Here is a 54,261-nt window from a genome sequence, read left to right as displayed (position 1 = left end):
CGGCGTTGGGGCACGCACCTCGCCGCGTTGTCGTCAGTCGCCGATGCTCCGCATGGACTCCCTCCTCCGCCTTGCGATGCACGCACCCCAACGCCGCCACGCCCGCCCTCCGGGCGGACGACGGGAGTTTGAAGACACGCCCTAGACGGCTTCCTCACCGGAACCGGACTCTCCCTCGACCTACCACCCTGAAAAGCCGAAGTCAGTACTGGGTGGGGTAGTTGACGTCAGCACCGGCGTGCATCTGGCCTCCGGTGTGTCGACTCGTGGACCTTCGACGGGGCGACGGGGCGCTGGGATGCCCCGGCGTGGGTGCGCCGGGGCGTCCGGTCAGGCGTCGGTGCGGCTCGCCGCGGTCAGCGGGGCGTACAGCTCGGGGCGGCGGGTGCGCAGGAGGCCGAACTCCCGCCAGTCCCGGCACTGGTCGAGGTCGAGGTCGGCGACCAGGACGGCGGGCCGGTCGCGCGGGGCGCGGAGCAGGATCCGGCCGTACGGGTCGGAGATGAACGACGAGCCGTAGAAGGTGGACCGGCCCTCCGTCCCGATCCGGTTGGGCACGATCATGAACAGCGCGTTGGCGAGGCCGTTGGCGCTGATGGCGTGCTCCCACATGGGCCGGGTGTCGAAGTCCGGGAGGTCCACCTCGGAGCCGATGGCGGTGGGGTGGACGAGGACCTCGGCGCCGCCGAGCGCGTAGGCGCGGGCGAGTTCGGGGAACCACTCGTCCCAGCAGGTGGGGAAGCCGAAGGCGGCGCCCTGGTGGGCCACGACGGGGAACCCGCTGTCGCCGGGGCGGAAGCACAGGTCCTCGCGGTAGCCGGGGAAGGCCGGGATGTGGTTCTTCCGCGTCCGGGCGACGAGGGTGCCGTCGCAGTCCACGCAGATGGCCGTGTTGTAGCCGAGGCCGCCGTCCTCGGCGCGCTCGTACAGGGAGGCGTGGACGCTGATGCCCAGTTCCGCGGCGAGTTCGGCGGCGAGGCTGGCGGTGGGCCCCGTCTCGACGTCCTCCAGGTAGCGGGCGGCGTCCTCCGCCATCGGGTCGTCGGTGTTGCAGAAGTAGGGGCTGCGGGTCAGCTCGGGCAGGCACACCATCGTCGCGCCCTGCGCGGCGGCGAGTGCCACGCCCTCGCGCAGCCGGTCGTCGTGCTCGGCCGGGTCGGCGTACCAGCGCATCTGCACGAGCCCGACGCGCAGCGGTGCGCGTTCGGCCGGCTTGGTGCGGCCGGGGGAGCCGAGCGGGGAGCCGAAGGACGTGAGGACGGCGTACGAGGTCATGGGTGTTCCTTCTGTTCTCTGGTGCTGGCGCGACCCTGCGGCATAACTGAAAGTTCAGTCAGCTTTGCTGGCGTGATGAAGAATGTAGCCATGCCGGAACGTTCCGGCAAGGGGTGGGGGCCCGCTAAAGAACGACACGTGCCGCCGGCGGGCGGGGTGGGCCTTGCCCCGGCACCGCCGGCGGGCGGTCAGGCTCCGGCGGAGACGGCTTCGGGCGCCGCAACGGCCTTCGCGGTGAGGGTGCGGCTGTAGCGGCGCAGGAGGAGGGCGGCGGTGGTGGCGAGGCCGATGAGCAGCCCGAACCAGAGGCCGCGGATGTCGCCACCGAGGGGGTAGGCGAGGAGCCAGGCGGAGGGCAGGCCGACGGCCCAGTAGCCGATGAGGGTGATGCGGAAGCCGCTCCTGGTGTCGTCGAGGCCGCGTAGCAGTCCGACGCCGATGTTCTGGGCGCAGTCGAAGAACTGCAGGACGGCGACCATGACGAGGAGGCTGGTCGCGATGGTCAGGCCCTGCTGGTCGGCGGGCGCGTCCGGGTCGAAGTAGGGGCGCAGGACGAGGTCCGGGACGGTGAGGTAGACGATGCCGACGAGGGTGGTGACGGCGGCGCCGCAGGCGAGTGCGGTGTTCTTGATCCGGCGGGCGGCCGCGTGCTCGCCGAGGGCGAGTTCGCGGCTGACGTTGATGGAGGCCGCGTGGGAGAGGCCGACGGCGACCTGGAAGACGATGTAGACGAGCTGGTTGACCGCGGTGTGGGCGGCGAGCGCCGCCGGGCCGAAGCTGCCGGCGAGCAGGGCGGTGACGGAGAAGAACCCGGCCTCGGAGCCGTAGGTGGCCGCGATGGGGGTGCCCAGGCCGAGCAGGCGGCGGACGGTTTCCGGATCGGCGCGCCAGAAGTCGAGGCTGAGCAGGGGGGCGAGGTGCGGGTCGCGGCGGGCGGAGGCGTAGAGGGCGAGGAAGGAGAGCAGGTAGACGCTGCTGGTGGCGACGCCGATGCCGGTGAGGCCGAGCCGGGGCAGGCCCCAGGTGCCGTGGATGAAGGCCCAGTTGAGGGCGGCGTTGACGGCGACGGAGGCGAGGGTGATCTGCAGCAGGGCCTGGGGGCGGCGCATGCCGACGGTGAACTGGCGGACGGCCTGGAACCAGAGGCAGGGCACGAGGCCGGGGGCGAGGGCGGCGAGCATGCCCTGGGCGCGGTGGGCGACGGTGGCGTCCTGGCCGAGCCAGCTGGCGGCCTGGCCGATGAGGACCATCAGGACGGCGCCGGCCAGGCCGGCGAGGGTGGCGACGGCCATCGCGGCCCGCACCAGGCCCCGGACCTCGTGGTCGGCGCCGGTGGCCGGTTCGCTGGCGGCTCCGGCCTCCTTGGCTCCGGTCTCCTCGGCGTCGCGCTCGGCGCGGGCCGCTGCCGCTGCCACCTGGTTGCCGACGGAGGTGACCAGCCCGACGCCCATGGTGCGGAGCTGGTTGAAGATCACCAGGGCGAGGCCGCCGGCGGCCAGCGCCTCGGTGCCCAGGACGCCCATCATGATCGTGTCGGTGGTGGTGAGGGCGACCTGGGCGAGCTGGGTGAGGGCGAGCGGGACGGCGAGGGCGGTGAGGGCGCGGCTGTCGCGCGCCAGGGTGGTCAGCTGCTGCATGGTGGGTGTCAGTCTCTCAATGTCACGTCTCTGGATGTCAGGGCCTGCGGAGTTTGGCGAGGGACTCGTCGATCTCGGCCTCGACGGCCTCGTCGATGAGGTTGCGGGCGGTCATCCAGTCGTCGTTGAAGACGGTATCCATGTACTTCTCGCCGCCGTCGTTGATGAACGCGACCATGACGGCGTCCGGCGGAAGGGCCGTCAGGCGGGCCAGGGCGTCGTGGACGACGCCGCCGGCGGAGCCGCCGATGAGCAGGCCGGTGCGGCGGGCGACGACGCGGGCGGTGGCGAAGGCCTCGATGTCGCCGACCTTGACGCCCTCGTCGATGAGGTCGTAGTCGACGAGCAGGCCGATGGTGGCGCCTTCGGGGGTGCCGGTGCCGGACTGGTAGTAGTCGTGGGCGGGCGGGCCGAAGGCGATGGAGCCCTTCGGCTCGACACCGACGACCGAGACACCGGGCACGTGCTTCTTGAGCTCGCGGGCGGTGCCGCACAGGCCGCCGCCGGTGCCGACCGCGCCGATCAGCACGTCGACCCGGTTGTCGAGGGCCTGGGCGATCTCCCGGCCGACCGCGAAGTAACCCACCGCGTTGCTGGGGTTGTTGTGCTGCTCGGTGAAGAACGTGTTGTCCTTGCCGCGGGCCATCTCCTCGGCCAGTTCCTCGCGGGCGGCGGTGTGGAGCTCCTCGCCGTCGGTGTCGGCGTCGACGTACACGAGCTCGGTGCCCATCGCCTTCATGCCGCGCAGCTTGTCGGCGGCGGCGTGGTTGTCGACGACGGCGGTGAAGCGGTGGCCGCGCTCGGCGGCGACGACGGCCAGCCCGAGGCCGGTGTTGCCGGAGGTGGACTCGATGATGTGGCCGCCCTCGCGCAGCAGGCCGCGCTCCTCGGCGTCGAGGACCATCTGCCGGGCCATGCGGATCTTGGCGCTGCCGGTGGGGTTGAACATCTCCAGCTTCAGCAGGAGGCGGGCGCCGTTGTCGGCGCGGGCGAGCTCGAACAGCGGGGTGTAGCCGATGAGATCGGTCATCCGGGTGACCACGGGGGGGCGGTGGAGGGCGTCGGTCATGGCGAGGGGCGCTTTCTCGGGAGCGGTGCGGTGTCGGGTCACAGGGCCGGGCGGCGGTCGAGACGCCAGCGCAGCCGGCCGTTCTCGTGGTGGATGACGACCTTGGCCGGCAGGGGGAGGTCGTGGAAGGGGGACTCGTTCGAGTCCATCTGGTAGCCGGCGGTGTTGGGGTAGACGAGCAGGTCGCCGACCCGGGGGCGGCGGGGGAAGGCGATCTTGCGCCAGGTGAGCAGGTCGGAGTCGAGGCAGCTGGCCCCGCCCACGCACGCCCGGTACTCCGCGGCGTCCTGGTCGGGGTGCGGGGTGAGGAGCAGGGGGTCGGGCAGGTACTCGCTGTTGAACCACTGCTCGGACAGGCTCAGGCTGCTGCCGTCGACGGTGACGATCCCGTACCCGGGGCGGTCCTTGACGCCCTGGACGGCGAACACCGAGGAGCCGGCCCCGGCCAGCAGGGCGCGTCCGGGTTCCAGCAGCAGCATCACGCCCGCCTCCCGCAGCCGCCCGGCCAGCGGCTCACCCGTGCCGTGGGGGCGGGCGGCGAGGATGGCCCGCAGGGCATCGGCCCCGGCGACGGGCGAGTGGTAGGGGTAGAAGTCGCTCGTGCTGAAGGACTTGCGGGCGTGGTAGTCGTCGGGGCCCTGTTCGGCGAGGAAGGTGTGCCAGGCCTCGGCGGGCACGTAGTCGACGGCGAAGCCGCCGCCGATGCTGATCCGGTCGGCCTGCAGCCCCAGGAGCCGTGCCTTGAGGCAGAGTTCGACGAGTTCTCCGGCGAGGTCGGTGCGGGGCTGCACGTCGTAGCCGGACAGGTGGAAGCTGAAGCCCTCCATCCGGACCCGCTCCTTCGCCGCGGCGCAGCGCAGCAGCGCGGTGTCGAGCTGGTCGTCGGTGAGGCCGAAGCGGCTCCCGGTGTGGGTGGGCGGGAAGCGGCGCAGCAGGATGCGGACGGGGCGGGGGACGTCCAGGTGCAGGATGCGGCTCAGTTCGTCGAGGGAGTCGACGGCTATCAGCGCGCCTTGGAGGGCCGCGACGCGCAGCAGCGGCTCGGCTTTGGCGGGGCCGGTGACGACGAGGTCCTCGCCGCGCACACCGTGGCCGAGGGCTTCGCGCAGCTCGCCGTGGCTGGCGACGTCCACGCCGGCTCCCGCGTGGGCGCAGCGTTCGACGAACGCGGCGGCCTTGTTGGCCTTCTTCGCGAAGTACACCGTGCCCTCCACCCCCGCTTCGTCGAGCGCGGTCCGGAAGGCTGCGAGGTTGGCGTCGAAGCGTTCGGGCAGCACGAAGTGGAACGGTCCGCCGAAGGCGTGGGAGAGGTCGTGCAGGAGGTCTCCGGCCGCGAGCCCGTCGTGGAGGGGATCGGGGTGGGCGGGAAGGGTCAGCGCCACAGCGCGACCTCGGTGCCGAGGTTCTGGTCGGCGGCGAGCTGGGCGAAGCGGTGGCCCAGCGCGATGTCGGTGACGACCAGGCCGCTGTTGTAGGCGAAGATCCGCTGGCCGGGTGCGGTACGGGCCTGGGAGGCGCCGGAGATGGCGGTGGGCAGCTCCAGGTCGACGGCGGGCAGGTTGCCGTCGGCGTCGGCCATGTCGGTGCCGGTGACGCGCATCTGGGCCTCGCTGGTGGCGATCACGCGGTCGGCTCGGTGCAGCGTGGACGGGGCGAGGCCGTGGCCGACGAGGATCGCGGTCGCGCCGGGCTTCAGCCAGTCGGCCTCGACGGCGGCGGAGGTGTGAGCGCCGGCGGTGGCGACGATGACGTCCGCGTCGTGCGCGGCGCGCTCGAGGTCGGTGACCAACTCCAGCTCGCGGCCGGGGAAGTGGCGTTCCAGCTCCTGGCGGACGGAGGCTATGCCGTCGGGGTGGGTGCCGGCCAGCAGCAGCCGCTCCAGCTTCGGCAGGGTGGTGAGCAGGAACGGCAGCGCGAGGCGGCCCTGCGTGCCCGTGCCGATCACCAGCGCCGTGGAGGCGTCGGGGGAGGCGCACTCGCGGGCCAGCAGGGCGGAGACGGCCGGGGTGCGAAGTGAGCCGATGCGCGAGCAGTCCATCATGGCGACCGGTAGGCCGGTGACGTCGTCGTAGACGGTCAGCGTCGTGTAGTAGTGCTGCTCCTCGCGGCCCTTGTCGAGGCCGTGCTTGTACGAGGTCTTGATGGCGACGACGTTGCGCGCCCCGTCGCGGCCGAGCATGGCGTAGGAGACGGAGTGTCCGTCGGCGGGCTTGACGGTGAGTTTGCGCGGGTTGTCGGACTGGCCCGCGGCCAGGGTGCGGTAGGCCTGTTCGACGGTGTCGACGACGTCGGTCAGGGTGATGTCCAGGCCGGCGAGGTCGCTGGTGGAGAGTACGCGCAGGGTGGTGTCGTCCCGGTCCACGGGGGTGCCCTTTCGGATGGGTGAGGCGGCATCTGGAAGGCGGTAAGGCGGTAAGTCGGTATGGCAGGAGAGCAGGAGGGCAGGTCAGGCGGTGAGCGCGGCCTGGCCGTAGCCGTGTTCGTCGTGTTCGGCGACCGGGCGGGTGGGTCGGCCCTCGACGCGCACGGAGGCGCGCTTGAGCCAGCGGTCGGTGCCGTCGTAGCGCGCCCGGAAGGGGACGCGGCCGTGGACGACGATGTCGTTGTCGACGACCAGCACGTCGCCCGGCTCCAGGCTCACCGCCACCGAGACGCGGGCGAGTTCGTCCTCCAGGCGGCGGTAGGCCGCGCGCCAGGTCTCGTCGGCGTCCTCGACCGGCGTGTAGGCGGGGTCGAAGCGCATGGTCAGGCCCTCGGGCGCCGAGAAGAGGGTGGGCACCGGTGCGGGTCGGCCGGCGAACTGCCGGGCCTGCTCGTAGGCGTCGTCGGGCAGGATCGGCACGATCGGACGCTCGAGCTGGGCGACGTCCTCGTCGGCGAGGTCGGTGAGGCGGATGCTGGCCGCGGTGGTGGCGATGTTGTCGTGGTTGCGCATGCAGCACAGCAGGAGCAGGTGGGCGCGGCCGGGGTGGAAGGCGTCCTCGGTGTGCGGGGTGAGCAGGACGGAGCTGGAGGCGCCGGTCTGCTCGCTCTCGTGGCCGGGCGAGGGGACGATGTTGTGCACGAACCGGCCTTCCTGCTGGCCGTCCCAGGCGATCGGGGTCCCCATCAGGGTGGAGACGAGCAGCAGCACGACGTCCCACAGCGCGCCCGCGTCCCCGACGGTCGACCAGTGGCCGGGTGTCGGGCCCAGCTCCGTGTCGTCCGGGTGCAGTCCGCGCAGCACGAACAGGCCGTCGGCGGTGTCCACGGGCCGCAGCGCGTGCCGGAGTTCGTGGCTGAGCTGGGCGCACATCGCGGGCAGGTCGGCCAGCAGGCGGGGACTGGTCGCGGAGCCGTGGAAGTCCAGCAGCTTGGCGGCGGTGGCGGTCAGTTCCGCGGTGGCGGCGGTGTCGAGACGGCGTACCGGGGCAGGGCAGGTGGGCACGGCGGGGCCTTCCGTGGGCAGGGGTGGGGAGAGGCGTTGCGGGCACGCGGCATCACCGCGCCGGTGCGGGACGGCGGGCGGGAGCAGCGCGTGAGGCGTGGGGTCCGGGTCGGCTCGGACGGCCGGACGACAGGAAACGTAACAACGACTTCGAGGTAAGGCAAGCCTTACCCGATCAGATGTCTACATTTACGTAGTCTCAGTTCGAGGTGGCGGCGCACCTGCCGCGCGGGGGCAACTCCGCTGCTCGGATTGCTGTTTGCGGCAGGGGGGCGCACGCCCGGTGGGCCGGTGCGCTCCGTCGGGCGGCTTGCAACCCGTCTCAAACTTAGGGTAGGTAAACCTAAGCAAATCGAGCTCAACCCGAATCGAGGAACGAACGTGGGCGTCACCAGACGACAGCTGCTGTGGGCCGGTGCCGGTATCGGGGCGGCCGGCGCGCTCGCCGCCTGCAGCGGTGGCGCGGGCGGATCCAAGGACGCCGCATCCGCGGGCGCGGTGTCCTCGCAGCCCCGCGCCGGGGGGACGCTGAAGGTCGGTGCTCTCGGCAAGGCCTCCGCGATCACCCGCGACCCGCACGGCACGCAGGCCAACGAGAGCGACTACCTGATCATCAGTCTGCTCTACGACACGCTGGCCGTTCCCGGATCCACCGCCAACACCGTCCCGCGCCTGGCCTCCTGGAAGCCGTCGGAGGACCTGAAGACCTGGCGCTTCACGATCGCCGACGGCGCGACGTTCCACGACGGCACCCCGGTCACCGCCGCCGACGTGGTCTGGTCGCTGCAGCGCCTGCGCAACACCCCGGCGGGCAAGAGCCGGCTGCCCGGCATCCAGCCCGAGGGCATCAGGGCCGAGGACGCGAAGACCGTCGTCCTGGTCTCCGACTACCCCAACGCGGATCTGCCGCTGCTGACCCGTCTGACCACCTTCGTCCTGAAGAAGGACACCAAGGACGACGCGATCGCCGGCGCCCCCGGCACCGGCCCGTTCAAGCTCGACTGGTACCGCGACGGCAACGCCCGGCTGGTGCGCAACGACAACTGGTACGGCGGCAAGGTGCTGCTCGACGCCGTCGAGGTGCGCCTGTTCGAGAGCCCGCAGGCCATGGCCAACGCCCTGCTCGCCGGGCAGATCGACCTCGCCTCCAACGTCGGCGCCGTCGCCGCGCGCACCGCCGAGGCCCGCAAGGACGTCCAGATCCTGCGCCGCCCCAACGACATGGCGATGCCCGTCGTCATGCGCACCGCCGACGGCCCGTTCGCCGACGCACGGGTGCGCGAGGCCCTGAAGCTGGCGGTCGACCGCGACGCCATGGTCAAGCAGGTCCTCTCCGGCTACGGCAGCGTCGCCAACGACATCCTCGGCACCGGCGACCCGGCCTTCGCCAAGGACATACCGCAGCGGGGGCGCGACCTCGCCAAGGCCAAGCAGCTGCTCTCCGACGCCGGGTTCGACACCTCCCGGACCTACGACCTGATCACCGCCGAGGACGTCTCCGGCCTCGCCGAGTCCGCGACCCTGTTCGCCACCCAGGTCCGCGAGGCCGGCGTGAAGATCAACGTCGTGAAGCAGGACTCCAAGATCTTCTGGGACGCCACCTGGCTCAAGGCGCCGCTCTACACGACGTACTGGGGCACCAACGACTCGGTCGTCTTCTTCGCCTCCAAGACGATGCTCTCCGACGCCGGCCAGAACGAGTCCGCCTTCAAGGACCCCGCGTTCGACGAGGCCTACCGCACGGCCATGGGCACCGCCGACGCCGCCGCGCGCGACAAGCTGCTGCACCGGCTCCAGGAGATCGAGTTCGCCGAGTCCGGCTACCTGCTGTGGGGCATGGCCGACGGCATCGACCTCGCCGGAGCCGCCGTGCGCGACCTGCCCAGGCTCCCCGGCTACGGCCGCGTCCAGCTTGAGAAGACCTGGCTGGCGCGTTGACCACGCTCCAGCCGGCCGGCGCCCGCGCGCCGCAGGGCGCCCCGGCCCGCATCCTCCCCGGTGCGGGCCGGGTCGCCCGGCAGGCGGCCCGGCGCCTGGCCCTGCTCGTCGTCCTGCTCGCCGGCGTCTTCGCCGCCGTCGAGCTGCTCCCGGGCGACGCCGCCGGCGCGACCGCCGAGCGCGGGGTCACCGCCGCGGACCTCGCCGCCCGCCGCAGCGCCCTCGGGCTCGACCGCCCGGTGGCCGAACGCTTCTGGGACTGGATGACCGGCCTGCCCACCGGCGACCTCGGCGTCACCGCGCGCGGCCAGCACGTCACCGACATCCTCGCCGGCCCCTTCCCCAACACCCTGCTCCTGGGCACCCTCGCCCTCGCCCTGAGCACCATCGGCGCCCTCGCGCTCGGGAGCTGGGCCGCCCTGCGCCCCGGCGGACGCGCCGACCGCGCCATCGACGCCGCCTCCACCGCCGCGTTCGCCCTCCCGGAGTTCGTCGTCTCCGTCGCCCTCCTACTCCTGCTGTCCCAGTGGACCGGCTGGCTGCCCGCCGTCACCCTCACCGGCCCCGACGGAGCCCCCGAGTCCTGGACCATGCTCGTCCTGCCGGTGCTCTCACTGGCCATCCCCCAGATCGGCTGGAACACCCGCATCGTGCGCGGCGCGCTCGCCGACCAGGCCGCGCTGCCGCACGTCCAGGCCGCCGTCCTCGACGGCCTCGCGCGCCGACGCATCCTCAGCCACCACATGCTCCCCGGCGCCCTGTCCGCCATCGCCGTCGGCATCGCCACCTCCGCCGGCATGCTGCTGGGCGGCACCGTCGTCGTCGAGACCCTCTTCAACTACCCCGGCATCGGCGCCGTCCTGGCCGGGGCCATCGCCGACCGTGACACCCCGCTCGTCGCCGGAGTCGTGGCCGCGGCCGGCGCCGCCATCAGCCTGCTCCTGCTGCTGGCCGACCTCATCCGCACCACCGCCCTCGGAGAGGAGCGCCGATGACCGCCGATGCCCCGACCGCAGCGGCCCCCGCGCCCGCCACCCGGCGAAGGAGGCACGTGCTCGTCCGCGCCGTCCCCGCGCTCCTGCTCGTCCTCCTCGCCCTCGCCGGACCGCTCCTCGCCCCTCACCCCATCGACACCCCCGTCACCTTCCCCTACGCCGAAGCCGGCGGCGACGCGCCGCTCGGCGGTGACCAGCTCGGCCGCGACGTCCTCAGCCGCCTGCTGACCGGCGGCGCACCCCTGATCGCCACAGCCGTGGCCATCGCCCTGGTCGTCACGGCGGCGGCCACCGTCCTCGGCATCCTCGCCGTCCTGCGGCCCCGGCTCGGCCGATGGATCGAACGCGCCGCCGACCTGACGATCCTCCTGCCCTCCGTCCTCGCCATCATGCTCATCGCCCTGGCCTGGCCCGCCGGCGGACGCCTGGCCGTCGCAGCCGCCGCCACCCTCCTGGGCATTCCCTACGCCGTGCGCATCGTCGCCGCGGCAGCCGCCCCCATCGCCGCCACCGGCTACGTCGAGGCCGCGGCCGTCGGCGGCGAACGCCTGTGGCACCTGACGGTCCGCGAGGTGCTGCCCAACCTGCGCTCCACCCTCCTCGCCCTGTTCGGCCTGCGTTTCGTCGAAGGCGTCTACATCGTCTCGGTCGCCGCCTTCCTCCAGCTCGGCCCCCAACCCCCGGAAGCCGACTGGGCGTTGATGATCCGCGAGAACGCCGCCGGGATCACCCTCAACCCCTGGGCGGTCGGCGCGCCGTGCCTGGCCATCGGGCTGCTCGCCATCAGCGTCAACCTCGCCGCCGAAGCCCTCGCCCCCGCCCGGCCGACCCCGGAGACCCCGCTGTGAGCACCGCCGCCCCCGCCGCCCGCGCCACGGGCCTGTCCATCGCCCTCGCGGACACGCCCCTGCTCACCGACGCCACCCTCACCCTCACCCCGGGCCGGGTCACCGCCGTCACCGGCCCCTCCGGCGCCGGCAAGACCACCCTCCTGCGCGCCCTCGCCGGAGCCCTCCCACCAGGCGCCCGCGTCACCACCGGCACCCTCGACGTCCTCGGCCACGACATCCTCGCCCTCCCGCCCGAGGACCTGCGCCGCCTTCGCCGCCACAAGCTCGCCTTCGTCGGCCAGGACCCGGGCTCAGACCTCAACCCGCGCATGCGCGTCGACCGCCTCCTGACCGAGACCGCCGCCGACCGCCGCCGAACCTCCGTACCCGACCTGCTGCGCGCCGTCCGCCTGCCGGCCGGCGAGCGCCTCGAACACCGCCGACCCGCAGGCCTGTCCGGCGGTCAGCAGCGGCGTGTCGCGCTTGCCCGCGCCCTCGCCCGACGGCCCGAGATCCTCCTCCTCGACGAACCCACCGCCGGCCTCGACCCGGCCCTGCGCGACGACATCGCCGACCTGCTGCGCGAGATCGCCGATTCCGACGGCCTCGCCATCGCCCTCACCAGCCACGACCCCGACTTCGTCGCCCGCTGCGCCGACGACGTTCTGGCCCTGTGGCCCGACCGCCTTGCTGCGGCCCCGGCTGGGGCCCCGGCTGCGGTTGGGGCTGCGGCGGTGGCTGGGGCTGTGGCCGGGGTTGTGCCGGCAACGGCCGTGCAGGCCGCACGCGTTCGTACCAGGGCCGCCTCCGGCATGTCGCCCGTCGTGGAGGTGAAGGCGCTCAGCGCCGGCATCGGCACGGTCCGCACCCGCCACCGCGTCTTCGCCGCCGTCGACCTCGTCCTGATGCCCGGCACGCTGACCGGGATCACCGGCCCGTCCGGATGCGGCAAGAGCACGCTGCTGCGCACCCTGGCCGGCCTTCACCGGCCCGAGTCAGGCAGCGTCGTCCTCCACGGCGAACACCTGGCCCCGTCCTACCGGCGCCGCAGCCGCGACCAGCGCCGCCGCATCCAGCTCGTCCCCCAGAACCCCCTCGGCGCCCTCAACCCGGCCCACACCGTCGGTGCCACCCTCACCCGGCCGCTGAAGCTGCACTTCGGCCTTCCCGCTGCCCGGTGCGAGGAGCGCGTCGCCGAACTGCTCACGGCCGTCGGCCTGCCCCCGCACTACGCGACCCGCCACCCCCACGAACTCTCCGGCGGCCAACGCCAGCGCGTCTCCCTCGCCCGCGCCCTGGCCGCCGAACCCGACGTCCTGCTCTGCGACGAGGTCACCTCCGCCCTCGACACCGACACCGCCGCCGCGCTCATGGACCTCCTCGACGACCTGCGCACCAGCCGGGGCCTGGCGGTGGTCCTCGTCAGCCATGACCTCCCCCTCGTCACCGGCCACGCCGACCACGTCCTGCCTCTCGCGGGCCCCCACTCCGCACCGCTCACCGCGCAGCAGCCCGCCGGCGTCCGCTGACTCCTACTCGGAGATCCACCGTCGGCGCTGTCCGCCGGTGAGCACCCAGCCGGGGCCCGAGGGCGAGGGTGTGCGGTGTCCCGCGCCGCGGGCGGCCGCCGTGCACACCCGCCGCAGCAGGGAGTTGAGTTCGGCGCGCTGGCCCTTCGTCAACGAGGCGAGCAGGTCGCCTTGGACGGCGGATGCGTCGTCGTGCAGCACGTCCAGTGCTGCCTGCCCGGCCGGGGTGATCGTCAGCACCTCCTGCCGCCCGCCGATCTGGACGACCATGGAGTGCACCAGGCCTGCCGACAGGAGTTCGTCCAGCGCCTGGGCGGAGTCGGTCCCGGTTGTGGCGGTTGCGGCGGCGTGCTCGGTGAGGTCGCGGCGCCCGTGCGGCCCCAGCTGGGCGAGTGCGGACAGCAGCGCCTGATGGGCCGGGCCCATTCCCCTCGCGTCGAGCCGGTCGGCCAGCAGCCGGTCGACCGCCCTGCCGGCCGTCGACAGGAGGTAGACGGTCTGTTCGAAGGGGCTCGTCGAGCCCGTCCTCCCGTCGTACACGCCAGGTCCCATCGTCCGGTGGCCGCCGTGTTCTCGGGCCGGGGCCATGGTGGCGGCACCCGCGCGGGGATGCCGAGCCCGGAGGCCGGAGTGAACGCGGCCGCTGATCGCCGGAGGGCGGGCGGCTGCGCCAAGGCCCGCACGGGTAAGCCGAGCCTCACCATACCCGGACCCGCACGGTTGGTCTACATCGATGTCGTCAGACCGTGCCGTGAGCCCTCAAGGTCCGGGCCGCGTACTCGACGTACTCGTGCAGCCCGTAGGCCAAGGCCGCGCTGAGCAGGGCCGCGACCGTGACGGCGGCGACCAGGGCGACGGCGGCCCGCGCCCTGCGGCCGGTCGGGCGGGCGGGCGCGGGGCCCAGGAGGGCCTGGACGCGCTGGGGCACGGGGCCGGTGTTCACGGACAGCAGGGGCCCGGCGGTTCGGCGGGCGGACGGCGATCCGGCCAGGGCCGCCCGGGCGATGGCGGTCGCGGCGGTGCGCCGGTCGGCGACCGCGGCGGCGGCCTGCTCGTCGGCCCAGCGTTCCAGGTGGTAGTCGAGGTCGGCCCGCAGCCGGGCCAACGCCGGGTGTACGGCGGCGGCGAGGTCGACGGCGGCGGACAGCAGGTGGTGGCGCCCGCGCAGGTGGGCGCGCTCGTGGGCGAGGAGCACCGCGCGCTCCGCCGGGCCCAGCGCGCTCAGCATGCCGGCCGAGACGACGACGCGGCCGGGGCGCCCCCGGTGGCCGGGCAGGGCGAAGGCCTCGGCGTCCTTGCCCGCGACCACGAGCAGGTCGCCGTCGCTCGTCGCGTCAGCGGTCAGGCCCCAGGCACGGGCGAGGAGCACGCGGTGCCCGCGCCACCGCAGCGTCAGCCGTACGGCCTGGACGGCCAGCGCGGCCCCGGCAGCGCAGGACACCGGCACCACGGCCGGCCACCGGGCGACGACGCCGGACAGCGGCAGGTGCTCCAGGCCTGCCAGGAACGGGACGTGGAACAGCCCGGCGAGTGCCGCGACGGTGCCGCCCGCCAGCAGGACGGCCGCGCCCGTGAGCGCGAGCGAGGCCTCGCGCGGAGGGAGCAGCAGGGCCAAGCGGCGTGCGGCGGGCGCCGCGGCCCAGGGGAGCAGCAGAGCCAGGGCGACGATCGTCAGGATCAGGCCCATGCGTCGTCCTCGGGCCCGGGCCTGCCGGAGTTCGTCGCGGTCGTGGTCGCGGCCTCGGTCTGGGCATCGAGGAGCAGGCGGCGCAGGACGTCCTCGTCGTCCTCGGACAGGGAGGAGACGAACCGCTTCAGCACGAGGTCCCGCTGCGGTTCCTTCTCCAACTCCCGGCGCATGCGCCCGGCCGCCAGTCCGGCGGCGTCCTCCACCGGGGCGTAGGCGAAGGACCGCGCGGGGCGGCTGCGGACCAGGGTCCCCTTCTCGTGCAGGCGGGTGAGGATCGTCGTCACGGTGGTGCGGGCCAGCCCGTGGTCCAGCGCCTCCTTGACCTGCTGGGCGGTCAGCGGCTCGCCGGCCGCCCACAACACCGCCAGCACGTCCGCGACCAGCTCCCCGTGCGGACGCCTGGCGTCCCGACCGACCCTCACATCGTTCTCCCTGTCCCGACACTCCCGGAAGGCACACTCCCGGCCGGCACGCCTCCGGCGCCGACAGCGGTCGGCGGCCGAGGCCCGCCCGCGCCGGTATGGCGAAGATGGGCTCGGCCTGTGTTGCTTAGGTGTGCCTCAGCTAACTTTACGGGCTCGTGGCCCCGCGCTGCCGGGTGCCTGATCGCGGACACCGTCCGGTCACGTGCCGCTCGGCGCGGTGGAAAGCCGATGGCGCAACGCGCGTGCGGGCCTCTGGACTTACTAGGACGTCCAACTATATGGTCGACGGCAGGTCCGCGGTGTCAGGGAAGCCGGTGTGAGTCCGGCACGGTCCCGCCACTGTGACCGGGGAGTTCGTCCTCGCAGACGAAGGCCACTGGCAGCCAGCCGGGAAGGCCTGGGGGCGTGCGGTGATCCGGGAGTCAGGATACCGGCCGCGGGTGTTTCCGTGTTTTCCACGAGGATGGAGACGACACGCATGACTCCGGGCTGCTCCCGCTCCACTGCTGCTCCTGGTTGTCCCGTGCCCACGGCCGCCGGGGCCCCGACGCCCTGACGTTCCGTTCTGCCGCCGTACGCCCGTGTCGCGGGGCGCACCACCGTGTGCCCGCCGACCGGCGGCGGCCTCCGATCCTCCTCCTCTCCCCACCCCTGTCGAGAGAAGGAACCCGATGGTCCGAGAACTGACCCACTTCGTCGCCGGCAAGCCCACCGCCGGCACCTCCGGTCGCTTCGGCGACGTGTACGACCCCAACACCGGCCGGGTGCAGGCCCGGGTGCCGCTGGCGAGCCGGGCCGAGGTCGAGGCGGTGATCGCCGATGCCGCGCAGGCCCAGCCCGCATGGGCCGCGTGGAACCCGCAGCGGCGCGCCCGCGTCCTGCTGCGCTTCCTCCAACTCGTCGAGCAGGAGAAGGAGGAGCTGGCCCGGCTGCTGTCCGCCGAGCACGGCAAGACCGTGGCCGATGCCCACGGGGACATCCAACGCGGCCTGGAGGTCGTGGAGTTTGCCGCCGGCATCCCGCACCTGCTGAAGGGCGAGTTCAGCGACAACGCGGGCACCGGCATCGACGTGTACTCGATGCGCCAGCCGCTCGGCGTGGTCGCGGGCATCACGCCGTTCAACTTCCCCGCGATGATCCCGCTCTGGAAGGCCGCACCCGCCATCGCCTGCGGCAACGCCTTCGTCCTCAAGCCCTCGGAGCGCGACCCCTCGGTGCCGCTGCGCCTGGCCGAGCTGTTCCTGGAGGCCGGGCTGCCGCCGGGCGTGCTGAACGTGGTCAACGGCGGCAAGGAGGCCGTGGACACCCTGCTGGAGGACACTCGGGTGCAGGCGGTCGGGTTCGTCGGCTCCACGCCGATCGCCCAGTACGTGTACGCCACCGCCGCCGCGCACGGGAAGCGGGCGCAGTGCTTCGGCGGCGCCAAGAACCACCTGGTCGTGATGCCGGACGCCGACCTCGACCAGGCCGCGGACGCGCTGATCGGCGCCGGCTACGGCTCGGCCGGCGAGCGCTGCATGGCGATCTCGGTGGCCGTCCCGGTGGGGGAGGAGACCGCCGACGCCCTGGTGGCCAAACTGGTCGAGCGGATCGCCGCGCTGAAGGTCGGGCGCTCGGACGACCCGGCGGCGGACTTCGGCCCGCTGGTCGGCGCCGACGCGCTGGAGCGGGTCCGCGGCTACCTGGACCTCGGGGTCGAGGAGGGCGCCGAACTCGTCGTCGACGGGCGGGACTTCCGGCTGGAGGGGCACGAGGACGGCTACTTCCTCGGCGCCTCGCTGTTCGACCGCGTCACGCCCGACATGCGGATCTACCGGGAGGAGATCTTCGGCCCCGTCCTGACCGTGCTCCGCGCCGCCGACTACGAGGAGGCGCTGCGCCTGCCCGGCGAGCACGAGTTCGGCAACGGCGTGGCCATCTACACCCGGGACGGCGACACGGCACGGGACTTCGCCCGCCGGGTGAACACCGGCATGGTCGGCGTCAACGTGCCGATCCCCGTGCCGGTCGCGTACCACACCTTCGGCGGCTGGAAGCGCTCCGGGTTCGGCGACCTCAACCAGCACGGGCCGGACTCGATCCGCTTCTACACTCGCACCCGCACCGTCACCTCGCGCTGGCCCTCCGGGGTCAAGGAGGGCGCGAGCTTCACCATCCCGACGATGGGCTGAGGGCGCCGTGCACGACCTCACAGAGGACCAGCTCGCCATCGCGGCGACCACCCGGGCCTTCGCCCGCGAACACCTGGCGCCGAACGCGGTCGCGTGGGACCAGGCCAAGCACTTCCCGGTGGACGTGCTGCGCAAGGCGGCGGACGTCGGCCTGGCCGGTGTCTACGTCCGCGAGGAGTCCGGCGGCTCCGGGCTCACCCGCGCCGACGGCGTCCTCGTGTTCGAGGCGCTGGCCACCGGCTGCCCGTCCATCGCCGCCTACCTGTCCATCCACAACATGGTCGCCTGGATGATCGACCGCTACGGCGACGACGCCCAGCGCGCCCGGTGGCTGCCGGGCCTCAGCGCCATGGCGACCCCCGCCAGCTACTGCCTCACCGAGCCCGGCGCGGGCTCGGACGCGGCGGCACTGACCACCCGAGCCCGCCGGGACGGGGCGCACTGGGTCCTCGACGGCGTCAAGCAGTTCATCTCGGGCGCAGGGGTCTCCCAGGTCTACCTGGTGATGGCCCGCACCGGCGGACCGGGGGCCGGCGGGGTGTCCGCGTTCGTCGTCGAACGCGAGGACGCCGGCGTCTCGTTCGGGCCCGACGAGAAGAAGATGGGCTGGAACGCCCAACCCACCCGCCAGGTGCGGCTGGACGGCGTCCGGCTCCCGGCCGACCGCCTCCTCGGAGCCGAGGGCGAGGGCTTCCGGATCGCCATGAACGGGCTGAACGGCGGCCGGCTCGGCATCGCCGCCTGCTCCCTCGGCGGAGCGCAGGACGCCCTGGAGCGGGCCACCGGCTACCTGGCGGACCGCGAGGCGTTCGGCGCCCGGCTCCTGCACGCCCAGGCGCTGCAGTTCCGGCTCGCCGACATGGCCACGGAGCTGGAGGCGGCCAGGTCGCTGCTCTGGCGGGCCGCCTCGGCCCTGGACCGGGGGGACCCCAGAGCGCCGGAGCTGTGCGCGATGGCCAAGCGGCACGCCACCGACACCGGCTTCGAGGTGGCCAACCAGGCGCTCCAACTGCACGGCGGCTACGGCTACCTGGCCGAGTACGGCATCGAGAAGATCGTCCGCGACCTGCGGGTGCACCAGATCCTGGAAGGAACCAACGAGATCATGCGCGTCATCGTCGCCCGCGGCCTGACCGGGGCCGCGTGATGGCCGGGAACGACCTCGACGAGGTCCTGGTCCACCGCGAGGGCCGGGCCGGCCTGATCGTCCTCAACCGCCCCGCGGCCCTGAACGCCCTCACCCACGGCATGGTGCAAAGGATCTCCGAAGCCCTGGACACGTGGGAGGAGGACGAGCGGGTCGACACCGTGGTCATCTCCGGCGCCGGTGAGCGGGCCTTCTGCGCCGGCGGCGACATCGTCGCCATCCACCGCGCCGCCACCGGCGCGGACCCGGGCGCGGTGGAGGAGTTCTGGCGCGACGAGTACCGCCTCAACGCCCGCATCGCCCGCTACCCCAAGCCCTACGTCGCGCTCATGAGCGGCATCGTGATGGGCGGCGGGGTCGGGGTCTCCGCCCACGGTAGCGTCCGGATCGTCACCGAGACCACGCGCATCGCCATGCCCGAGGCCGGCATCGGCTTCGTCCCCGACGTCGGCGGCACCTACCTGCTCGCCCTCGCCCCCGGCGAGCTGGGTACCCACCTGGCCCTGACCGCGGGCTCCGTCGGCGCCGCGGACGCGCTGCTCTGCGGCCTCGCCGACCACTTCGTCCCGGCCGAGCGGCTGCCCGCGCTGCTGGACGACCTGGCCGAACTCCCCGTGCACGACGCCCTCGAACGGAACGTCGGGCCCGCACCGGCCGGCGTGCTGGACGGTCGGCGGGCGTGGATCGACCACTGCTACGGGGCCGACACCGTGGAGGAGATCCTCGACCGCCTGCGGGACAGCGGCGAACCGGAGGCCAAGGAGGCCGCGGACCGGATCGCCGCCAACTCGCCCGCCGCCGTGAAGGCCACCCTCGCCGCCCTGCGCCGGGCCCGCACCCTCGGCCCGCTGGAGGCCGTCCTCGACCAGGAGTACCGGACCTCCTGCGCGGCGCTCTCCACGCCGGACCTGGCCGAGGGGATCCGCGCCCAGGTGATCGACAAGGACCGCTCCCCGCGGTGGAACCCGTCGACGCTGAGCGCCGTCGAGCCCGCCACGGTGGCCCGCTACTTCGCCCCGCTCGGCGACCGGGAACTCGGCCTGGCCCCCACCACACCCCTGGAGCGCTGGTGACCCACCGCAACGGATTCAACGGAGTCAACGGATTCAACGGAGTCATCGGATTCATCGGACTCGGCAACATGGGCGGCCCGATGGCCGCCAACCTCGCCACGGCCGGACACACCGTGACCGGTTACGACCTGGCGCCCGAGGCACTGCGGCGGGCGTCCCGGACGGAGAGCGGCGTCCGTCCGGCGCGGTCCGCGACCGAGGCGGTGCGGGAGGCCGACGTCGTCATCAGCATGCTGCCGGCCGGCCGGCACGTGCTGGCCGCCTACGCGGACCTGCTGCCCGCCGCCCGCCCGGGAACGCTCTTCGTCGACTGCTCCACGATCGACGTCGCGGACGCCCGGGCGGCGCACGACCTCGCCGTGCACGCCGGGCACCGGGCCGTGGACGCGCCGGTCTCCGGCGGGGTGGTCGGCGCCACGGCCGCCAGCCTCACCTTCATGGTCGGAGCCGCCGAGCCGGACTTCGAGGCGGCCCGGCCCGTGCTGGAGGCGATGGGCCGCAAGGTCGTGCACTGCGGACCCCCCGGAGCGGGGCAGGCCGCGAAGATCTGCAACAACATGATCCTGGGCATCTCGATGATCGCGGTCAGCGAGGCCTTCGTGCTCGGAGAGAGCCTCGGACTCAGCCACCAGGCCCTCTACGACGTCGCCTCGACCGCCTCCGGCCAGTGCTGGGCGCTCACCACCAACTGCCCCGTCCCCGGGCCGGTGCCGACCAGCCCGGCCAACCGCGACTACGCGGCCGGGTTCGCCGCCGCCCTGATGGCCAAGGACCTCGGCCTCGCCGCCGGAGCCGCCGAGGCCGCCGGCCTGCCCACCGAACTCGGACGCAGGGCGGCACAGCTGTACGCGGACTTCGCGCAGGCCGACGACGGCGCCGGCCTGGACTTCTCGGCGATCATCACCACCCTGAGGGAGGACGGCAAGTGACCGGCTACGAGACGATCCTGGCCGAGCGCAAGGGCCGGGTGGGGCTGATCACGCTCGACCGGCCCAAGGCGCTCAACGCGCTCAGCACCCTCCTGATGAACGAAGTCGTGCAGGCGGCAACGGAGTTCGACCGGGACCCGGAGATCGGCTGCCTGGTCATCACCGGCTCGGAGAAGGCCTTCGCGGCCGGCGCCGACATCAAGGAGATGCAGTCCCTCGACTTCGTCGACGCCTACCTCGGCGACTGGTTCGCCGCCTGGGACCGCTTCGCCGCGCTGCGCAAGCCCGTCGTGGCGGCCGTGGCGGGCTACGCGCTGGGCGGCGGCTGCGAGCTGGCGATGCTGTGCGACGTCCTCCTGGCGGCGGACACCGCGAAGTTCGGGCAGCCGGAGATCAAGCTCGGCGTCATCCCCGGCATCGGCGGCTCGCAGCGGCTGACCCGGGCGGTCGGCAAGGCGAAGGCGATGGAGCTCTGCCTGACCGGCCGGATGATGGGCGCCGAGGAGGCCGAGCGGGCCGGCCTGGTCTCCCGGATCGTCCCGGCGGACCAGCTGCTGGCCGAGGCCCTGACGGTGGCCGAGACCGTCGCGGCGATGTCCACCCCGGCGGCGGTCATGCTCAAGGAGAGCGTCAACCGCTCGTACGAGACCACGCTCGCCGAGGGCGTCCGCTTCGAACGGCGCCTGTTCCACGCCACGTTCGCCACGGCGGACCAGAAGGAGGGCATGGCGGCCTTCGCCGAGAAGCGCCCGCCGGAGTTCCTCAACCGCTGACGGTCCGAGCGGTTCGCGGCGCGATGTGGCGGACGATCCCTTGACCGGATCTTCTCCGTATCGCCATGATGAGCCGTCAAGTTGTGACTCCGCCGCTGGGGGAAGTCCGGTTCGAATCCGGCGCTGACCCGCAACGGTAGGCCGCCGGCTCCACGCCGGCGGCGAGCCCGAGTACCCGGCGGCGGAGGTGTGTCGTCCCCTCCTCCCGTCGTGGTCTGCGGGCCGGAGCTCCGAGGGCTGCCCGGCTGTTGCCGCCGTCCTCCGGGCCCCTGCGTGCGGGCCCGGAAAGGCACCCATGCCCACGCTCCGCCGCACTCTCGGTCTGCTCGCGATACCCGCCCTCGCGCTCGCCACCGTCCTCCCGGCGGCCGCTGCCGCCCAGGCCGCGCCTGTTGTCGCGACCTCGTCCCCGACGATCCGCCCCGATGCCGCCGCCGGCGGCTGGCTGGCCCGTCAGCTCGTCGACGGCGACCACTTCGAGTCCGTCTTCAACGGCACCGCCTACCCCGACCAGGGCCTGACCATCGACGCCGTGCTGGCCTTCGCCGCCTCGCGCAGCTCCGACCAGGCCGCCACGAAGGCCACCGCCTGGCTGGCCAAGCCCGAGATCATCACCGGCTACCTCGGCGACGGCACCACCGAGGCCTACGCGGGCGCGACCGCCAAGCTGCTGCTCGCCGTCGAGGTACGCGGCGGGAACCCGACGGCCTTCGGCGGCGTCGACCTGCCCGCCCGGCTGCGCTCCCTCCAGACCGCCGACGGCCGGTTCTCCGACCGCTCGCAGTGGGGCGACTACAGCAACGCCTTCGGCCAGTCCCTGGCCCTGATCGCCCTGCACCGCACGGCCGGCGGCGCCCCGGCGGCCGCCGTCGACTTCCTCGCCAACAGCCAGTGCGCGGACGGCGGTTACCCGCTCTCCTTCGGCCAGGCCACCTGCACCAGCGACCCGGACGCCACCGCGCTCGCCGCCCAGGCCCTGGCCGCGACCGGCCGCACCGCCAAGGCCAACGCCGGGCTCGGCTGGCTGACCGCCCACCAGAACGCCGACGGCGGCTTCCCGGCCGCCGGGGCCGCCGCGTCCAACGCCAACACCACCGGCCTCGCCACGCAGGCACTGCTGGCCGGCGGACGCTTCGGGGCCGGACTCAAGGGCTGGAGCAGCCTGGTCAAGCTCCAGCAGGGCTGCTCCGCCGACCCGGGCGTGCGCGGGGCGGTCGCCTACGACGCGACCGGCTTCAACCCGGCCACCGGCGCCCGGGCCACCGCGCAGGCCGTCCTCGGCCTGGCCGGCACCCCGCTGGCCACCCTCTCCGCCACGGGTGCCCGCCCGGACGCGCCCGTGCCGGCCTGCCCGGCGACCACCCACTGACCACCCGCTGACCCCGAGAGGAGAGCTCCGATGACCGACACCCTGGCGCCCGCGCGCCCGGCCCGCCGCACCCTCGGCTCGATCGCCGCCGCCGCTGCCCTCACCGCCGGCCTGCTCGGCGCCTCCGCCGTCCAAGCCCCGCAGGCGCAGGCCGCCGCCTGCGACGGCACCACCGGCGTCACCGTCGTGGTCGACTCCACCGCCGTCGGCGGCGGCATCCAGACCGGCTGCGCACCCGGCGACCCGGCCAGCGGCCTGGCCGCGCTGACCGGCGCCGGGTTCGCGTACACCTTCCACCCGCGCTACCCGGGCTTCGTCTGCACCATCAACGCCCTGCCGACGACCTGCACCAACCCCACCGGCAGCGCCTACTGGTCGTACTGGCACGCCCAGCACGGCGGCCCCTGGTCGTACAGCAACCTCGGCGCGGGCAGCTACAACCCGGCACCCGGCGACGTCGAGGGCTGGTCCTTCGGCGCCGGCGCCCAGCCGGGCGTCCCCGCCCCCTGATCTCCGGCGGCGTACTGGTGCCCCGGCCCCTCCGGAAGGGGGGCCGGGGCACCGGCGGTACGGCTGTTGCGTGATGTTCGGCGCCGCCGGGCGAGGGAAGGCGAATGCCAGGTCGGCGGATCACCGTCACCTGGCCCAGGGCATTTCCGTCGACCCGGTGGGCCGGTACCAGGTGATGCCCCACTCCGCGCCCCAGTCCTTGCCGGTCCAGTCGTAGGCGGGTGTCCAGAGTGGCCGGGCCGGTTGAGGTCCCCACTCCTCCGGGTCCGGGCGCACCAGCAACTCGTCCTCATGGGCGTAGCCGCCGGTGAGTACGGTCGCCACGAACTCCGCGAAGCCGCCGTCGAAACGGTCGAGCGCACCGTCGTCGACGCCACCGAAGTCGCAGAAGACGGCCACCGGCCACTGCTCCGGGTCCGGGCCGTCGGTCAGCCAACAGCAGTAGTTGTGGTTGCTGTTCATGCCCCAGGGCAGCAGCCCGCCCGGGTCCGGGAACACAGGGGTGCGCTCCTGGTCCCAGAACTCGTCCTCGCCCTCGACCTGCCCCCGGAACTCGGTGTCGGTCTCGAAACGCCACCCCGCCAGGCCGCCCGGCGAACCGGCTCCGTGGGAGCGCTCCGTCGGCGACCGCACACCCCACTCGCCGTTCAGGTTCACCGCACCGTACAGATCGACGAACGCCCGGTAGTCCGACGGCAGTTGGACCCCGAGCTCGGCCGGTGCCAGCTCCCACGGCACCCGCGCCGGGGTGTACACCGGCTCGCCCATGATCGCCCGCAGTCGATCCCATGCCTCGGTCATTACCCGACCCCTCTCCGGCCGTCAGTCGTCAGAAGCTGCACTTTAGGCGACGGCTCCGACGGACCACTGACCCGACCGGAAAACCGTCGGCTGGCAGGGCCCGCTCGATCTCGACGGTTCGAACGGGCGGACTGGATGATCACTCGTCCGAGCGTTTCCGGGATGGCGGTCTGGCTGTTGCGTGATCCTGAACTCGGCTAAGAGGTAGGGGACTTGAGGAGAATTGCCCTGACCGGCAGGGGCGCCGGGACATGCGAGCGGCCCCGCGCACCGGAATCGGTGTGCGGGGCCGCTGTGGGGCATCGGGTGGTTCAGCAGTGGGGCAGGGCTGGGCACGTCGTGAAGCATCGCCGCGCCGTCCACGCTGGTACACGGTGTCCAGGGCGACCGGGACCTTCGGATCAGTTGCCGTAGCGGAGCGAGACGGTGTCGCCGAGGTGGACGGTGGTGGCCCGGGTGGCGGTGGTGGCGGTGGTGCCGTCCAGGCTGACCTTCCAGGTGGAGGAGCCGTTGTTGGCGGTGCCGTTGATCGCGGTGACGGCGCCGGTGCCGGAGGACGGGGTGACGGCGGTGACGCAGCCGGCGGGGGTCGCGGATGCGGCGGCGTCGAGGACGTCGCCGAGGGTCGCGGTGGTGCCGGTCGGGGTGAGGGTGACGGCGCAGACCTTGAGTGCGCCGGTGCCGTCGTCGATGACCAGCGGGAGCTTGGCGGCGGTGCCGGGGACGAAGGTGGTGGCGGCGGCCCAGGCGGGCTCGCCGGCGGTGGTCGGGGTCGGCGGGGTGGCGGTGAAGCCGGCGCCGGCGACGGCGCGCAGGCCGTCGACGGAGGCGTAGGGGGAGGGGGTGGTGTCGGCGGGCAGGTACTTGAAGCCGCCGCCGGGCTTGAACTGCTGGGCGATCAGGAAGTCGACGGGGCTCTTGCCGGTGCCGCTGGTGAAGTCGGCGCCCTGGGGGTTGATGCCGCAGGCGTTGAGGCCGGAGACGGCCCAGCCGTTGGAGTCGGTGTTGACGCCGAACATGGCGTTGAAGGCGCCGGAGGCGGTGAGCTTGCCCTTGAGGAAGTTCTTGGCGGCGACGATCGCCGGGTCGGTGGCGGGGACGCCCCCGGTGCAGAGCGAGGCCATGGCGGCGCCGGTCATGTCGATGTCGCTGCCCTGGGCGAGGGCGTTCGGGTCGCCTGCGGCCTTGCTGAAGTTCCAGCCGCCGTCGTTGTGCTGGTTGGCGCGCACCGCCGTGACGGAGGCGTCGAGCAGCGGCTGCGGGACGCGGGGGCTGCCGGCCTGGGTCTTGGCGCCCGCGAGGGCGAGGAGGCCGAAGACGGTGCCGTTGAAGTTGGCGGACGGGCCGTAGTAGCCGGGTTCGGCGGTCTGCCAGTAGGCGGCGAGGTCGGCGACGAGGTTGCGGCCCGGGCCGACCCGGGCGGGGTCGATGCCGGCGGCGTAGGCGTTGAGGATGCCGCGCTCGTAGTCCGTGACGACCGGCGAGGCGCTCGGCCAGCCGGGGGCGGCGAGTTGGCCGCGGTACACCAGTCGGGCGTTCTTGGTGGGGTCGCCGCCGGGGGTGACGTCCGCGGCGGCCGTGCCGGCGGCCGCGAGTGCGCTGAACGCCCACTCGTTGGAGAGCCCGCCGCCGGTGACGTAGCTGCCGTCGGCGGCCTGGAGCGACTTCAGGTAGGTGACGCCGGTGCTCTTCGAGGTGGCTATCTGGGTCGGGCTGGCCGTCGCGTGGGCGGGGACGGCGGAGAGCAGGAGTGCGCCGGCCGTCAGGGCGACGGTGACGGCGGAGGCGGCGCGGGCCGGGGTGGTTCGCGAGGGTGTGGTCCGCGAGGGGGCGAGGAGGGACACGGGACAGGCTCCTTGGGGTGGCGGGCGCCGACCCTGCCCCGGAGTTCCGGCGTCCGTTGGAGGGCGCGCGACTGCCGGAGCGGTCGCCGCCCGGATCGCGTGGGCCGGCTTTCGCCATGGTGCGTGGCCGGGCGGGCATTCGGGCTCAGGGCGGCACGATGGCCACCCCACACCGCTGCGCGTCAGCCCCGGATTCGCACCGGGTTCCCCCGCTCGGCCACCGCGGACGCTACCGCACGGCGCACCGGCGCACGAGGTGGTGTGATCGATATGACGACCCGTTGACTCCCGCTCGGCCGTCGTGGTCTGATGAACCGATTTTTTGCCCTCGGCATTCAGGGGAAGCCGGTCCAACTCCGGCGCTGACCCGCAACCGTGGACCCACCTGTGGTGGGTGAGCCGGAATGCCTGGACCGGGGGCCTGTTCACAGAGCACTTGCGTCGTCGCGGACTACGACGCGGTCCGGACGGTCCCTGCCCAGGAGACCGTCGGCTGCGCCGTTGCGTCCCCGCGTCGACCGACCAGGGAGTCGTCGTGAGGGTCAGCAGCAGTCGCACACGTCACAGGAACCGGGACCTCGCCTCCGTGGTGGTCGCCGGTGCTGTCGCGGTCGCCGCCTGCGGAAGCGTCCTGTTCGGGCGTCCCGGCACCGCGGCAGCCGACCCGATCGAGCAGTGCACGGCGACGACGGGCGCGATCGTCGCCGTCGACTTCACCCACTGGGGCGGCGGCGTCGTCCGGGGCTGCGACGCCCACCCCACGACCGGGATGAACCTGCTGCACGCCGCCGGCTTCATTACCGCCGGAACCGAGCACGACGGACCCGCCTTCATCTGCCGACTCGGAACCGGGACCTTCAACAGCGGCACCCAGTACCCGACGCCGGCCGAGGAACCCTGCGTCAACACCCCGCAGGCCACCGCGTACTGGTCGTACTGGATCGCCGAAGCCGGCCAACAGGCCTGGTCCTACAGCCGGTTCGGCGCCGGGACGCAGAAGCCCAAGCCCGGCGAGGTCGAGGCCTGGGTGTACGGCGGCACCGACATCGGCGGTACCAGCGGGGCACCGGGCTTCACCCCGGACTCCGTGAGAGCGAAGAGCGGTGGTTCGTCGGCTTCGCCGTCCGCCTCGCTGTCACCGTCGGCGAGCCCGACTCCGACCCCGACCGGGCCGACCCCGACCGGGCCGACCCCGACCGGGCCGACCTCGACCGGGCCGTCCGCCACCGGTGACCCGGCGGCCGCCGCGGCCTGGCTGGCCCGCCAACTCGTCGGCGGCGACCACATGGAGAACTGGGCCGTCGAGGGGCCGGACTACCCCCGGACCGCCCTCACCGCCATCGCCCTCGCCGCCGCCGGCAGCCAGGATCCGGCGCTGCGCAGGACGACCGCCTTCCTCGCCGCCCACACCGACGCCTTTCTGTACCCCGACGGACCGGCCGGCCAGCCAGATGCGAAGGCCGCCGCACTGCTGGCCCTCGTCGCCGAGAGCACCGGCAGCGATCCCCGGGCCTTCGGCGGCCGGGACCTGATCGCCGCGCTCACCGGCCACGTCTGCACGGCGGCGGGGGAGAACGGCAAGTGCACCGCCGCCGGGGACTTCCTCGGCGCGGCCTCGCCCTGGGTCCAGTCCCTCGGCGTCATCGCCCTCCAACGCGCCGGTGTCACGCCACCCGCCCCGGCGCTCGCCCGCTTCACGGCGCTCCAGTGCGCCGACGGCGGGGTGGCCGGATCGATGATCGTCGCCGGAGACCACTGCGAGTCCGACCCGCTCACCACCGGCCTTGCGGCCCTCGCCCTGCGCACGGCCCCCGGATACGAGACGGCGGCGAAGAAGGCTTCGGACCAGCTCGCGGCCGGACAGCAGGCCGACGGATCCCTGCTCCCGTACCTCGGCGCCCCCGGCGACACCATCAGCACCGCGAGCGCGGCCCAGGCGTTCAAGGCCACCGGACAGGACACCCGCCGGGCCGCCGCCACGGCCTGGCTCGCCGCCCGGCAGGGCGCGGACGGCGGCTTCGGCCCCGACGCGTCGACCACCGATCCGGACCCGGCGGCCACCGAGCAGGCGATCCTGGCCCTGACCGGCACCGACCTCACCAGCGTTCGGCACAACCCGGACGCCGGCATGCCGCCGACCACGCCCGCCACCACTCCGCCGACGACGCCCGCCAGCACGCCGCCTGCCGGAAGAACCCCCGACGCCGCCAAGGGCAGCGCCTACCTCACCGACCCGTCCCGCCTGATCAACGGCCGCTACTACGAGGGCTTCCCGGCCTTCGCCGACTTCGGCCTCACCATCGACGGCGCCTACGCCCTCGCGGCCACCGGCACCGACGACGCCACGCTGCGCAGGATCGTCGACTTCCTGGACCAGCCGGGCAAGGACGCCGGCGAGCGCACCGTCAACGACTGGACCGGCATCGGCACCGAGTACGCGGGCGGCGGCTCGATCGGAAAGGAGGCGCTGCTCGCCGAGGCGGTCGGCCGCAACCCGCGCGCCTTCGGCGGCCACGACCTGATCGCCGCCCTGGCCGCCCTCGTGTGCACCAAGGCCGACCAGAGCACCGGCTGCGCGGCGTCCGGCAACTACACCTACGCCACCTCGGTGTTCTCCCAGGCGCTCGGCATCATGGCCCAGCTCCGGGCCGGGGGCTCGACGAACGCCGCTCCCGCAATCGCCTACCTGAAGGGCCTCCAGCACCAGGACGGCTCCTGGCCGAGCCTGATCCCCGCCACCGGTGACTCCGACGTGGACAGCACGGCGATGGCCGTCATGGCCCTCGCCCTCGTGCCGGGGGACGAGGCCGCGCGGGCCGTCGACCAGGGCCTCGGCTGGCTCGCCGCGCGGCAGTTGCCCGACGGCGGCTTCCCGGGAGCGGCCGGCGACTCGACCAACTCGGCCGCGCTCGCCATCCAGGGCATGACGCTGCGCCAGTCCACGTACGGCGCCCAGATCGCCAAGGCGCGCGACTTCCTGGCGGGCCAGCAGAACGGCGACGGCGGGTTCAACGTCGCCTCCGCAGGGCAACCGGGATCGGACGTCCGCGCGTCCACGCAGGTGCTCGGCGGTGCCACCGGGATCTCGTTCGGCACACTGCTCCGGGACCTCGGGGGAACGTCGACGCCGACGCCGACTCCGACTTCCACCGGGACGGCGACCCCGACGGGTACGCCGACGGGCACGCCCACTGGTACTCCCACGGGCACGCCGACCGGCACGCCCACGAACACATCCACGAACACGCCCACGGGCACGCCGAGCCCGACGGGCTCTCCCGCCACGGCTGGGCCCTCGGACACCGCCGTTCCCTCGACCGGCGACGGTTCGGCCACCTGGTCGGCCGGTGGCATCGACGCTCCGGCCGGTGGCGGTGGCGGTGGCGCACCCCTCGCCGTCGCCCCCGCTGGTGGCGTGCCGACGCAGACCGGATCCGGCAGCCTGGCCGGGACCGGAACCCAGGCCCTGACGCTGACGGCGGGCGCGGGTGTGCTGACCGCGCTCGGCGCGGCGGCCGTCCTCGTCGCCCGACGTCGCAGCGCGGCCGCCCCGGGGCGGCACCGGTGAGCCGGGGACTCGGCGGTCGGCTCGGTGGGCGGCTCGGCCGGCTGTCCGGGGCGGCGGCCCTGACCTTCGCCCTCGCGTTCGGCGGCGTCGCCGTGGGCACCGCCCCGGCGTCCGCGGCGCCGCTGCCGATCGACCAGTGCACCACCACCTCCGGCGTGGTGCTCGCCGTGGACTTCAGCAAGTGGGGCGGCCCGCTGCTGCGCTCCTGTGGGACCACGCCGACCACCGGCTTCACCCTGCTCAACCAGGGCGGCTGGAAGACCACCGGGACCGGGCACGACGGTCCGGCGTTCATCTGCCGGATCGGCTACAGCGGCTTCCAGGGCGGCAAGCAGTTCCCGGCCCCGGACCAGGAGAAGTGCGTCCTGACGCCCCCGGCCACGGCCTACTGGTCGTACTGGCACGCCGATCCGGGCCAGAACGAGTGGTCCTACAGCCAGCTCGGCGCGATGAGCTACCAGCCGAAGCCCGGCAGCGTCGACCTCTGGATCTTCGGTGGCACCAACATCGAGGGCACCGAGGGGCGGCCGGGCTTCTCGCCGGACAGCGTTCGCGCGCACAACTCCAGCCCCGGCGGACAGCCCGCCGACCCCGGCCAGGGCACCACGGGCGGCGGGTCGACGGGTGGCACGGGTACGACCGGCGGCAGCGGCAGCGGCAGCGGCTCCGGCAGCGGCACCGGTTCGAGCGGTGCCACCGGCACCACCGGAAACGCAGGCGGAACCGGCAGCACCGGCAGCAGCGGCGGAACCGCCGGCACCAGCGGCGCAGGCACGGCCGGTGGCACCGGATCGGGCCGGCCCCCGGCCCCCGCCAAGCCCCCGACGGGCGGAGCCCGTCCGCCCGCGCCCGCCACCACCCCAGGGCCCGGCGCCGTTGCCATTCCCGAGGACGGCATCACTCCGCCCGGAGCGCCCGAGCCGACGCCCGTGCCCGCCACGCCGGTGCCGGTCGAGCCGTCCACCGCGCCGCCGACGGACACCCCGAGCGATCAGCCGACCCCGCAGACGGTCGAGGCCGCGGCCGCGCCGACGTCCACCCCCGCCGTGCCCGGCGGCGTGGTGGACGCCGACCCGGTGGCCGACGCCCCGCACGACTCCGGGTCGATGGCTCCCGCCGTCATCGCGACCGCCCTCGTGGGGGCGCTGGGCGCGGCCACCGTGGTCGTCGCGCGCCGCCGCCGCCGACGGGCCGAGTGATCCGGTGACCATGCCCGACCAGCACGCCGCCGTCCCCCCGAAGCCCACCCCCCGACGGGACGCCGGGAGCCGGCGCAGCCCCCGGAACCTGCACCCGCTGGCCTGGTGGACCTGGGCGCTGGCCCTGGCGACGGCGGCCAGCCGCACCACCAACCCGCTGCTGCTCCTGCTCGTCCTCGCCGTGCTCGGCTACGTGGTCACCGCCCGCCGGACCGAGGCCCCGTGGGCGCGCGGGTTCACCTACTACCTGTGGCTGGCCCTGACCGTGGTGGCGATCCGGGTGGTGTTCCGGTGCGTCTTCGCCACCGGCATCACCCCGCACGACCACCTGCTCTTCTCGCTCCCGCACCTCCCCACGCCCGCCTGGTACGCGGGCATCCGGATCGGCGGGCCGGTCTCCCTGGAGGCGACTCTCTCCGCCGCCTTCGACGGGCTGCGCCTGGCCTGCCTGATCTGCTGTATCGGCGCCGCCAACACCCTCGCCAACCCCAAGCGCGCCCTGCGCGTGCTGCCCGGCGCCCTGTACGAGCTGGGCGTCGCCGTGACGGTGTCGCTGAGCGTCGCGCCGCAGCTGGTGCAGAGTGTCCAACGCGTCGCCCGGGCAAGGCGGTTGCGGGCCGGGCAGCGGAAGGGCGTCCGCGCGCTGCGCAGCATCGTCGTCCCGGTGCTGGAGGACGCGCTGGAGCGTTCGCTGCACCTGGCCGCCGCGATGGACTCGCGCGGCTACGGCCGCTCCGGCACCGCGACCCGCCGCTCCCGCCGCGTCACCGGCGCCCTGATGCTGCTCGGTATGTGCGGCCTGTGCGCCGGGGTGTACGGGCTCCTGGACGGAACCGCCCCCGCCGCCCTGGGGCTTCCGGCCTTCCTCGCGGGCGCCCTGCTCTGCGTGGCGGGGCTGATCCTCGGTGGTCGGCGCGTGCGGCGCACCACCTACCGGCCGGACCGCTGGCGGGCCGCCGAGTGGGCCGTCGCGGGCTGCGGGGTGATCGCCGCCGTTCTGCTGTTCGCCACCGTCGGCTACGCCGCCACGGATCTCAACCCCTCGCTCTACCCGCTCAGTTGGCCGAGCCTGCCGCTCGTCCCGGTGCTCGCCCTGCTGCTGGCCGGCGCCGCCGGGGTGATCGCGCCGCCGCCGGGCCGTACCCCGGTGCCCGCCACCGGGACCCGCCGCACCGGCACCGACCGCACGACCCCCGAGGTGAGCACGTGATCCGATTCGACCAGGTCGGCGTGGTGTACGACGGCGAGACCACCCCTGTCCTGCGCGACGTCGACCTGCACATCCCGGAGGGCGAGCTCTGCCTGGTGGTCGGCCGCACCGGCGTCGGCAAGTCGACCCTGCTCGGCGCCGTCAACGGCCTCGTGCCGCACTTCACCGGCGGCACCCTGCGAGGCAGGGTCACCGTGGACGGCCGGGACACCGCGCACCACCCGCCGCGCGAACTCGCGGACGTGGTGGGCGTGGTGGGGCAGGACCCGCTGGCCGGCTTCACCACCGACACGGTGGAGGAGGAACTGGCCTACGTCATGGAGCAGTTGGCCGTCCCGCCGGAGGTGATGCGCAAGCGCGTCGAGGAGACCCTCGACCTGCTCGGCCTCGCCGACCTGCGCCACCGCGCCCTGCACGAGCTCTCCGGCGGCCAGCAGCAGCGCGTCGCCATCGGCTCGGTGCTCACCGCGCACCCGCGCGTCCTGGTCCTGGACGAACCGACCTCGGCGCTCGACCCGACCGCCGCCGAGGAGGTGCTCGCGGCCGTCACCCGCCTGGTCCACGACCTCGGCGTCACCGTCCTGCTCGCCGAACACCGCCTGGAGCGGGTCGTCCAGTACGCCGACCGCGTCGCCTACCTGCCCGGTGACGGCACGGTCGTGCACGGGCCGCCCGCCGAGGTCTTCCGGCACACCGCGATCGCGCCGCCCGTCGTCGACCTCGGGCGGCTGGCCGGGTGGCGGCCGCTGCCGCTCTCCGTCCGGGACGCCCGGCGCGCCGCCGCCCCGCTGCGGGAGCGGCTCACCGATGTGCCCGTTCCTCCGCCGCGCCGGGCAGCGGTGGCGGGGGAGCGGGTGCTGGACGCCCGGGGGGTGGTCGTCCGGTACGGGCCGGTCGCCGCCGTCCGGGAGGTCGGGCTGGAGCTGCGGGCCGGCGAGGTCACGGCGCTGATGGGGCGCAACGGCTCGGGCAAGTCCTCGCTCCTGTGGGCCCTCCAGGGCTCAGGCCCGCGACAGGGCGGCAGCGTGCAGGTCTTCGGCGCCGACGGAGGGCCGGCCGCGGACCCCAAGCGGCTCTCCGCGACCAGGGCCCGGCAGCTCGTCGGGCTCGTCCCGCAGACCCCGACCGACCTGCTGTACCTGGAGACGGTCGCCCAGGAACTCGCCCAGAGCGACCTGGAGGCCCGCAGCGCCGCCGGCCCGACCGCAGCCGGCCAGACCGCAGCAAGCCCGACTACAGCAGGCCCGACAGCGCGCCAGATCCTCGACCGGCTCGCCCCCGGGATCCCCGACGGCACCCACCCCCGGGACCTCTCCGAGGGCCAGAAGCTGGCCCTGGTCCTGGCGATCCAACTGGCCGCCGCGCCAAGGGTGGTGCTGCTGGACGAACCCACCCGAGGGCTCGACTACCACGGGAAGGAGGCGCTCACCGGCATCGTGGACGCCCTCGCCGCCGAAGGCCGTACGGTCGTCGTCTCCACCCACGACGTCGAGTTCGTCGCCGCCGCCGCCGACCGGGTGGTGGTGATGGCCGAGGGCGAGATCGTCGCCGACGGCCCCACCGCCGAGGTCATCGTCGCCTCGCCCACCTTCGCCCCCCAGACCGCCAAGGTCCTCGCCCCGCTGCCCTACCTGACCACCCGGCAGGTGGCCGAGGCCCTGGAGCCCGCCGAGGCCGCCCGGTGAGCGCCGTCCGGATCCCCGGCCGGGCCCGCGTCGTCGCGGCCCTGGCCGCCTTCATCGGCCTGGTCGCCTTCACCTGGCCGTTCGTCGTCGCCCCCGGAAAGTTCGGCTCCTCCTACGCCCCGCCGCTGATCTTCGGCGCCCTGCTGGTCCTGGTGCTCGCCGTCGTCATCGCGGAGATCGCGGCCGGCGGCATCGACGCCAAGGCCCTCGCCATGCTCGGTGTCCTGTCCGCCGTCAACGCCGGGCTGCGCCCGCTCGGCGCCGGCACCGCCGGAGTGGAGACGGTCTTCTTCCTCCTCGTCCTGGCCGGCCGGGTCTTCGGCCCGGGCTTCGGCTTCGCCCTCGGCTGCACCTCGCTGTTCGCCTCCGCGCTGCTCACCGGCGGCGTCGGCCCCTGGATGCCGTACCAGATGTTCGGCTGCGCGTTCGTCGGCATGCTCGCCGGGCTCCTGCCGAGAACCCGACGGCGGCGCTGGGAGGTGGCGATGCTGGCCGCGTACGGGGCGTTCTCCGGGTACCTCTTCGGCTTCCTCCTCAACCTCTCCTTCTGGCCGTTCTCCACCGACCCGAACAGTTCCATCGCCTACCTGCCGGGGCTGCCCTTCACCGAGCAGTGGCACCGCTACCTGCTCTTCGACCTCGCCACCTCGCTCGGCTGGGACACCGGCCGGGCCGTCACCACCTTCACCGCCGTGCTCGTCGTCGGCCCGGCCGTCCTCACCGTCTTCCGCCGCGCGGCCCGCCGCGCCAACTTCGAGCCCATGGTGCGCTTCGAAGCCCCGGACGGTCGACGAGTCATCGCGAACGGCACCGCGAACGGCACCGCCGTCGGCTCCGCGAGCGGCTCCCCGAGCGGCGAGGGAGTCTCACCATGCGGACGGCTTCCGTGAATTCCGCGTCGGCCCCGGCGGTTTGCCCCTAAGCTGGCGGCGCAGCTGGTTCGTCCTGCCCGCCAGGCAGGACGTCGCAAGAGGGAACCCGGTGGGAATCCGGGACTGCCCCGCAGCGGTGAGTGGGAACGACCGCCGTCATACGCACTGGACCCGGGACGGGTCTGGGAAGCGATGGCCAGTAGGTACCGGACGCCAACAGGCCCGGTGCGCCCACGAGTCCGAAGACCTGCCCGTTGCCCGCCCGCGGACCGTTCCGCGTGCGGATATCCCGGTGACCTCGTGGGCGGGTCGGCGACCATACCAGGCGGGTCCGGCACGCGCATCGTCGCGAGCCGCCGTCCGGTTCGTCATCCCTTCGCGCTCTCGTCCCGTCCCCGGGCACTTGAGGAGCCAGACTCGCGAAGGAGAGTCCCTTGACCACGAAGTCCGCAGCCGCGGCAACCAGGGCCACCGTGCACGGCTACCCCCGGCAGGGCCAGGGCCGGGAGCTGAAGAAGGCCGTCGAGGGCTACTGGAAGGGCACGGTCACCGCCGACGCCCTGCAGGAGACGGCGGTCGGCCTGCGTCGGAAGAACTGGGCGCAGCTCGCCGGGGCCGGTGTCCTGGAAGTGCCCACCGGCGACTTCTCGCTCTACGACCACGTACTGGACACCACGGTCGCCGTCGGCGCGATCCCGCCCCGGCACCGGGATGCGGTCGAAATCGACGCGCTGGACGGCTACTTCGCCATGGCGCGCGGCACCCAGGAGGTCGCGCCGCTGGAGATGACCAAGTGGTTCGACACCAACTACCACTACCTGGTGCCCGAACTCGGCCCGGACACCGTCTTCACCGCGAACCCGGCCAAGGCCGTCGGGGAGTTCCGGGAGGCGCTGGTGCTCGGCCACACCGCACGCCCCGTGCTCGTCGGTCCCCTCACCTACCTGCTGCTCGCCAAGCCCGCCCCCGGTGTCGCCGAGGACTTCCAGCCGATCACCCTGCTGGACCGGCTGCTGCCCGTCTACGCGCAGCTGCTGGCGGACCTGAAGGCGGTCGGCGCCGAGTGGGTGCAGCTGGACGAGCCCGCGCTGGTGCAGGACCGCACCCCGGCCGAGCTGAACGCCGCCGCCCGCGCCTACCGTGAGCTGGGCGGCCTGGCGGACCGTCCGAAGCTGCTGGTCGCGAGCTACTTCGACCGTCTGGGCGAGGCCCTGCCGGTGCTGGCCAAGGCCCCGGTCGAGGGCCTGGCGCTGGACTTCACGGGGCCCGCCGCGGCGAACCTGGACGACCTGGCCGCCGTCGGCGGGCTGCCCGGCAAGCGGCTGGTCGCCGGGGTGGTCGACGGCCGCAACATCTGGATCAACGATCTGGAGAAGTCGCTGGCCACCCTGGCGACCCTGCTGGGCCTGGCCGAGCGGGTCGACGTCGCCCCGTCCTGCTCCCTCCTGCACGTGCCGCTGGACGCCGCCGCCGAACGCGACGTCGACCCGCAGATCCTGCGCTGGCTCGCCTTCGCCCAGCAGAAGGCCAGGGAGGTGGCGCTGCTGGCCCGGGGCCTGCGCGAGGGCACGGGGGCGATCGCCGCCGACCTGGCCGCCAACCGCGCCGACCTCGCCTCGCGCGCCAACTCGCCCATCACCCACGACCCGGCGGTGCGCGCCCGCACCGCCGCCGTCACCGACGCGGATGCGCGCCGCGCCCAGGCCTATCCGCAGCGGGCCGAGGCCCAGCGTGCCCGGCTCGGCCTGCCGCTGCTGCCGACCACCACCATCGGCTCGTTCCCGCAGACCTCCGAACTGCGGGTCGCGCGGGCCGACCTCACGGCGGGCCGGATCGACGCGGCGGCCTACCGGGAGCGGATGGAGACCGAGGTCCGGGAGGTCATCGCCTTCCAGGAGAAGGCCGGACTGGACGTCCTGGTGCACGGCGAGCCCGAGCGCAACGACATGGTCCAGTACTTCGCCGAACAGCTCACCGGCTACCTCGCCACCCGGCACGGCTGGGTCCAGTCCTACGGCACCCGGTACGTGCGCCCGCCGGTCCTGGCCGGGGACATCTCCCGCCCGCACCCGATGACCGTCGACTGGTTCCGCTACGCGCAGGGCCTGACCGACCGCCCGGTCAAGGGCATGCTCACCGGCCCCGTCACGATGCTCGCCTGGTCCTTCGTCCGCGACGACCAGCCGCTCGGCGACACCGCCCGCCAGGTCGCCCTCGCCCTGCGCGACGAGGTCACCGACCTGGAGGCCGCGGGCGCCGCCGTAGTCCAGGTCGACGAGCCGGCCCTGCGCGAGACCCTGCCGCTGCGCGCCGCCGACCGCCCGGCGTACCTGGCGTGGGCCACCGAGTCCTTCCGCCTGGCTACCTCGGGCGTCCGCGCCGATACCCAGGTCCACACCCACATGTGCTACGCCGAGTTCGGCGCGATCATGACGGCGATCGACGAGCTCGACGCGGACGTCATCTCGCTGGAGGCCACCCGCTCGCACATGGAGGTCGCCGGAGAGCTCGCCGGGGCCGGCTACCCGCGCGAGGTCGGCCCGGGCGTCTGGGACATCCACTCCCCGCGCGTCCCCAGCACCGAGGAGGCCGTGGAACTGCTGCGCGCGGGCCTGGCCGCCATCCCCGCCGAGCGGCTCTGGGTCAACCCCGACTGCGGCCTGAAGACCCGCGGCTGGACGGAGACCCGCGCCTCGCTCGACAGCCTCGTCGGCGCCGCCCGCCACCTGCGCGCGGAACTCGCCGGCTGACCCGCCGGCGACACGCCCCGGCCGGGCACCGCACACCCCGCGGCGCCCGGCCCGTTTCACCCGGACCCGGGAAGCCCCAGGTTCTGGTAGATCTCCGTCGTCACCGTGGAGAAGTTCATGGTCATGAAATGCAGCCCGGGAACTCCCTCGGACAGCAGGCGCCGGCACATTCCGGTGGCGTGATCGATGCCGATCGACCGGACGGCCTTCGGGTTGTCCTGCTGCCTCAGCATGCTTTCGGAAAGCCCATCGGGAATGGCTGCGGTGGTCAGTGTCGGAATCCTCCGAAGTGACCGGATACTGGTCACCGGCATGATCTCCGGAATGACCGGAACGGTGCAGCCGGCCGATTCCAGTCGATCCCGGAAACGGAGGTAGCTGTCCACGTCGAAGAACATCTGGGTGATGGCGTAGTCGGCTCCCGCCCGGCACTTCTCGATGAAGTGCCTGATCTCGAAATCCCAGTCGGGGGACCTCGGGTGCAGGTCGGGGAACGCGGCCACGCCGACGCAGAAGTCGCCGGACTCCTTGATCAGCCGCACCAGGTCGGCGGCGTACTCCACCCCGTCGGGGTGGCGGTGCCAGGTGCCCAGCGGATCGCCCGGCGGGTCGCCGCGCAGCGCCAGGATGTTGCGAACCCCCTGGTCAGCGTAGTGGCCGAGGATGTTCCGCAGTTCGGCGACGCTGTGGCCGACCGCGGTCAGGTGGGCGGTCGGCGTGAGGGTGGTCTCCTGCGCGATGCGGCCGGTGACGTTCACCGTCCGCTCCCGCGTCGACCCGCCGGCGCCGTAGGTCACCGAGACGAAGGTGGGGGACAGCGCTTCCAGGCGCCGGATCGCATTCCACAGGCCGACCTCCGCTTCGGCGCTCCGGGGCGGCATGAATTCGAAGGAAGAGGAAAGCCTGCCGGTCGCGAGGAGTTCGCGGATGGAGGTCGCCCGATCCGTGCGCGTGGAGGGGATTCCGAGTTTCATGGCAGGAGGTTAACCAGCCGGGCTCCCGGTAGTCCTCAAGTGTCCACCCTGTGATACGAATTTTCCCGGGACGCGAGTGGGGAGGCGTGCGGAGTGAGGCGGCACAATGTGGGCATGAAAAGACCTTCGCAGGTATTGTCGGGGCTGCCCGAATGGGACCGGTGCGCGGTGATGGGAGTCGTGAACGTGACCCCCGACTCGTTCTCGGACGGCGGCCGCTGGCTGGACCCGGGGCGCGCGGTGGACCGAGGACTGCTGCTGGCCGAGCAGGGCGCCGACATCGTGGACGTCGGCGGCGAGTCGACCCGGCCGGGAGCGACCAGGGTGTCCGAGGAGGAGGAACTGCGCCGGGTCCTGCCGGTGGTGCGCTCGCTCACCGACAAGGGTGTCCTGGTCAGCATCGACACGATGCGGGCCCGGGTCGCCGAAGCGGCGGTGGAAGCCGGCGCCCGGATCATCAACGACGTCAGCGGGGGCCGGGCCGACGCGGGCATGGCCGGCGCCGCGGCCAGGGCCGGAGTGCCCTTCGTCGTCATGCACTGGCGCGGGCAGTCCGCCCGCATGGACGAGCTGGCCGCGTACGAGGACGTCGCGGCCGAGGTGATCCGTGAGGTCGCACGGCAGATGGACACGGTGGTGGCGGCCGGGGTCGACCCCTCCCAGGTCATCGTGGACCCCGGCCTCGGCTTCGCCAAACGCCGACAGGACGACTGGGCGCTGCTGGCATCGCTCGACGCCTGGCGCGTGCTGGGGCGCCCGCTCCTGGTGGCGGCCTCGCGCAAGCGCTTCCTGGGCGAGCTGCTGGCCGACCCGCGGACGGGCGAGGCCCGTCCGGCCCGTGAACGCGACGCGGCCACCGCGGCGGCCAGCGTCCTGGCCGCCGCGCAGGGCGCGTGGGCGGTGCGGGTGCACGAGGTCCGGGACACGGCCGACGCCGTCCGGGTCGAGGCCGCGATCCGAACCAACCGGGCCTGAGAGAGGAAGTACGCGCCATGCCACGTCCGACCGGGCGGAAGATCTACGCCCACGCCAGCGCGCCCGCCCGCCGGCGGGCGGGCGCCTGGCGGTCGAGCCGGACCGCCGCAGCCGCGTTCCCTACGCCGTGCTCGGTGACAGCCCCGGCACCGGGCGCTGGCCGGGGCCGTCGTAGCGGGCGAGCGGGCGGATCAGCGAGTTGTGGGCGAGCTGTTCGGTGATGTGGACGGTCCAGCCGGTGATGCGGCTCATCACGAAGAGGGGGGTGAAGACGGGGGTGTCGAAGCCCATCAGGTGGTAGGCGAGGCCGGCGGGGTAGTCGAGGTTGGGGTGGATGCCCTTGCGTTCCAGCATTGCCTCGCGCAGTGCGGCGTGCAGGGCGGCCAGCCGGGCCGTCTCGGGGTCGGTGCTGCGGGCCACCAGGTCGTCCAGGGCGGCCTGCATGATCGGGACGCGGGAGTCGCCGTGCCGGTAGACGCGGTGGCCGAAGCCCATGATCTTCCGCTTGGCGGCGAGTGCCTCGTCGAGCCACCGCACGGCCCGGGCGGTGTCGCCGATCTCCTCCAGCATGTGCATCACGGCCTCGTTGGCGCCGCCGTGCAGGGGGCCCTTGAGTGCGCCGATCGCGGCGGTGACGGCGCTGTAGAGGTCGGAGAGGGTGGAGGTGACGACGCGGGCGGTGAAGGTGGAGGCGTTGAAGCTGTGCTCGGCGTACAGCACGAGGGAGATCTCGAAGCAGCGGACCACCTCGGGGGCGGGCACCGCGCCGAAGCACATGTGGAAGAAGTTCTCCGCGTAGCCGAGCTCGGGGTCCGGCGGGATGGGCGCGAGGCCCTGGCGGCGGCGCTGGTCGGCGGCGACGACGGTGGGCAGTTTCGCCAGCAGGGTGAGGGACTTGGCGAGGTGGGGCGCGGGGCGGCCGTCGTCCTCGGTGGGGTCCTCGGCGCCGAAGAAGCTGACGGCGGTGCGCAGCACGTCCATCGGGTGGCAGGTCTCGGGCAGCTTGGCGAGCAGTTCGGCGGTGGTGCGGTCGAGCGGGCGCAGGGCGGCCTCGCGGGCCCGGAACTCCCGGAGCTGTCCGGGGTCGGGCAGTTCGCCGTGCCACAGCAGGTACGCGACTTCCTCGAAGGAGCGGTGGGCGGCGAGGTCCTGGACGGGGTAGCCGCGGTAGGTGAGGGAGTTGGTCTCCTGGATGATGGTGGAGATCCCGGTGGTGTCGACGACGACACCGGCGAGGCCGCGGTGGATCCCGGGTGCGGTGGTGGGCATGGCTGGTCTCCGATGCGGGGTCAGGCGCCGGGCGGGAGGGTGAAGTCGAAGACGGCCGAGTCGAAGGCCGCGTAATCCTGGTAGCCGAGGAGTTCGTACAGCCGGGAGCGGGTCTGCATCCGTGGCAGCAGCGACTCCTGGGTGCCCTCGGCGGCGAGGGTGCGCAGGCCGTCCTCGACCGCGCCCATGGCCAGGCGCAGCAGGGTGACGGGGTAGAGCGCGATCTCGTACCCGAGGTCCTGGAGGGTGCGGGCGTCGAGCAGCGGGGACTTGCCGAACTCGGTCATGTTGGCGAGCAGCGGGACGTCGACGGCCTTGCGGAAGGCCTCGAACTCGGCCTCGTCGGCGAGGGCTTCGGGGAAGATCGCGTCGGCTCCGGCGTCGACGTAGGCCTTGGCCCGGTCGATTGCGGCGCGCAAGCCCTCGACGGAGCGGGCGTCGGTGCGGGCCATCAGCAGGAAGTCGGGGTCGCGCCGGGCGTCGACGGCGGCGCGCAGGCGGCGGGTCATGTCCTCGCGGGGGACGACCGCCTTGCCGTCGAGGTGGCCGCAGCGCTTGGGGTTGACCTGGTCCTCCAGGTGCAGGCCGGCGAGGCCGGCGTCCTCCATCAGCTGGACGGTGCGGGCGGCGTTCATGGGCTCGCCGAAGCCGGTGTCGGCATCGATCAGGACGGGCAGGTCGGTGGCCCGGGCGGTCTGCTGGGCGCGGGTGGCGACCTCGGTGGCGGTGGTGAGGCCGATGTCGGGCAGGCCCAGGTCGGCGGCGAGGACGGCGCCGGAGAGGTAGGCGGCCTCGAAGCCGAGGTCCTGGATGAGCCGGGCGGAGAGCGGGTTGAGCGCGCCGGGCATCGTCAACAGCCGTCCGGTGGCGAGGCGTTCGCGTAGGGCGCGGCGGCGCTGGGCGGGGGTGGTGCGGGTGTGCAGCATCAGAACAGGCCCTTCGGGAGGAGCGCGTCGAACGCGCGCACGGCCTCGGTGTCGACGGCCGGGAACAGCTCGTCCAGGTCCGCGGCCTTCAGCTCGGCGAGATCGGCGGCGGCTGTCAGGAAGCGGTCCTGATCGGCGGGGGAGACGACGCCCTCGGCCAGGGTGCGGAACTTCCGCTCGTACGCGGGGCGGTCGAAGGGGCGCGCGCCGGCCGGGTGGGCGTCGGCGACGGCCAGCTCGTCCTCGATCGCGGTGCCGTCGTCCAGGGTGATCACCACGCGCCCGCCGAAGGCCCGGCGCTGCGGATCGGGGTCGTGGTAGCGGCGGGTCCACTCCGGGTCCTCGACCGTGGTGATCTTCTGCCAGAGCGTCACGGTCTCGGGGCGTTGGGCCCGCTCGGGGGCGTAGGACCGCTCGTGGTGCCAGCCGCCGTCCTCCAGGGCGACGGCGAGGATGTACGGGATGGAGTGGTCGAGGGTCTCCCGGCTGGCGCGCGGGTCGTACTTCTGCGGGTCGCCCGAGCCGGAGCCGATGACGTGGTGGGTGTGGTGGCTGGTGTGCAGGACGACCGAGCGCACCTTCTCCAGCGGCCCGGCCTTCTCGCGCAGCCGCCGGGCCAGGTCGATGATCGCCTGGGCCTGGTACTCGGCGGAGTGCTCCTTGGTGTAGGTGTCCAGGATCGCCCGCCTCGGCTCGCCGGGCGCGGGCAGCAGCACGGTGTAGTCGGACTGCGGGCCGTCGAGCATCCAGGCGAGGAAGCCGTCCTCACCCTCGTAGACGGGGGACGGGGAGGTCTCGCCCCGCATCGCCCGGTCCACCGCCTCGATCGCGGCCTTGCCGGCGAAGGCGGGGGCGAAGGCCTTCCAGCTGGAGATCTCGCCCTTGCGGGACTGCCGGGTGGCCGTCGTGGTGTGCACGGCCTGCTGCACCGCCTGGTACACCGTCTCGGTCGGCAGCCGCAGCAGCGCGCCGAGCCCGCAGGCGGTCGCCGCGCTCAGGTGCGCGACGTGGTCGATCCGGTGGGCGTGCAGGCAGATGCCCCGCACCAGCGCGACGTGGACCTCGTAGGCGGCGACGATGCCGCGCAGCAGGTCCGCCCCGCTGCGGCCGGTGTGCTGGGCGGCGGCCAGCAGTGGCGGGATGTTGTCGCCGGGGTGGGAGTAGTCGGCGGCGAGGTAGGTGTCGTGGAAGTCCAGCTCGCGCACCGCCGTGCCGTTGGCCCAGGCCGCCCACTCCGGCGAGACCCGGGTCAGGCTGCCGAACACCCGGGCACCCGGCGCGCCGCGGTGGGCGAGCGCCTGGGCGCGGGCCACCGCCACGGGCCGGCGCAGCAGCGACGCGACGGCCACCGCCGCGTTGTCGATCACCCGGTTGACGGCCATGCTCACGCCGGCCGGGTCCAGCTCCTCGGTGCCGGTGCCGGTGGCGACGGCGGCGAGCTTCCAGGCGAGCTGCTCCTCACGCGGCAGCCGGTCGGCACTGGGGTGGACGCGGACGTGGTGCTCGATCACGGGACTCCTCGGGGGCGTTCGACGGCTCTCGGGCTTGCATGATCGAGCCTGCGCGTCGGACGGCCGATGATCCAGCATGCCAATCGGTGGAATCCGTACGGCGGATTCCTGCGAAGCTGCGAAACCTGCGAACCGCCGGGCTCCCCGCGGCGGACCGGGACAGCACAGCGCCCCGGAGAGCGCGCGGGTGGCGCGTTCTCCGGGGCGGTGGGCGTAGCGGGCGCTGAGCGGGCCGAGAGCCCGTCAGACCGAGGGGTGTGCGTGGAACCCCCGCCCGCTCTTGCGGCCGAGCAGTCCGGCTTCGACCATGCGGGAGAGCAGGGGCGGCGGCGCGTAGAGCGGTTCCTTGTACTCGTCGTACATGGACTCGGCGATGGCCTGCACGGTGTCCAGGCCGATGAGGTCGGCGAGTTGGAGCGGGCCCATGGGGTGGGCGCAGCCGTGGACCATGCCGGCGTCGATGTCCTCCGGGCTGGCGTGGCCGGCCTCGGCCATCCGGACGGCGGAGAGCAGGTAGGGCACCAGCAGGGCGTTGACGTTATGGGGGTCTTTCAGTTCTGTCCGTTGTCCGCTGTGCAGGACTCACCCAGGTTCCCTGCTTGTCACTGATCAGCGGCACACTGCGCACATGAGTACTGATCCACATGCCGTCCGGATGACCCTCGATCTGACCTGGGTCGAATCCATGGGTGGTCCGCTGATCGTCGTCCCGGTGTCCGCACTGCAGTACTGGGGTGGCTGCACCGAGGACGGCATGATCATCGGTGACAACGACCAGTCGGACGACTACGACCGGGCCTGCGGGGTCGAGGGCCTGGCCGAGGTGATCGGCCTGCGCGGCTGCAGCCACGTCTCGGCACTGGTGCTGGGCGACGAGCCCGCCACCACCTGCTACCTGCCCGAGCAGAGGGCCTTCGTGCGCTGGCTCGCCGCCGACTCCGACGCCGAGCTGCTCGCCGCTGCCGAAACGGCGCTGAACGACCCGGCGACGCCGTGGGAGGAGTGCGGTCTCTGGGAGACCGACGGGTCGGCAGTCCTCATGGACTCCGCCGAGGCCGGCAAGAACCTCGGCGTGCTTTACCCGGACGGCAGGGGCGAGCCGGACCAAGCCCCCGTTCACCTGCCCGCAGGACGCTGGAGGGTCCGCGCGTTCCAGAAGACCGGCGACTCCCCTTGGATCAGCGTGGTTCAGCTCCTTCTACAGGTCGACGGCCAGTCGACAACGGCTCCTTGACTCGCACACCGAGCTCGCACCCGCAACTCCAGAGGCACGGACGCTGGGACGGATCCGAAGGCCCCACAACACCCAACGGGCGCTCACGATCGGTACGAGGCGTCGTGATACCTGCGCAGCCGGGGGCCACGGATCTCGGGCAGCCCGACCAGGGTGTCCCTGAAGGCGCCGTCGTGGGGTTCCAGGAGCAGCCAAGGGCGCGATGGCATTGGGTAGTCGTCGCGCAGGACGCCCGCCGGGAGCGCCCCGGTGGCAGGCATCGGCGAGGTCTCCCCGGGGCTGGTGAGGTAGGCCCAGACCCCGCTGTCCAGCGGCACCACCGTCGCCTTGAGGCCGGGCGGACGCCACGGCTCGCCCGTGCCGGGATGGCGGGGGACGAGCAGGACGTCGGGGAGGGGCCACGGCTCGGGAATGCCCGGGCCGGCCAGTCCCACCGAGCGGGGGTCGGGCCCGGGCGGGAGGTAGCGGGCCACGGCGTGGCCGAGCAGGTCGGTGACGGAGCCGGCGGGGAGGGTCACCGGGTGATTCTCGGTGGCCGCCACGAGGTGGGCCAGAGCGACGCCGACCGCGGCCTCCCAGCGGCGGCTCCACGACCCGTCGGGTTCGACGGGCGGGACGCGATGTTCGGCACGTTCCAGGTCTGCCCAGCCGGGCAGCAGGCCGTCCGGGAGCCCCGAGGGACTGCAGAGGACCGCGCCGGGCTCCAGCCACACGGTCTGCCACGAGCCGCAGTCGTCGATCCGGGTCGCCACGGCCCGGCCGCACCCCGCACAGGCCAGATTGGGCCCGGCCCGGCCGTCCACGCCCCGGCAGTAGCCCTCGCACTTCTCCAGGATCAGAGTCATCGACCGGGAGTCACCGGGTGCGATGACGATCCTGCCCCGCGCGCCGAAGGAGACGGAGTACACCGGGGCGTACACGCCCTGGCGGGCAGCCGCTTCCTCTCCGACTTCCTGCCACAACCGCCAGGGCGGCCCGGTGGGCCGGGGGTCGACGGCGTACGTCCCCGGCTCCATCAGCGGAGGATGCAGTTCCTCCCAAGCACCGTGGTCGGTGTGGACGGGTAGTGCGACCCGGGACACCGGTGCCGTCAGCTCGGTGCAGCACCCGGCACACGCGAACACGTCCAAACAAGCTCCCCCCGCTGCGGTTCACCGGGATTGTGCCTCGCCCGCGGCGGAGGATCCATCGGATTTCGGAGCGGATCCAGGGGCTTCCGGGGGCGCTTCATCTCCGGGGTTGATGACGGGTCGGCGCCGACCGGGTCGACGACCGCACCAGGCCGGGGCAGCAGGTGGCTACTTCGGGGTCATGCGGAGCCTTCAGTTCTGTCCGTCGTCCGCGTTGTGGAGGCGGCGTTCGGCAAGGCTGGTCACCCCGCTCAGCGCTTGCAACTCGTCCTCCAGGGCGGCCTTGTCTACGGTCAGCTGGCGGATCGCTTCGGCGTAGATGCGGACCAGCTTGCGCAGGTCGCTGTTCTCTCGCCGGAGACGGGCGTTCTCGTCGGCCCGGGCGCTGTTCTTCGGGGTCGTGGCCGAGCGGTGCCGGTCGGCAAGCCGGGTCTTGAACCAGGCGATCAGTTCCGGGTAGTTGCGGTAGAAGGTCGCGTGGGTGACGCCGAGGCGCTTCTCGACGTTGGTGACGGTGGCGCGCCGGCCGGCTGCCTCACTCTCGGCGAGTTCGGATTCCATCGCGGTGCGGGCCTGCTCGTCGGTGGGCAGGTGGTGGCTCACGGTGTCTCCGTCTTGGTGCCCGGGCCGGTGACGGCGGTTTCGGTGAGGAAGTCGGCGAGCTCCTGTCGGCGGGTTTGGAGCCGGTGCCGGACGAACGGCGCCAGTTGGTCCGCGCGGGCGAGTTCCTGGTCGTGGGCGTCCAGAGCTGCTCGCAGGTGGGCGGTGTTCTCGGCGGACAGGGCGACGTTGCGGCACCGTAGGGGCTGGCAGTCCGACAGTGATGGGCCGGCCTTGCCGTCGTCCCGGCGGCACAGGGCCCGGTCGGGATTGTGGACACAGGTGACGTACCGGCCCGGGTAGATGTGGGGGTCGTGGCGGGTCATGTGGCGTTGGAGCCGCTTGGCGTCGTTGATGACCTTGCCCTGGAACTGGACATGCCGCTCGAACTCGGCGAGACGGCTCTCCGCCTCGGCCGCGGCTGGTCCGGTGAGGCGGTGGAACTCGTCGCTGGTGATCAGGTCGCCGAGTTTCTCGCCGCGGGCGATCGCCTCCTCGGACTCGACCTCGTCGCGGAACCCGGAGTCGGAGGTACCGGCGTAGCCCTCGAACATCTGCACACGCAGGTGCCGGTACTGCAGGGCGCCGGCGATGACGCCGCCGGGACGGCGGGCGATGAACCAGGCCAGGGTGCGGCGGAACTGGCTGGTGGTGATGCGCCACTCCCGGCCGTCGACCAGCGGGACGGCATCGTCGCGGCCGGCGCCTCGGCAGTAGTCGTTGATCCAGTCGCGGAACTCCTGCAGGTCGGCGTTGGTCGTCTTCGTGGTACGGGCCTCGTTGAGGCCGTGCTGTGCCGTGTAGCCGGGCGAGGACGGCAGCAGCGCGAACAGGTACACCTGCCGCACGGGCTGGAGCCGCTCCAGTACCTCGACGGCCCGCTGGGCGGGCGCGCTGATCACCCAGGTGGCGTCGGCGCCGTTGTGGTCCGTCTCGCCCTTGAAGGCCCGGCCGTGCAGCCTGCGGCGCACGATCCGCCCGCTCTCGTCGCGCCAGACCTGAACGCAGCCGCGCTTCAGGTGCTTGACTACTGGCGGAGGGGTTGTATTCCGCCCGTGCACTATTCCTGCCTACTCGCCCGGCTGGCGTGACTCCAGGACAAGCGCCTTGAGCGTTCCCCTGGTCGTAACGATCATCTCTCCATCCCCAAGATCTCGGAGGGCACTGATCCTGTGTGCGTGGGGTGATCTCTCCATGACCTGTCCATCCGGTCGCAGGCGGAAGAGTGCGCCTTCGCTGGCCACGACGAACCCGTCATCCGCTTGAATCACACCGCTCACCAGTGGCTGTCCGACATCCACCCGCCACAGTGTCGATCCGGCGTTGGGGTCGGCGGCGAGGTAGCCGGCGCGCGGCTGCCGCAACCACACAACGCCGCCGACGAACACTGCAGCCTCAGCAACCAGGTCGGCGTCATGGCGGATGAGCTCATCGACAGCGCCTGATGACAGCTGAAGGAGCATCAGGGACCCTGGGCCGCAGCGTGCGAGACAGTGATCAGGGCCGACGGCGGTGAACACCGGGCGAAGCTCACCATCAGTCAATGGCTCGGGCAACTGCCAGCGAATCATCTCACTGCCGTCGCGTGGATCGATCAGCCACGCCTCCGGACCATGGCCCAACAGCACACCGCCGCCCCACGACAGCGGAAGCGCCGTATGTGCAGGCAACGGCGTCTGCCACAAAGGCCGCCCGTCCCGGAGATCGAACGCGGCCAGGGGGGTGTAGCCGCGCCAGCCACCGACGAGAACGGTGTCTGTGACAGTGACGACATGTCCGGAGAAGCGAGGCAGCTCGACGTGCCACAAAGCTGCCCCCGTCCTGAGATCGAGGCAGGACAGCAGGTTGGGGCTCTGCGGCAGGACCAGGCAACGGCCATCGGCTATCACGAGGTTGCGCGGCCATGTGCCTATGGGGGCATCCCAGCGGACGGAGCCGTCTTCTCGGTCTAAGCAGACCAGGCGGGTGCGGCGCTCGTGCACGACGACGCAGTCTTCCGTCACGAGGAACGACGAAGCGGAACCCCTTTGGTGGAGCTCTCGCTCCCACAGCGTCTCCCTGATCATCCGCCTAGTGGACCAGGCAAGCGCCCGTTGCAGCAAACGCATCAATTCCAGGGGACGTGCCCGCGCGAACGGGGCCTGATGCCACGTCGGTCTCAGCTTGAACAGGCGTTTCCGTGCTCAGAGCGGCTCACAATACTGGCGGGAGGGGGTTATTCCGACTGTGCACTATTCCCACTTCTCCCGCATGATCCTCGTCAGAGCCCGTTCAGCTCAGCCCGCTTCCAGCGAGTCGGCCCGCCGCTTCAGGTCTGCCGCGATGTCGTCCCAGTCCGGTCCATGCAGCCAGAGGTTTTCGGCGGCCTCTCGCAACAGCGCCGGCTCGTCCGGCCGCTGCAGGAGCACCAGGCGGTAGGCCAGGTTGCGGACCCAGACCGGCAGATGGCCGTCGACCCCGTGCGGGCTCAGCTCACCCAGCATGGCGAGGATCGAATCTGCGTCAGCGAAGGTCAGCTCTTCGACGAAGTAGTGTTCCTGGTGGTCGCCGTCGCACTTCGGCGCGGGTCGGTACTCGTCTCCGTAGAGGCACCGGGCGTGCTCCGTCAGGGTGCTGTGCATGCCCTGGAGCCTATGCCGCCTTGATCCGCCGGACAGAGCCTGTCCGGACCGCTCCGCGATGATGATCCGTTGGGCGATGACCGGAATGATGCCTCGGCGTCTCTCAGCCGCCCATCTGCGAGGATCGCACAGTGCTGCGAACCGTTGAGATCACCGCCGAACTGACAGTGCCCCTCCGAGGTGAGGTCTTCCACAACCTCCACTGGCAGAAGAAGCTGGACCTGAGCTTGGACTGCTTCACCTGTGAGCGCACCGGGCGCACTACTCACTTCCGATATGGCGAGGAATGCGCCGTTTGTTCAGGTAGTCAGAGAGCGGAGCATCCGGCTGCGGCTCGTGTTGCCGCCTTCGATATCACCGACGAGCGGGAGCGGACGGTGCTCCGGGCTGTCGTCGACTACTGGTGGGCGCCGTTCCACGACATCAAGCGGGACCAGCCAGCGACCACGCGGACGCGTGCGCCATGGGTCCGGCTGTACCTGGGATACCGCTGCCCGGAATCACAGCAGGCCGAAGCGTTCAGTATCCAGAGCAACATGGTTCGCCCCGTGAGCCAAGCCTGTACCCGCTGTGCTCACCCGCTTGCCACCAGCGCTCAGTCCCCCAACATCCGCTTGATGTCCTGATCCTCACCGCCATACATTCCGGTCGACGCATAGCGGCGTTCAATTGGGGGTTCCGGTGGTAAGAGACAAGCTGAGCGACCACCTTTGAGCCTAGACTCTGCCGATGATCGAGATCCTCGACAACCTGCACATGCTGTCCCGGCCACACCTCGACCTCACGACTGTCGAGATGGACGGCATAGCCCTGGGGGCAGCAGCCACCAGCGTCCCGCGCCGGAGCATCATCCAGGCCCAGAGCTCCGTCGTCGCCCAGTACCGCGGCGGGAGCGACATCGATAGTGAGTACTACGACGCCGACGGACGGCGGCTGACCCTCGACGAGGTCGTCAACCATGCTGCCCGGTCAGATGGATTCTTGTACTGTGCCGACAAGCTCACCTACAAGGTTCGAGCCGGGGCGATCGTCGGCTTCACGATCTACGGCCCTCATTTGTCCCACTTCGCCCACCTGACCTCTTATGAGGAGCTCCTGGCTGCGTTCGGCAACCCCGACCAGGCGCACGAAGACGAGGCATACGGCGACCTCATGGGCTATGACAACTACTACTGGGGCGCGCAGAAGCATGTGAGGTGGGACGCCTGGGACCAGCGAGTGAGCCTGATCAATCTGGGCGCCTTCGAGGGAAACACAGGCCCGTGACCAGAAGTGCCAGAGCCAGGCCGCGTCTCGGCGGCCTGTTCCGGCATGATCTTGATGGGGCCGGTGCCCGTTATGGAACTGCCGTACTGCGGCATCAGAAGGCGCTCGGAGCTGGCCCATCCCACGCCCAGCGACTCGGCCAGTGCTTCGTATCGTCGCTCGACATCACTGGCGAGGCCGAAGGCGCACCCCTGCCCCTATGACTCGGCGGGGGCGAGATGCCACACGCCGTGGTCCAGGTTGAGTGTCGCCACGCGGTCGGCCCGTTCCGGCAGATCCTGGCCGAGACGCCACCGCTGGGACAGGGCCGACAACTTGACGGTCACCATGGTCACGGATGCGGTCCCGACGGCTCCGATCCAATGCGGACTCTCACGAATCAGCTGCTCTGGCAGCGCATTGTCCGGTTCCGGAACCCTCACTGACGAGGCTCCATCGGCACCGATCAAAGCGGAGCCGGCCAGCAAGGCCAGAAGCCGGCCGAGGACCGATGCGGGCATGGCCGGATCCATCGATTCGACCGCCAAGTAGCAGTCGTCGTGCCCGGAGAACCAGAAACGCGAGCCGTCGAGGCGAGGCAGGACCGGCTCGTCACCAGTAGCCGTGCCGATGACCAGAGTGAGCTCATCAAGCCGCTCAGGGGTCGCCCCCGCCGGCACGTCGACCAGCGACAGCTCATAGGGCGACCAGTCGCTGCTCAGGAATCGGGGCAGGCTATCCCGGTGCATCACCAGGAACTCCTCGCCGAGCTCGATAGAGTCAGAGGCCCATGCCCCGACTGGGTGGACGGTACAGTCGACCCCTTGCTCCGCAGCGATCAGAGACGGCCGCCATTGCTGGTAGTCCTCGTTCAGGAAACTATTCGTCGCCAGGTTCACGACGACGACCATGTCGTTCGCCGTGCGGGTCAGCACATCGATCAACTCTCCGGCCCGGGCGGCCGCCGCACTGACCAACCACGAGCCGCCAGCCTCCCGGACACTGAAACTCAACGGGAACGGCAGACGCTCCAGCCCCACACAGTTGACGTTGAATGCCCCGTGGCGCTCCACCTCGATCACTTTCGCATCCCATATGAACTCGCCCGCACCATGACCTGTGCAGACCATCATCCCCTCGGACCCGTCAGCGGTGTGGTGCGGCTCCCGCACTTCAGCTCGCACGCCGACGAGCGGATCCCTCCGGGGTGAAGGTGAAGCCGTCCGTGAACAGGGTGCCGCCGTCCCGGAAGGCCCAGAGGACTGGTTCGGCATGGACGGAGGCTGACGACGAGCTCGGACTCGTGGCGAAGCTGTTCCAGAGGTGGAAGCAGAGCAGGGTGTCGTCACGTCGGTCGGTCGCGTAGGCCAGCGTCTTGGGGTAGTTGGGGTTGTTCCCTCCGAAGAGGATCGAGGGTGGGCCGAACCTCGTGACGACGTCGCTGAGGAGACGGTCCTCGCGGCACCAGGACTCGCTGATGCGGCGGAGCTCGTCGTACTCAGCCGAGGTGAGGGTCCGGTCGAGTTGCAGCCATCCCTGACGGTGTGCGATCTCGGCGTAGACCGAGGCCACGGCGCCCTCGTGTGCATCACCCCAGAGATCCTGGAAGGCTCCGCGCACGCCGGTGGAGGAGGATCCTCGGCGGGTTTGCAGGTCCTTCAGTTCCTCCTGCCATTCCTGGTCGGCGTCGGCGGCGAACGCCACTGCGTCGAGGTAGAGCCTGAGCGCAGTCTCCCCGCCGTACATCCCCGGCCGACGCAAGGCGTCGTTCAAGTGCGTGAGTAGGTATTCGCGCACTTCTTGGGCTGTGCGCCCGTCGTTGTGGCCAGTCGTGTCGGTCATCGTCTGTCCTCCTGTTGGTCCGCGGTCCGAGCCGCGAGGTACTCGGCCCAGTCGCGTCGGGCGTAGGCGACCCAGCGGAGTGCGGTGTGGCGGTGCATCCCGGTCACGTCGGCGAGGATCGGGCTGGGCAGATCGGCGGCGAGGGCAGCCAGCGCCGCGTTGCGGGCGGTGCGGACCGGGATGCCGTGGCGGCCCAGCTTCTGGGTCATGCCGTGCGTCGAGATCGGCTTGCCCGGAACCATCCCGGGGAAGAGCCACTGGGGACCCGGGCGGGCTCGCGAGAGCTGTGGCCGCAGCTGGGGCTGCTCGGCGAGGTGCCGAAGGAGCCCGGCGAGCAGTGGGGGCAGCAGGACGGGGTGGCGACCCAGGACCAGGTGGGTGTGCCCGTCGCCGACCTTGAGGTGCTCAGGCGTCAGATGGCAGAGGCGTTCGGTGGACGGGCCGAACAACAGAGTGATCGCGCCAGCGGCCCGGACGTCCATGGGCAGGGCATCGTCGGTCAGGCAGCGCTGGAGGAGCGGCCATCGGTCGTCCTCGTCGAGCAGGTCCTGGGGCTCCTGCCGCGGGATGGAAGGGACGGTCAGTTCACGGGTGAGCCGACGGCCCGTGGTCCATTTCAGGAAGTAGCGGATGAGGTAGCACCGTTGGCTGGTGGCTCCGGTGATCCACTCGTCGACGTGCTCCTGGGCGAGGTCGGCGAGGTCCAGGCCGCGTTGGTCCATCCAGGCCAGGAAGTCCAGGGCGACGCTGACGCGGCGACGCAGGTCGCGGTCGGCCGAGGCGGGATGGCGGCGGACAGCGGCCCGCTGGCGTGCCCGCCGCAGCAGGAACCAGTGCAGGAACGGGCGGGCGAGGTTGGCGTGAGCCGCCGGCTTGTCCGCGAGTTCGTGCTCCAGCCAGCCGGGGATGCGTTCGAGGTCCTCATGGCGTTCGCCCAAGACGCCTGTGTGGACGAGGAGTTGACGGATATAGCGCTGATTCTGGCTGGGCGGGAGTCCGTCCAGGAGTTCGTGTGTGAGCTCGTGGCCGTCGGTCGTGAGCCGGGCGAGGAGCTTGGTGTTGGGGCTCTCTTTGATCCACTGGATGGCGGGGAACGGTGAGGGGGCGTCCGCCAGTGCGGCTGCGAGCGGTTCCAGCTGCGGCGCGACGGTTCCGTCGGGACCGGCCAGCAGGGCGTTGACCCGCTCGGCGAGGACGCAGTGAGCGCACCGGCCGCGGCTGTGGGGGTTGCCCGCCCGGCCGCACTGGCGGCAGGTGTAGTCGGCGGCGAAGCCGACGCAGGGTCCGCAGACCGCGGCGCCGTGGTTGTCCCGCGCGATCAGCGGCTGGACCATGCCGCATCGGGCGCACTCTGCCGGTGACCGGAGCACGGCGGTGTAGCAGGTCATGCAGACCGGCCCGATCGGCCATCGGGTGTTGACCGGCTTGGTCCGACCGCAGCGGGCGCACTGCTCGCCGGTGCGGTGCCGCTGGTAGCAGGTGGCGCAGATCGGCTCGCCTTGCTGGTCGCGGCTCGCGCAGGGACGGACCCGGCTGCAGATCGAGCAGGTCACCTCGGGGCCCTGGTAGCAGCCGTCGCAGAGGTCAGGCTGCCCGTCGCGCGCGTTGCGGGCGATGCGCTTGAGCTGCCCGCACCGACCACAGGGACGCCGTGGCCGGCGGTGGCGGTTGTAGCAGAGGTGGCAGAGCGCGCCGTCGGCGTCGACGAGGGCCGCGGCTGCGGTCTTACCGCAGCTCGCACAGGTGTGCATCGGGCGCTTCCAGCATTTGATGCACAGCCCGCGACCGTCGTCACGTCGCACCACCAGGTGGCGGAGCTCACCGCAGTCGGCGCACTCCTCGAACGTGGCGGGGTCCGCGCGGTAGCAGCGGTGGCAGATCGGGCCCTCGGGGCGCCGGGCAGTGACGCGCTGGCCGTCACGGTGGCAGCGTGCGCAGGTTTCGCCTTGCCGACTTCGGGCGTCGCACGAACCACAGACCCGCCCTTCGGGGCGGAGTTGTCGCAGGTCAGCACGGATCTTTCCGCAGTGCGCGCATCCGGGGCGGACGACCGGGTGCCCGGCTTCGTGCAGCACCTGGGCCAGCCGCAGCAGGACCGGTGGGCAGAGGGAACTGCCCGAGGTCAAGGCATCGGGATGGGCGGCCATATGGTCGGCCAGCTCTTCGAGGAACCGCGCGGCCCCGCGCACGGGGATCGGCACCGCCGCTTCCAGTACTGCTGTCGCCTCGGCGGTGCTGAGGACCGGCAGGGCCCGGGTGACCTGGCCGATGGCGGCGTTGGTGGCGGCTTCCATCCGCGCCGCCTGGGCGGCGAGACGGGCGACGACCGATGGGGCGGTCGGCGAGGGCGCGGTCACAGTCCCTCCGGGCGGCGGATCGAGGTCCGGCGCACGGCCGGAAGGGGGCCAGGCGCCTCACCGCCTGCGGTCTTGCGTACCTCCTCGTTGACGACCTGGATCTCGATGAGGTCGTTGGGCTGGCAGTCGAGGATGTCGCACAGAGCCGCGAGGGCGTCCATCGACAGCCGCTGCGGCGGCTGCGTGACCAGGCGGAAGACCTGCTCGCGCGAAAGATTGACGCCCCGTTCGGCCAGCAGCGGCACCAGGTCGGTGGTCTGGAACATCTCCCGGTCGGCCATGAGCTTGCGCAGGTTCCAGCGGTAGCCCATCTTCTTGATCACTTCGGGTCCTCCCAGATGCCAGGGAATCGCTGGCCCAACTTCTTATGCAGCAGCCGGTTGCGGTACTCGTCGGAGACACCTAATGGTGGACTCGGGTATTGGAACTCTCGGAATGGGTGGGCCTATCCGTCGAGGTACTGGTGTCTGATGTCGGCGGGCGAGATGACGAGCTGGCCATCGCGGACCTGCCACTCAGCCGTCCCATCGACTTCGTGGCTGGCAAGGAAGAGGCCCCGGATGAGGTCTCCGTCGTCGTCAGAGGCCGGGATCCGGACGATCTCGCTGAGCTGGTTCATGAACCAGTCGAGGGCCGACTCCCGGATGTCGGCGCCGTAGAAGATGTAGTGGGTCCAGTTGACCTGCTGCCGAGGCACGTTCCACCCACTGGAGTAGTGATCGTCCGCGTGGAACGAGATGATCTCTTGGACGGTGACGAGTTGCGTCTCATCACACTCCAGCCACCCTCTGACTGACACATAAATGCCCATGTGCATGTCCCTTCTGTCGTCATCAGTCCTGGTAAGAGAGCCGCCGGCTG

General features: G+C 72.5%; 47 protein-coding genes, 1 pseudogene and 5 riboswitches (1 of these 53 cut by a window edge). Of the genes and pseudogenes, 21 read left to right on the top strand and 27 right to left on the bottom strand.

Annotation, left to right across the window (positions count from 1 at the left end; translation table 11 throughout):
* Positions 1-330: 330 nt before the first annotated feature.
* The 6 genes from AB0R04_RS26460 to AB0R04_RS26435 all read right to left on the bottom strand — a co-directional run bounded on the left by AB0R04_RS26460 (position 331) and on the right by AB0R04_RS26435 (position 7,408).
* Entirely contained in the window at positions 331-1,275 is a 945-nt protein-coding gene (locus tag AB0R04_RS26460; protein ID WP_363375404.1) for a nitrilase-related carbon-nitrogen hydrolase, read from the bottom strand.
* Between the two features lie 188 nt (positions 1,276-1,463).
* Positions 1,464-2,912, bottom strand: coding sequence for an MATE family efflux transporter (locus AB0R04_RS26455; RefSeq protein WP_363375402.1), 1,449 nt, complete (start codon positions 2,910-2,912; stop codon positions 1,464-1,466).
* Between the two features lie 37 nt (positions 2,913-2,949).
* Positions 2,950-3,981, bottom strand: a complete 1,032-nt coding sequence (locus AB0R04_RS26450) for a cysteine synthase family protein (RefSeq protein ID WP_363375399.1) — start codon at positions 3,979-3,981, stop codon at positions 2,950-2,952.
* A 38-nt stretch (positions 3,982-4,019) separates the two neighbouring features.
* Positions 4,020-5,363: a Y4yA family PLP-dependent enzyme gene (locus tag AB0R04_RS26445; protein WP_363375396.1), complete on the bottom strand. Its 1,344-nt coding sequence runs from the start codon at positions 5,361-5,363 to the stop codon at positions 4,020-4,022.
* Complete coding sequence (locus tag AB0R04_RS26440) at positions 5,354-6,343, bottom strand: ornithine cyclodeaminase family protein (protein WP_363375393.1); 990 nt, start codon at positions 6,341-6,343, stop codon at positions 5,354-5,356. The genes AB0R04_RS26445 and AB0R04_RS26440 overlap by 10 nt, the downstream gene beginning before the upstream one ends.
* Before the next feature lie 84 nt (positions 6,344-6,427).
* Positions 6,428-7,408 carry a TauD/TfdA family dioxygenase gene (locus tag AB0R04_RS26435; RefSeq protein ID WP_363375391.1) on the bottom strand — a complete coding sequence of 327 codons (981 nt, stop codon included), beginning with the start codon at positions 7,406-7,408 and terminating at the stop codon, positions 6,428-6,430.
* Between the two features lie 381 nt (positions 7,409-7,789).
* Here AB0R04_RS26435 and AB0R04_RS26430 point away from each other — a divergent pair, with 381 nt between their 5' ends.
* The 4 genes from AB0R04_RS26430 to AB0R04_RS26415 are packed head-to-tail and all read left to right on the top strand — an operon-like array spanning position 7,790 to position 12,700.
* Positions 7,790-9,346, top strand: a complete 1,557-nt coding sequence (locus AB0R04_RS26430) for an ABC transporter substrate-binding protein (RefSeq protein WP_363375389.1) — start codon at positions 7,790-7,792, stop codon at positions 9,344-9,346.
* 50 nt (positions 9,347-9,396) lie between these two features.
* Complete coding sequence (locus AB0R04_RS26425) at positions 9,397-10,341, top strand: ABC transporter permease (protein ID WP_363375411.1); 945 nt, start codon at positions 9,397-9,399, stop codon at positions 10,339-10,341.
* Entirely contained in the window at positions 10,338-11,189 is an 852-nt protein-coding gene (locus AB0R04_RS26420) for an ABC transporter permease subunit (protein WP_063352237.1), read from the top strand. Before AB0R04_RS26425 ends, AB0R04_RS26420 begins: the two co-directional genes overlap by 4 nt.
* Positions 11,186-12,700 carry an ATP-binding cassette domain-containing protein gene (locus tag AB0R04_RS26415; protein ID WP_363375386.1) on the top strand — a complete coding sequence of 505 codons (1,515 nt, stop codon included), beginning with the start codon at positions 11,186-11,188 and terminating at the stop codon, positions 12,698-12,700. The genes AB0R04_RS26420 and AB0R04_RS26415 overlap by 4 nt, the downstream gene beginning before the upstream one ends.
* 3 nt (positions 12,701-12,703) lie before the next feature.
* On the opposite strand, the gene AB0R04_RS26410 is transcribed toward AB0R04_RS26415, so the two are convergent.
* The 3 genes from AB0R04_RS26410 to AB0R04_RS26400 all read right to left on the bottom strand — a co-directional run bounded on the left by AB0R04_RS26410 (position 12,704) and on the right by AB0R04_RS26400 (position 14,812).
* Positions 12,704-13,240 carry a MarR family winged helix-turn-helix transcriptional regulator gene (locus AB0R04_RS26410; protein WP_363375384.1) on the bottom strand — a complete coding sequence of 179 codons (537 nt, stop codon included), beginning with the start codon at positions 13,238-13,240 and terminating at the stop codon, positions 12,704-12,706.
* A 199-nt stretch (positions 13,241-13,439) separates the two neighbouring features.
* Positions 13,440-14,387 carry a M56 family metallopeptidase gene (locus AB0R04_RS26405; RefSeq protein ID WP_363375382.1) on the bottom strand — a complete coding sequence of 316 codons (948 nt, stop codon included), beginning with the start codon at positions 14,385-14,387 and terminating at the stop codon, positions 13,440-13,442.
* Positions 14,378-14,812, bottom strand: coding sequence for a BlaI/MecI/CopY family transcriptional regulator (locus AB0R04_RS26400; protein WP_363375380.1), 435 nt, complete (start codon positions 14,810-14,812; stop codon positions 14,378-14,380). The genes AB0R04_RS26405 and AB0R04_RS26400 overlap by 10 nt, the downstream gene beginning before the upstream one ends.
* Before the next feature lie 265 nt (positions 14,813-15,077).
* A riboswitch (cobalamin riboswitch) is annotated at positions 15,078-15,269 on the top strand.
* Positions 15,270-15,486: 217 nt separating this feature from the next.
* On the opposite strand from AB0R04_RS26400, the gene AB0R04_RS26395 reads away from it, so the two are divergent.
* The 7 genes from AB0R04_RS26395 (at position 15,487) to AB0R04_RS26365 (ending at position 22,787) form a co-directional block, all read left to right on the top strand.
* On the top strand, positions 15,487-16,986 hold the full coding sequence (locus tag AB0R04_RS26395; protein WP_363375378.1) for a CoA-acylating methylmalonate-semialdehyde dehydrogenase: 1,500 nt from the start codon (positions 15,487-15,489) through the stop codon (positions 16,984-16,986).
* Positions 16,987-16,993: 7 nt separating this feature from the next.
* A complete protein-coding gene (locus AB0R04_RS26390) occupies positions 16,994-18,133 on the top strand; it encodes an acyl-CoA dehydrogenase family protein (protein WP_363375375.1) in 1,140 nt (379 codons plus the stop codon).
* Entirely contained in the window at positions 18,133-19,206 is a 1,074-nt protein-coding gene (locus AB0R04_RS26385) for an enoyl-CoA hydratase/isomerase family protein (RefSeq protein ID WP_363375373.1), read from the top strand. Before AB0R04_RS26390 ends, AB0R04_RS26385 begins: the two co-directional genes overlap by 1 nt.
* Positions 19,203-20,135 carry a 3-hydroxyisobutyrate dehydrogenase gene (gene mmsB / locus AB0R04_RS26380; protein ID WP_363375371.1) on the top strand — a complete coding sequence of 311 codons (933 nt, stop codon included), beginning with the start codon at positions 19,203-19,205 and terminating at the stop codon, positions 20,133-20,135. The genes AB0R04_RS26385 and mmsB overlap by 4 nt, the downstream gene beginning before the upstream one ends.
* Positions 20,132-20,908 (top strand): enoyl-CoA hydratase, encoded by a 777-nt coding sequence (locus AB0R04_RS26375; protein ID WP_363375368.1) that lies wholly within the window; start codon positions 20,132-20,134, stop codon positions 20,906-20,908. The genes mmsB and AB0R04_RS26375 overlap by 4 nt, the downstream gene beginning before the upstream one ends.
* A 57-nt stretch (positions 20,909-20,965) precedes the next feature.
* Positions 20,966-21,106, top strand: a riboswitch (cobalamin riboswitch).
* A 97-nt stretch (positions 21,107-21,203) separates the two neighbouring features.
* Entirely contained in the window at positions 21,204-22,277 is a 1,074-nt protein-coding gene (locus AB0R04_RS26370; protein ID WP_363375365.1) for a prenyltransferase/squalene oxidase repeat-containing protein, read from the top strand.
* Positions 22,278-22,307: 30 nt separating this feature from the next.
* On the top strand, positions 22,308-22,787 hold the full coding sequence (locus AB0R04_RS26365; protein ID WP_363375362.1) for a flagellar hook-length control protein FliK: 480 nt from the start codon (positions 22,308-22,310) through the stop codon (positions 22,785-22,787).
* Between the two features lie 126 nt (positions 22,788-22,913).
* Here AB0R04_RS26365 and AB0R04_RS26360 read toward each other — a convergent pair whose 3' ends face one another.
* Positions 22,914-23,588: an SMI1/KNR4 family protein gene (locus AB0R04_RS26360; RefSeq protein ID WP_363375359.1), complete on the bottom strand. Its 675-nt coding sequence runs from the start codon at positions 23,586-23,588 to the stop codon at positions 22,914-22,916.
* 401 nt (positions 23,589-23,989) lie between these two features.
* Entirely contained in the window at positions 23,990-25,354 is a 1,365-nt protein-coding gene (locus AB0R04_RS26355; protein WP_363375408.1) for a hypothetical protein, read from the bottom strand.
* Between the two features lie 211 nt (positions 25,355-25,565).
* A riboswitch (cobalamin riboswitch) is annotated at positions 25,566-25,642 on the bottom strand.
* A gap of 93 nt (positions 25,643-25,735) precedes the next feature.
* Positions 25,736-25,863, top strand: a riboswitch (cobalamin riboswitch).
* Between the two features lie 104 nt (positions 25,864-25,967).
* On the opposite strand from AB0R04_RS26355, the gene AB0R04_RS26350 reads away from it, so the two are divergent.
* From AB0R04_RS26350 to metE, 6 genes are all read left to right on the top strand, one after another.
* On the top strand, positions 25,968-29,000 hold the full coding sequence (locus tag AB0R04_RS26350) for a prenyltransferase/squalene oxidase repeat-containing protein (RefSeq protein ID WP_363375356.1): 3,033 nt from the start codon (positions 25,968-25,970) through the stop codon (positions 28,998-29,000).
* Positions 28,997-30,199: a hypothetical protein gene (locus tag AB0R04_RS26345; RefSeq protein WP_363375355.1), complete on the top strand. Its 1,203-nt coding sequence runs from the start codon at positions 28,997-28,999 to the stop codon at positions 30,197-30,199. The genes AB0R04_RS26350 and AB0R04_RS26345 overlap by 4 nt, the downstream gene beginning before the upstream one ends.
* A gap of 10 nt (positions 30,200-30,209) precedes the next feature.
* A complete protein-coding gene (locus AB0R04_RS26340; RefSeq protein WP_363375353.1) occupies positions 30,210-31,409 on the top strand; it encodes a CbiQ family ECF transporter T component in 1,200 nt (399 codons plus the stop codon).
* A complete protein-coding gene (locus tag AB0R04_RS26335) occupies positions 31,406-33,094 on the top strand; it encodes an ATP-binding cassette domain-containing protein (protein WP_363375351.1) in 1,689 nt (562 codons plus the stop codon). Before AB0R04_RS26340 ends, AB0R04_RS26335 begins: the two co-directional genes overlap by 4 nt.
* Positions 33,091-33,984, top strand: coding sequence for an ECF transporter S component (locus tag AB0R04_RS26330; protein WP_363375348.1), 894 nt, complete (start codon positions 33,091-33,093; stop codon positions 33,982-33,984). Before AB0R04_RS26335 ends, AB0R04_RS26330 begins: the two co-directional genes overlap by 4 nt.
* A 29-nt stretch (positions 33,985-34,013) precedes the next feature.
* Positions 34,014-34,236: riboswitch (cobalamin riboswitch) on the top strand.
* Between the two features lie 164 nt (positions 34,237-34,400).
* The gene (gene metE / locus AB0R04_RS26325) at positions 34,401-36,716 is read left to right on the top strand and encodes a 5-methyltetrahydropteroyltriglutamate--homocysteine S-methyltransferase (protein WP_363375347.1); all 2,316 of its coding nucleotides are present in this window, start codon (positions 34,401-34,403) and stop codon (positions 36,714-36,716) included.
* 56 nt (positions 36,717-36,772) lie between these two features.
* Here metE and metF read toward each other — a convergent pair whose 3' ends face one another.
* Complete coding sequence (gene metF / locus AB0R04_RS26320; RefSeq protein ID WP_363375345.1) at positions 36,773-37,690, bottom strand: methylenetetrahydrofolate reductase [NAD(P)H]; 918 nt, start codon at positions 37,688-37,690, stop codon at positions 36,773-36,775.
* 114 nt (positions 37,691-37,804) lie between these two features.
* On the opposite strand from metF, the gene folP reads away from it, so the two are divergent.
* Positions 37,805-38,665: a dihydropteroate synthase gene (gene folP / locus AB0R04_RS26315; protein WP_363375342.1), complete on the top strand. Its 861-nt coding sequence runs from the start codon at positions 37,805-37,807 to the stop codon at positions 38,663-38,665.
* 120 nt (positions 38,666-38,785) lie between these two features.
* On the opposite strand, the gene AB0R04_RS26310 is transcribed toward folP, so the two are convergent.
* The 4 genes and pseudogenes from AB0R04_RS26310 to AB0R04_RS26295 form a co-directional block, all read right to left on the bottom strand.
* Positions 38,786-39,934, bottom strand: coding sequence for a bifunctional 2-methylcitrate synthase/citrate synthase (locus tag AB0R04_RS26310; RefSeq protein WP_363375339.1), 1,149 nt, complete (start codon positions 39,932-39,934; stop codon positions 38,786-38,788).
* A gap of 20 nt (positions 39,935-39,954) precedes the next feature.
* Positions 39,955-40,860 carry a methylisocitrate lyase gene (gene prpB / locus AB0R04_RS26305; RefSeq protein ID WP_363375336.1) on the bottom strand — a complete coding sequence of 302 codons (906 nt, stop codon included), beginning with the start codon at positions 40,858-40,860 and terminating at the stop codon, positions 39,955-39,957.
* Complete coding sequence (locus AB0R04_RS26300) at positions 40,860-42,371, bottom strand: MmgE/PrpD family protein (RefSeq protein ID WP_363375333.1); 1,512 nt, start codon at positions 42,369-42,371, stop codon at positions 40,860-40,862. The genes prpB and AB0R04_RS26300 overlap by 1 nt, the downstream gene beginning before the upstream one ends.
* A gap of 243 nt (positions 42,372-42,614) precedes the next feature.
* A pseudogene (locus AB0R04_RS26295) lies at positions 42,615-42,908 on the bottom strand (3-hydroxyacyl-CoA dehydrogenase family protein); the annotation flags it as partial.
* A 91-nt stretch (positions 42,909-42,999) separates the two neighbouring features.
* Between AB0R04_RS26295 and AB0R04_RS26290 the strand changes: the two are divergent.
* The gene (locus tag AB0R04_RS26290) at positions 43,000-43,605 is read left to right on the top strand and encodes an Imm21 family immunity protein (protein ID WP_363375330.1); all 606 of its coding nucleotides are present in this window, start codon (positions 43,000-43,002) and stop codon (positions 43,603-43,605) included.
* Between the two features lie 83 nt (positions 43,606-43,688).
* Here AB0R04_RS26290 and AB0R04_RS26285 read toward each other — a convergent pair whose 3' ends face one another.
* The 5 genes from AB0R04_RS26285 to AB0R04_RS26265 form a co-directional block, all read right to left on the bottom strand.
* Positions 43,689-44,621, bottom strand: a complete 933-nt coding sequence (locus tag AB0R04_RS26285; RefSeq protein WP_363375328.1) for a hypothetical protein — start codon at positions 44,619-44,621, stop codon at positions 43,689-43,691.
* Positions 44,622-44,927: 306 nt separating this feature from the next.
* Positions 44,928-45,338: a hypothetical protein gene (locus AB0R04_RS26280; protein ID WP_363375326.1), complete on the bottom strand. Its 411-nt coding sequence runs from the start codon at positions 45,336-45,338 to the stop codon at positions 44,928-44,930.
* Positions 45,335-46,306 carry a hypothetical protein gene (locus AB0R04_RS26275; protein ID WP_363375324.1) on the bottom strand — a complete coding sequence of 324 codons (972 nt, stop codon included), beginning with the start codon at positions 46,304-46,306 and terminating at the stop codon, positions 45,335-45,337. The genes AB0R04_RS26280 and AB0R04_RS26275 overlap by 4 nt, the downstream gene beginning before the upstream one ends.
* Before the next feature lie 99 nt (positions 46,307-46,405).
* The gene (locus AB0R04_RS26270) at positions 46,406-47,401 is read right to left on the bottom strand and encodes a PQQ-binding-like beta-propeller repeat protein (protein WP_363375321.1); all 996 of its coding nucleotides are present in this window, start codon (positions 47,399-47,401) and stop codon (positions 46,406-46,408) included.
* A gap of 210 nt (positions 47,402-47,611) precedes the next feature.
* Positions 47,612-47,956 carry a hypothetical protein gene (locus AB0R04_RS26265; protein WP_363375319.1) on the bottom strand — a complete coding sequence of 115 codons (345 nt, stop codon included), beginning with the start codon at positions 47,954-47,956 and terminating at the stop codon, positions 47,612-47,614.
* A gap of 131 nt (positions 47,957-48,087) precedes the next feature.
* Here AB0R04_RS26265 and AB0R04_RS26260 point away from each other — a divergent pair, with 131 nt between their 5' ends.
* Positions 48,088-48,582, top strand: coding sequence for a hypothetical protein (locus tag AB0R04_RS26260; protein WP_363375317.1), 495 nt, complete (start codon positions 48,088-48,090; stop codon positions 48,580-48,582).
* 103 nt (positions 48,583-48,685) lie between these two features.
* The gene (locus AB0R04_RS26255) at positions 48,686-49,222 is read left to right on the top strand and encodes a hypothetical protein (protein WP_363375315.1); all 537 of its coding nucleotides are present in this window, start codon (positions 48,686-48,688) and stop codon (positions 49,220-49,222) included.
* A gap of 197 nt (positions 49,223-49,419) precedes the next feature.
* Here AB0R04_RS26255 and AB0R04_RS26250 read toward each other — a convergent pair whose 3' ends face one another.
* The 6 genes from AB0R04_RS26250 to AB0R04_RS26225 all read right to left on the bottom strand — a co-directional run.
* The gene (locus tag AB0R04_RS26250) at positions 49,420-50,385 is read right to left on the bottom strand and encodes a hypothetical protein (RefSeq protein WP_363375312.1); all 966 of its coding nucleotides are present in this window, start codon (positions 50,383-50,385) and stop codon (positions 49,420-49,422) included.
* Positions 50,375-51,043, bottom strand: a complete 669-nt coding sequence (locus AB0R04_RS26245; protein WP_363375310.1) for a hypothetical protein — start codon at positions 51,041-51,043, stop codon at positions 50,375-50,377. Before AB0R04_RS26245 ends, AB0R04_RS26250 begins: the two co-directional genes overlap by 11 nt.
* On the bottom strand, positions 51,040-53,400 hold the full coding sequence (locus tag AB0R04_RS26240; RefSeq protein ID WP_363375308.1) for an XRE family transcriptional regulator: 2,361 nt from the start codon (positions 53,398-53,400) through the stop codon (positions 51,040-51,042). Before AB0R04_RS26240 ends, AB0R04_RS26245 begins: the two co-directional genes overlap by 4 nt.
* A complete protein-coding gene (locus AB0R04_RS26235) occupies positions 53,397-53,723 on the bottom strand; it encodes a helix-turn-helix transcriptional regulator (protein WP_363375305.1) in 327 nt (108 codons plus the stop codon). The genes AB0R04_RS26240 and AB0R04_RS26235 overlap by 4 nt, the downstream gene beginning before the upstream one ends.
* Before the next feature lie 122 nt (positions 53,724-53,845).
* Positions 53,846-54,211, bottom strand: a complete 366-nt coding sequence (locus tag AB0R04_RS26230; RefSeq protein ID WP_363375302.1) for a hypothetical protein — start codon at positions 54,209-54,211, stop codon at positions 53,846-53,848.
* 22 nt (positions 54,212-54,233) lie between these two features.
* Positions 54,234-54,261, bottom strand: the end of a protein-coding gene (locus AB0R04_RS26225; protein WP_363375299.1) for a site-specific integrase. The gene runs 2,396 nt beyond the window's last position; the window shows 28 of its 2,424 coding nt (coding positions 2,397-2,424); its start codon lies beyond the right edge, outside the window; it ends in the stop codon at positions 54,234-54,236.

The organism is Kitasatospora sp. NPDC056731 (genome assembly GCF_040687675.1).
In the GTDB taxonomy this organism is placed as follows: domain Bacteria; phylum Actinomycetota; class Actinomycetes; order Streptomycetales; family Streptomycetaceae; genus Kitasatospora.
Note: the sequence above shows the minus strand (reverse complement) of the source record. Positions and strands in the feature narration are given on the sequence as shown.

What these genes read in the sequence shown, in the direction of transcription:
- AB0R04_RS26460 (WP_363375404.1), bottom strand. Translation starts at nt 1,275, where the DNA reads ATGACCTCGTACGCCGTCCTCACGTCCTTCGGCTCCCCGCTCGGCTCC.
- AB0R04_RS26455 (WP_363375402.1), bottom strand. Translation starts at nt 2,912, where the DNA reads ATGCAGCAGCTGACCACCCTGGCGCGCGACAGCCGCGCCCTCACCGCC.
- AB0R04_RS26450 (WP_363375399.1), bottom strand. Translation starts at nt 3,981, where the DNA reads ATGACCGACGCCCTCCACCGCCCCCCCGTGGTCACCCGGATGACCGAT.
- AB0R04_RS26420 (WP_063352237.1), top strand. Translation starts at nt 10,338, where the DNA reads ATGACCGCCGATGCCCCGACCGCAGCGGCCCCCGCGCCCGCCACCCGG.
- AB0R04_RS26405 (WP_363375382.1), bottom strand. Translation starts at nt 14,387, where the DNA reads ATGGGCCTGATCCTGACGATCGTCGCCCTGGCTCTGCTGCTCCCCTGG.
- AB0R04_RS26395 (WP_363375378.1), top strand. Translation starts at nt 15,487, where the DNA reads ATGGTCCGAGAACTGACCCACTTCGTCGCCGGCAAGCCCACCGCCGGC.
- AB0R04_RS26385 (WP_363375373.1), top strand. Translation starts at nt 18,133, where the DNA reads ATGGCCGGGAACGACCTCGACGAGGTCCTGGTCCACCGCGAGGGCCGG.
- AB0R04_RS26370 (WP_363375365.1), top strand. Translation starts at nt 21,204, where the DNA reads ATGCCCACGCTCCGCCGCACTCTCGGTCTGCTCGCGATACCCGCCCTC.
- AB0R04_RS26365 (WP_363375362.1), top strand. Translation starts at nt 22,308, where the DNA reads ATGACCGACACCCTGGCGCCCGCGCGCCCGGCCCGCCGCACCCTCGGC.
- AB0R04_RS26360 (WP_363375359.1), bottom strand. Translation starts at nt 23,588, where the DNA reads ATGACCGAGGCATGGGATCGACTGCGGGCGATCATGGGCGAGCCGGTG.
- AB0R04_RS26340 (WP_363375353.1), top strand. Translation starts at nt 30,210, where the DNA reads ATGCCCGACCAGCACGCCGCCGTCCCCCCGAAGCCCACCCCCCGACGG.
- metF (WP_363375345.1), bottom strand. Translation starts at nt 37,690, where the DNA reads ATGAAACTCGGAATCCCCTCCACGCGCACGGATCGGGCGACCTCCATC.
- folP (WP_363375342.1), top strand. Translation starts at nt 37,805, where the DNA reads ATGAAAAGACCTTCGCAGGTATTGTCGGGGCTGCCCGAATGGGACCGG.
- AB0R04_RS26310 (WP_363375339.1), bottom strand. Translation starts at nt 39,934, where the DNA reads ATGCCCACCACCGCACCCGGGATCCACCGCGGCCTCGCCGGTGTCGTC.
- prpB (WP_363375336.1), bottom strand. Translation starts at nt 40,860, where the DNA reads ATGCTGCACACCCGCACCACCCCCGCCCAGCGCCGCCGCGCCCTACGC.
- AB0R04_RS26290 (WP_363375330.1), top strand. Translation starts at nt 43,000, where the DNA reads ATGAGTACTGATCCACATGCCGTCCGGATGACCCTCGATCTGACCTGG.
- AB0R04_RS26285 (WP_363375328.1), bottom strand. Translation starts at nt 44,621, where the DNA reads ATGGAGCCGGGGACGTACGCCGTCGACCCCCGGCCCACCGGGCCGCCC.
- AB0R04_RS26270 (WP_363375321.1), bottom strand. Translation starts at nt 47,401, where the DNA reads ATGATCAGGGAGACGCTGTGGGAGCGAGAGCTCCACCAAAGGGGTTCC.
- AB0R04_RS26265 (WP_363375319.1), bottom strand. Translation starts at nt 47,956, where the DNA reads ATGCACAGCACCCTGACGGAGCACGCCCGGTGCCTCTACGGAGACGAG.
- AB0R04_RS26255 (WP_363375315.1), top strand. Translation starts at nt 48,686, where the DNA reads ATGATCGAGATCCTCGACAACCTGCACATGCTGTCCCGGCCACACCTC.
- AB0R04_RS26245 (WP_363375310.1), bottom strand. Translation starts at nt 51,043, where the DNA reads ATGACCGACACGACTGGCCACAACGACGGGCGCACAGCCCAAGAAGTG.
- AB0R04_RS26230 (WP_363375302.1), bottom strand. Translation starts at nt 54,211, where the DNA reads ATGGGCATTTATGTGTCAGTCAGAGGGTGGCTGGAGTGTGATGAGACG.